The sequence below is a fragment of the Paenibacillus caseinilyticus genome (genome assembly GCF_027533645.1).
Taxonomy (GTDB): domain Bacteria; phylum Bacillota; class Bacilli; order Paenibacillales; family NBRC-103111; genus Paenibacillus_G; species Paenibacillus_G caseinilyticus.
Genome location: NZ_JAQAGY010000004.1, coordinates 173,015 through 230,685, shown reverse-complemented (window position 1 = coordinate 230,685; position 57,671 = coordinate 173,015). Strand labels below are relative to the sequence as shown.

Annotated in this window: 37 protein-coding genes and 3 pseudogenes (2 of these 40 running past the window's edge); 32 read left to right on the top strand and 8 right to left on the bottom strand. The window is 56.7% G+C overall.

What is annotated here, in order from left to right; translation table 11 throughout:
- The 13 genes from O9H32_RS08465 to O9H32_RS08405 all read left to right on the top strand — a co-directional run.
- On the top strand, positions 1 to 1,029 hold the final stretch of the coding sequence (locus O9H32_RS08465; protein WP_269865548.1) for an ABC transporter permease. The gene continues 1,899 nt to the left of window position 1, outside the view; the window shows 1,029 of its 2,928 coding nt (coding positions 1,900-2,928); its start codon lies off the left edge, out of view; it ends in the stop codon at positions 1,027 to 1,029.
- 1 nt (position 1,030) lies between these two features.
- Positions 1,031 to 1,915 carry an ABC transporter ATP-binding protein gene (locus O9H32_RS08460; RefSeq protein ID WP_269865546.1) on the top strand — a complete coding sequence of 295 codons (885 nt, stop codon included), beginning with the start codon at positions 1,031 to 1,033 and terminating at the stop codon, positions 1,913 to 1,915.
- 162 nt (positions 1,916 to 2,077) lie between these two features.
- Positions 2,078 to 5,485: an S-layer homology domain-containing protein gene (locus tag O9H32_RS08455; RefSeq protein ID WP_269865544.1), complete on the top strand. Its 3,408-nt coding sequence runs from the start codon at positions 2,078 to 2,080 to the stop codon at positions 5,483 to 5,485.
- A 155-nt stretch (positions 5,486 to 5,640) separates the two neighbouring features.
- Positions 5,641 to 6,951 carry a Gfo/Idh/MocA family protein gene (locus O9H32_RS08450; protein WP_269865542.1) on the top strand — a complete coding sequence of 437 codons (1,311 nt, stop codon included), beginning with the start codon at positions 5,641 to 5,643 and terminating at the stop codon, positions 6,949 to 6,951.
- 3 nt (positions 6,952 to 6,954) lie between these two features.
- The gene (locus tag O9H32_RS08445) at positions 6,955 to 8,955 is read left to right on the top strand and encodes an alpha/beta hydrolase family protein (protein ID WP_269865540.1); all 2,001 of its coding nucleotides are present in this window, start codon (positions 6,955 to 6,957) and stop codon (positions 8,953 to 8,955) included.
- Positions 8,956 to 8,968: 13 nt separating this feature from the next.
- Entirely contained in the window at positions 8,969 to 9,667 is a 699-nt protein-coding gene (locus O9H32_RS08440; RefSeq protein ID WP_269865538.1) for an aspartate/glutamate racemase family protein, read from the top strand.
- A gap of 228 nt (positions 9,668 to 9,895) precedes the next feature.
- Positions 9,896 to 11,185 (top strand): Gfo/Idh/MocA family oxidoreductase, encoded by a 1,290-nt coding sequence (locus O9H32_RS08435; protein ID WP_269865536.1) that lies wholly within the window; start codon positions 9,896 to 9,898, stop codon positions 11,183 to 11,185.
- 53 nt (positions 11,186 to 11,238) lie between these two features.
- Positions 11,239 to 12,162 carry a dihydrodipicolinate synthase family protein gene (locus O9H32_RS08430; RefSeq protein WP_269865534.1) on the top strand — a complete coding sequence of 308 codons (924 nt, stop codon included), beginning with the start codon at positions 11,239 to 11,241 and terminating at the stop codon, positions 12,160 to 12,162.
- A complete protein-coding gene (locus tag O9H32_RS08425) occupies positions 12,159 to 13,952 on the top strand; it encodes an L-fucose isomerase (protein ID WP_269865532.1) in 1,794 nt (597 codons plus the stop codon). Before O9H32_RS08430 ends, O9H32_RS08425 begins: the two co-directional genes overlap by 4 nt.
- 353 nt (positions 13,953 to 14,305) lie before the next feature.
- Positions 14,306 to 15,214 carry a hypothetical protein gene (locus tag O9H32_RS08420; protein WP_269865530.1) on the top strand — a complete coding sequence of 303 codons (909 nt, stop codon included), beginning with the start codon at positions 14,306 to 14,308 and terminating at the stop codon, positions 15,212 to 15,214.
- Positions 15,215 to 15,550: 336 nt separating this feature from the next.
- The gene (locus O9H32_RS08415; RefSeq protein WP_269865528.1) at positions 15,551 to 16,807 is read left to right on the top strand and encodes an MFS transporter; all 1,257 of its coding nucleotides are present in this window, start codon (positions 15,551 to 15,553) and stop codon (positions 16,805 to 16,807) included.
- 205 nt (positions 16,808 to 17,012) lie between these two features.
- Positions 17,013 to 18,725 carry a methyl-accepting chemotaxis protein gene (locus O9H32_RS08410; protein WP_269865526.1) on the top strand — a complete coding sequence of 571 codons (1,713 nt, stop codon included), beginning with the start codon at positions 17,013 to 17,015 and terminating at the stop codon, positions 18,723 to 18,725.
- Between the two features lie 385 nt (positions 18,726 to 19,110).
- A complete protein-coding gene (locus O9H32_RS08405) occupies positions 19,111 to 20,631 on the top strand; it encodes a malate:quinone oxidoreductase (RefSeq protein WP_269865524.1) in 1,521 nt (506 codons plus the stop codon).
- 93 nt (positions 20,632 to 20,724) lie between these two features.
- Here O9H32_RS08405 and O9H32_RS08400 read toward each other — a convergent pair whose 3' ends face one another.
- Positions 20,725 to 21,573 carry a helix-turn-helix transcriptional regulator gene (locus tag O9H32_RS08400; RefSeq protein ID WP_269865522.1) on the bottom strand — a complete coding sequence of 283 codons (849 nt, stop codon included), beginning with the start codon at positions 21,571 to 21,573 and terminating at the stop codon, positions 20,725 to 20,727.
- A gap of 178 nt (positions 21,574 to 21,751) precedes the next feature.
- Here O9H32_RS08400 and O9H32_RS08395 point away from each other — a divergent pair, with 178 nt between their 5' ends.
- Complete coding sequence (locus tag O9H32_RS08395) at positions 21,752 to 23,833, top strand: beta-galactosidase (RefSeq protein ID WP_269865520.1); 2,082 nt, start codon at positions 21,752 to 21,754, stop codon at positions 23,831 to 23,833.
- 78 nt (positions 23,834 to 23,911) lie between these two features.
- Here the strand turns inward: O9H32_RS08395 and O9H32_RS08390 are convergent, their stop codons facing one another.
- Positions 23,912 to 25,141, bottom strand: coding sequence for a low temperature requirement protein A (locus O9H32_RS08390; RefSeq protein ID WP_269865518.1), 1,230 nt, complete (start codon positions 25,139 to 25,141; stop codon positions 23,912 to 23,914).
- Positions 25,142 to 25,205: 64 nt separating this feature from the next.
- Entirely contained in the window at positions 25,206 to 25,847 is a 642-nt protein-coding gene (locus O9H32_RS08385; RefSeq protein ID WP_269865516.1) for a hydrolase, read from the bottom strand.
- 200 nt (positions 25,848 to 26,047) lie between these two features.
- On the opposite strand from O9H32_RS08385, the gene O9H32_RS32865 reads away from it, so the two are divergent.
- The 3 genes from O9H32_RS32865 (at position 26,048) to O9H32_RS08370 (ending at position 28,451) form a co-directional block, all read left to right on the top strand.
- The gene (locus O9H32_RS32865) at positions 26,048 to 26,335 is read left to right on the top strand and encodes a XapX domain-containing protein (RefSeq protein WP_406627279.1); all 288 of its coding nucleotides are present in this window, start codon (positions 26,048 to 26,050) and stop codon (positions 26,333 to 26,335) included.
- 110 nt (positions 26,336 to 26,445) lie between these two features.
- Complete coding sequence (locus O9H32_RS08375) at positions 26,446 to 28,218, top strand: amidohydrolase (RefSeq protein WP_406627283.1); 1,773 nt, start codon at positions 26,446 to 26,448, stop codon at positions 28,216 to 28,218.
- Between the two features lie 38 nt (positions 28,219 to 28,256).
- A complete protein-coding gene (locus tag O9H32_RS08370; RefSeq protein WP_269865512.1) occupies positions 28,257 to 28,451 on the top strand; it encodes a CDGSH iron-sulfur domain-containing protein in 195 nt (64 codons plus the stop codon).
- Between the two features lie 128 nt (positions 28,452 to 28,579).
- Here O9H32_RS08370 and O9H32_RS08365 read toward each other — a convergent pair.
- From O9H32_RS08365 to O9H32_RS08345, 5 genes and pseudogenes are all read right to left on the bottom strand, one after another.
- Positions 28,580 to 29,416 (bottom strand): annotated as a pseudogene (locus O9H32_RS08365) (ABC transporter permease); the annotation flags it as partial.
- A 19-nt stretch (positions 29,417 to 29,435) separates the two neighbouring features.
- A protein-coding gene (locus O9H32_RS08360) for an IS5 family transposase (protein WP_406627282.1) occupies positions 29,436 to 30,148 on the bottom strand; the annotation gives its coding sequence in 2 pieces (ribosomal slippage) (positions 29,436 to 29,863 and positions 29,863 to 30,148; 714 coding nt in all).
- Positions 30,149 to 30,248: 100 nt separating this feature from the next.
- Positions 30,249 to 31,742: pseudogene (locus O9H32_RS08355) on the bottom strand (ABC transporter permease); the annotation flags it as partial.
- A gap of 26 nt (positions 31,743 to 31,768) precedes the next feature.
- Positions 31,769 to 32,473: an ABC transporter ATP-binding protein gene (locus O9H32_RS08350; RefSeq protein WP_269865509.1), complete on the bottom strand. Its 705-nt coding sequence runs from the start codon at positions 32,471 to 32,473 to the stop codon at positions 31,769 to 31,771.
- Positions 32,474 to 32,699: 226 nt separating this feature from the next.
- Entirely contained in the window at positions 32,700 to 33,920 is a 1,221-nt protein-coding gene (locus O9H32_RS08345; RefSeq protein WP_269865507.1) for an MFS transporter, read from the bottom strand.
- Between the two features lie 198 nt (positions 33,921 to 34,118).
- Between O9H32_RS08345 and O9H32_RS08340 the strand changes: the two genes are divergently transcribed.
- The 15 genes and pseudogenes from O9H32_RS08340 to O9H32_RS08270 all read left to right on the top strand — a co-directional run.
- Complete coding sequence (locus tag O9H32_RS08340; RefSeq protein ID WP_269865505.1) at positions 34,119 to 34,556, top strand: Dps family protein; 438 nt, start codon at positions 34,119 to 34,121, stop codon at positions 34,554 to 34,556.
- Positions 34,557 to 34,825: 269 nt separating this feature from the next.
- Positions 34,826 to 35,776: a ring-cleaving dioxygenase gene (locus O9H32_RS08335; protein ID WP_269865503.1), complete on the top strand. Its 951-nt coding sequence runs from the start codon at positions 34,826 to 34,828 to the stop codon at positions 35,774 to 35,776.
- Positions 35,773 to 36,393: an alpha/beta hydrolase gene (locus tag O9H32_RS08330; protein ID WP_269865502.1), complete on the top strand. Its 621-nt coding sequence runs from the start codon at positions 35,773 to 35,775 to the stop codon at positions 36,391 to 36,393. The genes O9H32_RS08335 and O9H32_RS08330 overlap by 4 nt, the downstream gene beginning before the upstream one ends.
- Before the next feature lie 42 nt (positions 36,394 to 36,435).
- Positions 36,436 to 37,434 (top strand): type I glyceraldehyde-3-phosphate dehydrogenase, encoded by a 999-nt coding sequence (locus O9H32_RS08325; RefSeq protein WP_269865500.1) that lies wholly within the window; start codon positions 36,436 to 36,438, stop codon positions 37,432 to 37,434.
- Positions 37,435 to 37,600: 166 nt separating this feature from the next.
- Positions 37,601 to 37,834, top strand: a complete 234-nt coding sequence (locus tag O9H32_RS08320; RefSeq protein ID WP_269865498.1) for a DUF896 domain-containing protein — start codon at positions 37,601 to 37,603, stop codon at positions 37,832 to 37,834.
- A gap of 159 nt (positions 37,835 to 37,993) precedes the next feature.
- Positions 37,994 to 38,204, top strand: a pseudogene (locus O9H32_RS08315) (IS1595 family transposase); the annotation flags it as partial.
- A 236-nt stretch (positions 38,205 to 38,440) separates the two neighbouring features.
- Positions 38,441 to 38,662: a hypothetical protein gene (locus O9H32_RS08310; RefSeq protein WP_269865496.1), complete on the top strand. Its 222-nt coding sequence runs from the start codon at positions 38,441 to 38,443 to the stop codon at positions 38,660 to 38,662.
- 197 nt (positions 38,663 to 38,859) lie between these two features.
- The gene (locus tag O9H32_RS08305) at positions 38,860 to 39,342 is read left to right on the top strand and encodes a DUF2975 domain-containing protein (RefSeq protein ID WP_269865493.1); all 483 of its coding nucleotides are present in this window, start codon (positions 38,860 to 38,862) and stop codon (positions 39,340 to 39,342) included.
- Between the two features lie 67 nt (positions 39,343 to 39,409).
- Positions 39,410 to 39,901, top strand: coding sequence for an NUDIX domain-containing protein (locus tag O9H32_RS08300; RefSeq protein ID WP_269865491.1), 492 nt, complete (start codon positions 39,410 to 39,412; stop codon positions 39,899 to 39,901).
- 359 nt (positions 39,902 to 40,260) lie between these two features.
- The gene (locus O9H32_RS08295) at positions 40,261 to 40,632 is read left to right on the top strand and encodes a PadR family transcriptional regulator (protein WP_269865490.1); all 372 of its coding nucleotides are present in this window, start codon (positions 40,261 to 40,263) and stop codon (positions 40,630 to 40,632) included.
- A complete protein-coding gene (locus O9H32_RS08290; RefSeq protein ID WP_269865489.1) occupies positions 40,625 to 40,819 on the top strand; it encodes an HAAS signaling domain-containing protein in 195 nt (64 codons plus the stop codon). Before O9H32_RS08295 ends, O9H32_RS08290 begins: the two co-directional genes overlap by 8 nt.
- 110 nt (positions 40,820 to 40,929) lie before the next feature.
- The gene (locus tag O9H32_RS08285) at positions 40,930 to 42,096 is read left to right on the top strand and encodes an IS4 family transposase (protein WP_269865487.1); all 1,167 of its coding nucleotides are present in this window, start codon (positions 40,930 to 40,932) and stop codon (positions 42,094 to 42,096) included.
- Between the two features lie 711 nt (positions 42,097 to 42,807).
- The gene (cysE, locus tag O9H32_RS08280) at positions 42,808 to 43,476 is read left to right on the top strand and encodes a serine O-acetyltransferase (protein ID WP_269865486.1); all 669 of its coding nucleotides are present in this window, start codon (positions 42,808 to 42,810) and stop codon (positions 43,474 to 43,476) included.
- A gap of 47 nt (positions 43,477 to 43,523) precedes the next feature.
- Entirely contained in the window at positions 43,524 to 55,439 is an 11,916-nt protein-coding gene (locus tag O9H32_RS08275) for a non-ribosomal peptide synthetase (protein WP_269865485.1), read from the top strand.
- Positions 55,440 to 55,473: 34 nt separating this feature from the next.
- Positions 55,474 to 57,671 carry the 5' end (the start) of a non-ribosomal peptide synthetase gene (locus O9H32_RS08270; RefSeq protein WP_269865484.1) on the top strand. 9,796 nt of this gene lie beyond the right edge of the window, so the window shows 2,198 of its 11,994 coding nt (coding positions 1-2,198); its start codon is at positions 55,474 to 55,476; its stop codon lies beyond the right edge, outside the window.

The following is a 57,671-nucleotide window of genomic DNA, read 5'->3' as shown; positions in this document are numbered from 1 at the left end:
CTCCCGGGGGTGGAGAGCGCAGCGAAGGTGTTCGTCCGACCCGGCGCTGATCTCATCAAGGGCAAAACATCCGGCAGCGTCCAGCTTATGGGCATCGATACCAAAGCTTTCGGCGAGACCGCCTGGATGCGCAATGGCCTGCTGGACCACCATATCCGCGACTATCTCAATCTGATCGCCTCCCGGCCTTCCGCGGTGCTCATCTCGCGGTCGGTTGCCGAGGAATACGGGGTGAAGGAGGGGGAGACGGTCTCGATCGGCTGGAAGGGAGTGGAGCCCGTGCCCTTCACCGTCTACGGGATTATCGACTACTGGCCTTCATGGAATCCGAACCCGGGCTCAGGCAGCGGGAGCGGTGCGACGGAGGAGAAAACGGGCGGACCGGACGGTGCCAAGGTGTCCAGGCCGAAGCTGATCGTCGGACACTTGTCCTACATCCAGAACAATCTGGCGCTGGAGCCGTATGAGGTATGGCTGAAGCTGAAAGAAGGCGCGTCCAGCCAGGGCGTCTATGCCGCCGTGAAGGAGCAGGGCTTCCAGCTCGAGGAGCTCCGGGATGCGAAGCAGGAGCAGATCAAGGCGGTCAAGGAGCCGTTCCAGCTGGCGATCAACGGCGTGATGACGCTCGGTTTTCTGATCTCGGTGTGCATCTGCTTCTTCGGCTTTCTGCTCTATTGGGTACTCTCCCTGCATGCCCGTACGCTGCAGTACGGCATCTTCCGGGCGATGGGCATCTCGCTGCCCCAGCTTATTGGCATGCTGGCGGCCGAGCAGGTGCTGATATCGGGCGCAGCCATTGCCATCGGCATGGGGACCGGCAGCCTGGCCAGCCGGCTCTTCGTGCCCCTCTTCGAGATGTCCTTCGATCCGAAGACGCAGGTGCCTCCGTTCCAGGTGCTCTTCGACCCGCGGGACGAGGCGCGGCTGTATGTCATCGTCGGATTCATGATGCTCATCGGCCTGTCGATCCTGGCCTATATCGTCTCGCGTATCCGTATCCATCAAGCCGTCAAGCTCGGGGAGGACTAAGATGATTCAATGCGACAACCTGGTCAAAATCTACAAGATCGCCGATCTCGAAGTCGTGGCCCTGCAAGGCTTGGATCTGCAGGTGGCCGCCGGCGAGCTCATGGCGATCATCGGCAGCAGCGGCAGCGGCAAATCGACGCTGCTCAACATGCTGGGCGGGCTCGACCGTCCCTCGGCGGGCCGCCTGGTGGTAGACGGACGGGACTTACTCACGATGTCGGAGAAGGATCTCATCCGTTACAAGCGCGAGACCGTCGGCTTTGTGTGGCAGAATAACGCCCGCAACCTCATCCCCTACCTGACGGCTCTGCAGAATGTCGAGCTGCCGATGCTGCTGCAGGGGAGGCGCCGGCGGGAGCGCGCCAGGGAGCTGCTGGAGGCGGTGGGCCTCAGCCACCGGGTGAACAACCGGCTGAACCAGCTCTCGGGCGGGGAGCAGCAGCGGGTGGCTATCGCGATCGCTCTCGCGAATTCGCCGAAGCTGCTGCTCGCCGACGAACCGACCGGCTCCGTCGATACGGCGATGGCGAATACGATCCTGGACCTGTTCCGCCATCTGTCCCGCTCCCTCGGTCTGACGGTCGTTATCGTCACGCACGATCCGCAGCTCGCGAAGAAGGTCGACCGCGTGGTGGCGATCCGCGACGGCAAGACGTCTTCGGAGATGCTGCGCCGCCGTATGCCGGAAGACGGCTCGGATGGAGAGCTGCCGGTGGAGGAGGGGGCTGCCGGGGAAGAGGAATCGCACGTGGAGTATGCGATTCTGGACCAGGCAGGCCGCGTCCAGATTCCGGCCGGCTTCCTGGAGACGACCGGGGTGAAGCAGTCGGGCAAGGTGCAGATCGTAATGGAGAACGGACGGATCGTACTGCTGCCGCCCGAATAAGCGGGCAAGGATTGTTCTGCTGCATCGTACGGAGGAGGGCAAACGGTACGATAGCGGGAATCCCCTATAAAGTGGACGGAACCCCCCCGTGATCCTGCGGGCTCCATAGACTAGAGTGGAGTAAGCGCATACATACCACAACATAATCAGGAGGTGCAGGGTTTGATCAAAGAGGTCTCATCATTGGTTTCCTTCACGCTGCTCTTTTCTTGTCTGCTGACCCCGCTGGCTGCGGCGGAGACCGGCACACAGCCTGTCCAGGGCATGCAGGCGGAGGCTGCTCAGCAGCAGGAACAAGCGCAGAAGGGCGGGGAGAGCGGACAGCAGGCGCGAGAGAATTCCCCGCAGGAAGGGGACAAGGCGGCAGAGGAGAAGGCAGACAAGCCGGAGGCTGAGCAAGCGGACGGAGCGGACAAAGCAGATGCTCCGGAAGTCAAGACGATGTCACCTTTCAAGGACCTGGAAGGACTGCCGGACGAGGAGAAGAAGCGCATCGAAGCCCTTGTCAAGCACGGAATCTTCGATGGCATCTCCGAAGAAGCGTTCGGTCCGGGCGAGAAGCTGAACCGAGCCCAGTTCGCCAAGATCGCAGCGCTGGTCTTCAAGCTGAAAGTGGACTCCACGCTGCGCCAGTCCAGCTTCCTCGATGTGCTTGCGGAAGATCCGGTTCACTCGTATGCGCTGCCTTATATCGAAGCATTGAAGGAGGCGGGGCTCACTACGGGCGCCGATGCGGAGGGCAAGCGGTACAATCCGTCCGGCGAAGTCACAAGGCAGGAGCTGGCTGCCTTCCTCATCCGGGGACTTAAGCTGGAGAAGGAAGCCGAGCAAGCGACAGCCCTTGAGGATGACACGGTCAGCGATTGGGCCGCAGGCTATGCTGCCCTCGCGGTGGAGAAGAAGCTGATTCCGCTGCTTGCGGATGGAACCTTCGGAGGCACGGAGGCGGCTACACGGAAGACGCTGGCGCTTGCCGCTTATGAGATCGTGCAGCCTGCGGAAGGCAAAGACGGCGGGAAAGCCGAAGAGGAAGCGGAGCAGCCCGATAAGGTCTCGATTGTCGAAGTGAAGGCGATCAAGTCGAACATGGTCTCTGTGAAGCTGGACCGCAGTGTCGATACGACCGCCGAGCTCAAGATCACGAGAAAGGGTCTCAAGGAAGACGATGACGACGATGACGATTCGGAGGATACAGAGGAGGTCAAGCCTCTTCCCGCCTTCGTCCAGTGGACCGACGAGAAATTGACGGAAGCGACGATGGAACTCGACGTCAAACTCGAGAAAGGCGCTTATATCGTCGAACTGATGGGACTGCCTGACGATCAGATGAACGTCAAGGTGTTCGAGTTCGAGGCGGAGGAGGAGCGGATCGAGAAGATCGAGATCACGGCGCCTTCAGATACACTGCCTCAATCCAAAGTGATAGTACCCTATAAGGCCATCAACCAATACAAGGAAGAGACGGGCTTAAAGGCGAGCAACGTGAACATCCTGATCGGCGCCAAAAATAATATTCCGATCATGGTGCCGGGAAGCCGGTATCTGATCGTGGATCTGAGCGAGGAGCAGCCCGGCAGCCAGGTGTTCGTCTCCCTGCTGGATCACAAGAATGCCCAGTCTGCACAGAAGACGTTCACGGTTGGCGACAAGCCCCGTATAACCAAGCTTGAGGCAGGTGAATTGAAATTCAACGATGGCCAGTCCGTATTCAAAACCGGATTCCGTGCCTTCCTGGATTTCAAAGCTTGGGACCAATACGACAACCGTGTCGTCGATCCTGACGTCCTCAACAGTGGAACAGGGATTGTTGTTTTTGTGAATCCGGGCGATGTGATCAACTACGACAAGAGCGTGAACAACTTCCAGGATATCAACAATGACGGGTATCCCGAGCTTCAGCTGGTAGCCTTTCCGAAGCTGAAGACCGACAAGGAAGTGACCGTGCATCTCTACGGCCCGGGAGGCGGCCAAGAGGTCACGAAGACCCTGAAGGTGGCTGCACCGAAGACGCCTGCCTCGGTCGAGTTCTATGCTTGGGATAAGACGCTGGCCGACGGCGATGTGGACAAATACGTCGAGCTCCGCGTCAAGGACGCTTCGGGCTATACGTTAACCGTCAACGAGATCGTGTATGCGGAGCTCGAAGGGCAGCTGCGAATCTCGTCCACCGGGCCGCTGGTCCTCGAAGCGGATGTTCCGGAACGCACCGACAGCTCGGGACAGACGATCGGGAATCTCAAGATTGACAGCAGAGCCGGCGAGGAAGGCAAGATCCGCATCAAAGAAATCAAGGGCAGGGGGCCCGCCTCGGTCATCGTGCATCTGGTGGAGCTGAACAAATTCGAGACGCTGAAGCTCGATGTGCGCGAGAAGAGAGTTCCCAATGCGATTGTGACCGGCACCGAACCCAAAGATGATGATACGGACGAGAAAGTGTCGAAGCCCCTGCATTATTCTATTTTCCTGAATACGGAAGCCGGACCGATGTTCAACGTAGTCGACCAGTATGGAGAAAACTTCAGTCCGGAGAATACGAACTACAAAGTGGACCTTCGCCTGGAGCGTACAAGCGGCGAGCCTGGTGCGGTAAGGGATCTCAAGCTCAACAATAAGTCGGTGATGAGCGATGTGTATTCCAGCTACAGGTCCGAGTTGAAGAATTTTCACGGGCGGGAAATCAAGTTCGTCGCTTCACTGACCAAAGAGGGAAGCTATCAGCTCACGGCCTCCCTGGTCGAGGTGGATAAAGACGGACAGAACGTCATCCGTACGATGAGCTCGATCGTTTCGACCGCCGAAGTAGTGAATCCTAAGACGGCCTATGTTAATTATGTGCTGGATTTGGAGGACTCCCTTTTTGCGGCCGGCAGGTCGCTCTATGACCGGAATATGATCAGCAGCGTGACCGATGCGACCTATCTATTGACTTACTATAAGGCTTTCGGCCGGGTCGCCGAGGTTCGAGCCAAGAATGCGCTGGGTACGGAATACAAAAATAAGCTGATTCCTATTCTGGGCATTACATCCAACGCAACCAAAGTGATCGGTCATAACAACAAAGACAAGATCGTGGGACTCGACAGCGGCAAAGCCAAAGTCACCGTATTCTTCGAAGCTTTCGACGGCGAAATCCAGTCGGTTTCCAAGGATGTCGTTGTGAATGCGGATGATCTGTATGTCAAGGAATCGAAGATGAATGACAGCGATGTCGTGAAGAAAAACGGATCGACTGTGGATCTCAACGGACGTACGATCTGGGATTCGGAACTCGTAGGGAATAAACGCGAGAACTTCCAGATCCGCGACCAATACGGTCATACCATCGACTATGAGATTCCGATGTACAACACTTTGTTGGACGTGCGGGCTTTCATCGGGAATGTGCAGTACATCGAACCGTACACCGATCCATCGAATGCCAAGCGCGACAAAATCTCGTTGGACGCCGACTTCAAAATCACCTATGTCCGCAACGGAGACGATAAAACGAAGAACAACATCAAAGAGTTTACCCTCTATGTGGCTTCCGCTCACGGCATCAAGAAAAAACGCTTCATTCTCTACCCCTAATCCGGTTCATTCCCGGATGGCCCTGCCGGCATACGGCGGGGCTTTTTTTAAAAAAAAAGCCTAACGGCACAATCCCCCTATATTCCCGGTTGGATGCGCCCCTGATTGCCGCACGGTCCGTTTGTATACTGTCTATGAGACAGGAGGGGTATAAGGTGGCCAAAAAACGCTATGTGATCTGCGGCGTCAGTGCGAGGGCAAACGGGATGTTTATCCGTGCGATGCTCGACACGTACCAGGCGCACTGCGAGATCGTGGGGCTGCTCGATGCGGACCCGGCTCGCTTTACAAACTGCTTCAACAAGTTTCCGGCACTCGCCGGACTGCCGGTCTATACGCCGGAGCGCTTAGACGATATGATCCGTGACACGAAGCCGGACGTGCTCATCGTCGCCGGGGCTGACCACACCCATGCCGATTACATCGTCAAAGGACTGGAACTGCACCTGGATGTCATCTCGGAGAAGCCGATGGTGACAACGGGTGAGGACTGCCGGCGGGTGCTGGACGCCCAGAAGAACAGCAGGGGAAGGCTTTACGTGGCTTTCAACTACCGGTATGCTCCGATACATACGCGAATTAAAGAGCTCATCCTTGAAGGGCGGGTCGGCCGGGTGACCTCGGTCGATCTCAACTGGTATCTCGATACGTATCACGGGGCCAGCTATTTCAAACGTTGGAACCGGAATAGGAGCCGCTCCGGCGGACTCTCCATCCATAAGAGCACCCATCATTTTGACCTCGTGAACTGGTGGGTCGGACAGCAGCCCGTGGAAGCGTTCTCATACGGAGCGCTGCATTATTACGGTTCCCAAGGGGAACTCAATCCCTCGCTGAAGGACGGGCGGTTCTGCGGGACCTGCCAAGAGAAGACGCACTGTACCTACTATATGCGGTGGTCTTCGCGGAGCAAGGAGACACAGCCGCCGGATGATCACCTGGCGGGCATGGAGCTGAAGCCGAGCAGTTACACGGGGTACCGGGGCGATGCCTGTATCTTCGACAGCGACATCGATATCGAGGATACGTATACGGCCGTGGTCAAGTACGACAAGGGGGCGCTGCTCAGTTATTCGGTCAACTTCTCCCTGCCGTATGAAGGCTACCGGCTCGCCATCAACGGGACGAAGGGAAGAATCGAAACCAAGGAGATCGTCTCCGGGCGTGCGGCTTTTGCAGTTCCTTCGCAGACCATCGACTATTATCCGCTCTTCGGCGGAAAGGAAACGATTCATGTCGTTCCCCGTCCGGGAGGGCATGGAGGCGGAGACCCGCTGCTGCTCGAGGACCTGTTCCTGGGGCCGGACCCGCTGCGCGACTATGACATTCTGGCCGGCGCGGAGGCCGGCGCGGCATCCGTATTGACCGGCGAGGCGGTCTGGACTTCCGCGAAGTCCGGCAGGCCCGTACGGTTGAATGAACTGCTCGGCACGGCTGCAGAGCCGGCCGAAACCAAGGGGGGATGAGGCTTGTACGACAAGCTGGAGAAGGGGCAGATCGCCCATTTTGACGTCAAAAGCCAGCTGCCGAGGTGGATCTACGAGTCCGCCATGGGGGCGGCAAGGAGAGGGGAGCAGGCCCGGGAGGCCATCACGGATCGCGCCGGGGTCGAGCGCCGGCAGCAGGAGATCCGGGAGGGAATCGAGCGCTGCCTGGGCGGCATGCCCGATTCGGATACGCCCCTGAATCCGGTAGTGACAGGCACCACGGCGGGCGTCGGGTTCCGGGTCGAGAAGGTCATCTTCGAGCCCCGGCCCCAGGTGTATGCGACCGCGAATCTGTACCTGCCGGACGACGCCTCCGCTGCAGCGCTCCGGGGCGCCGTGCTGCTGCTCTGTGGGCACCGGGAGCAGGCGAAGCACTGTGACGAATACCAGTCCGTATGCCACTACCTGGTGCATACCGGGCTGATCGTCCTCTCGCTGGACCCGGTAGGCCAGGGCGAACGTTTCGGCTTCTATGATCCGCAGGCGGGAGAAGCGCCGATGACGAGCGTGACCGAGCATGAGAATGTCGGCCGGCAGTGCCTGCCGCTCGGGGACAGCTTCGCCCGCTACATGCTGCACGATGCCGTGAGAGCGGTGGATTATCTGGCGTCACGCCCCGAAGTGGACCCGGCCCGGATCGGGGTCACCGGACACTCGGGCGGAGGCACCCAGACCGCTCTCCTCATGATGTACGACCAGCGGATCGCCGCTGCGGCACCGGGCGGATTCATCATGAACCGGCCGTATTTCCTGCTGACAGGCAAAGCGCAGGATGCGGAGCAGAAGTGGCCCGGCTTCTCCGCGCTCGGGATGGATCATGAAGACATCGTGCTCGCTATGGCCCCTCGGCCGGTGCTGGTACTCGCCACCACGTATGACTCGGTGCCGATCGAAGGCCCGCGCCATACGGTGGCCGTCAACCGCCGGTTCTATGAGATGTACGGCGCCTCCGGGAAGCTGGACCTCTTCGAGGACGTGAACGTACACAAGTTCACGGTGCCGCTCGCACGCGCAGCCGCGCGTTTCTTCTCCGGGCACCTGCTCGGCCGCACGGTGGAGCCCCCGGAGACTGTAGAGCTCCTGCCGGTCGAATCGCTGCTCTGCACGCGCAGCGGGCAGGTCATCGGCGAGCTCCCCGGCGCGAGGAACGTACATGCCGAGAATGCGGAGCGGCTGGCCGGGATGGAAGCGCAGCGGGGGGCTTTGCCGGATGCCGAGCGCAAGCGGCAGGCGCTTGGCTGGCTGCGGGACCGCGTCCATGCGGGACGCAGGCCCTGCGATCTCAACCCGCGCCTCTCGGGAGCCGGCGAGATCGGATCGATGTGGGCGCTCCGTACGGTATGGTGGAGCCAGCCCGGCTTGCTCGGGCATGCCCTTCAGTTCTTCGAAGCGTCGGCGGCGGACCGCAGGCTGCCCGTGTCCATCGCCGTCTGGGACGGCGGCACGGCGCGTCTGGAGGAGCACGCGAAGTGGATCGAAGAGACGAGCGCCTCCGGGCGGATCGCCATGGTGCTGAATCCTACGGGAATCGGCGCGCTGCTGCCGCACTTGAATCATCCGGAGGAGAAGCCCTTCAAGCGCTTCGGACTCATGGATAAGTTCACCGATGAGCTCATGTGGCTCGGCGACAGCATGGCCGCGCTGCGCATCCATGACGTGCTTCGCGCGGTCGAGCTCGCAGCCGGCTTGTCGAACGTGGACGCCTCGGATATCCGTCTCTACGGCAGCGGCCGCTATGGGATCTATGCCCTGTTGGCGGCGCTGCTCGAGCCGCAGGTTCGGAGCGTGCAGACCGTGAACCGGATGGACAGCCTCGCGGGCTGGATCCGGGAGCCGTTCTATGACGAGACGGACTCGCTCAGCTTCATCATACCCGGCATGCTCCGGCACTTCGACTTGCCGGATGCCGAAGGGTGGCTTCGGGAAGAAGGCAGGCTGGGGGAAGCTTATGAGCTCATCATCGACCATCCCAATGCGGGATAAAGGGGGAAAAGACATGGAAGCCGTAGTCGCGGCCATCTATACCGGACAGGGCCTGGCGGAACGCCTGCAGCCCCTGTTCAAGGAAGAGCTCGGGGACTGCCGGATCGTCAGCATCCTCGACGACAGCCTGATCGGGGAAGTGATCCGCTCGGGCGGGGTCACGCCCGGAGTAACCCGCAGGCTCGTCCAGTATTACCGGCATGCAGAAGACATGGGCGCCGATCTCATCTTCAACACCTGCTCGTCGGTCGGCGAGACGGCAGACTGGGCCCGTCCAATGTTCCGGACGCCGATTGTGAAGATCGACGACGCCATGGCCCGGGAAGCCGCCGGACAGTACGGCCGTATCGGGGTGGTGGCTACGCTGCCGACGACACTCGCTCCAACCCGGCAGCTTCTGCTCCGCGAGGCGGAGCGGCAGCAGCGGATGGGTGTAGAGGTGGTGGACGCGCTGGCACAGGGGGCTTACCAGGCGCTGACCGCCGGCAGGCCGGAGGAGCACGACCGCCTGATCCTGGAGGCGGCGAAGTCGGCGGCAGGCCAGGTGGATGCGCTCGTGCTGGCCCAGGGATCGATGGTGAGAATGGAAGAGAGGCTGAAGGCGGAGACGGGCCTGCCCGTGCTGTCGAGCCCCCGGTCTGGGGTGCGTGCGCTGCGGGAGGAGCTGGAGAAGCTCCGGGCAGCCGGGAGCCGCCGGGCTGCGGAAGCCTAGGGAACGTGGGGAGGGGCAGGAACCGCTGCAGAACCTCTGCCCCGGTTCCTGCCGGACCCCGGGGTAGTATGCTTGATGCAAGGGCCGAACAATGAAACACTATGGAGATGCTCCTGATTCGCCTCCATATGGATTCAACGACTCATCGGACTATGCTGGTCCTCAGTCTGCCGGCAGGCGGCGCATACAGCGTACAGTAAGGCTATGTCGAGAAACAGGAGGAACCGCATGAAACGCAAGAAAACCTATGCCATCGTCGGGGCCGGCGGGAGAGCGCGATTCTTCTACTCGGCGATCGCGGCGGAATACAGGGACACCTCGGAGCTGCTCGCGCTGTGCGATGTCAATCAGACCCGGATGGATTATGCCAACCGGCAGCTCACGGAGAAATACGGCTGCCCTGCGGCGGCCACCTACAAGGCGGAGGCATTCGACGACATGCTGCGCCGGGAGAAGCCGGATACGGTGATCGTCACTTCCGTAGACCGGACGCATCACACCTATATCATCCGCGCGCTGGAGATGGGCTGCGATGTCATTACCGAGAAGCCGATGACCGTAGATGAGACCAAGTGCGCCGAGATCTTGGAGGCCGTCCGCAGAACCGGCGGCAGGGTGCGCGTCGCGTTCAATTACAGGTATGCGCCGCACCACACGAAGGTCCGGGAGCTGATCGGGCAAGGCACGATCGGTGACGTGTTCTCCGTCCATTTCGAATGGCTGCTGGGCACGAAGCACGGGGCCGACTATTTCCGCCGGTGGCACCGGGACAAGCGGAACAGCGGAGGGCTGCTCGTCCACAAGTCGACCCATCACTTCGATCTCGTCAGCTATTGGATCGGCTCGGCCCCCCATACCGTATTCGCCTTCGGGGATCTGCTCTTCTATGGACGGGAGAATGCGGAGCGGCGGGGCGTGACCCGATTCTATGACCGGGCAACGGGCAATCCGCTGGCCGCTGACGATCCGTTCGCCCTTCACCTGGACCGCAATGGACGCCTCAAAGCCATGTATCTGGATGCGGAGCATGAGGACGGCTACCACCGGGACCTCAGCGTCTTCAGCGACGGAATCTCCATCGAGGATACGATGGGGGTGATGGTCCGATACAAGAGCAGGGCCATCCTCACCTATGCCCTGAACGCCTACAGTCCCTGGGAAGGATACCGCATAGCGATCAACGGCAGCAAGGGACGGCTGGAGATGGAGATTATCGAGCAGTCCTATGTGAATTCGGGCGGGGACAAAGCGCTGGAGGGAGCGCTCAAAAACAAGTCGCTCCGGATCTGGCCCATGTTCGGTGCCCCGTACGAAGTGGAAGTGGAGCAGGGCCAAGGCGGTCATGGAGGAGGCGACACGGCGCTGCTCCGGGATCTGTTCGGCGAACCGGCGGAAGATCCATACCGCCGGGCAGCGGACCATGTGGACGGCGCGCGGTCGATCCTCGTCGGTATTGCGGCCAATCAAGCGATCCGTACGGGCCAGCCGGTCCGCGTGGACGATCTCGTCAGACTGTAACGTAGAGAATCGCAACTCAGTATTAGGATCAACTTCAAAGGTGGGAGATGTCTATGAGGAAGAAGCTGCAGGGCGGGGTATGGCCAACCATGCTGACGCCGTTTACACAAGATGACCAAGTGGACTATGAAGCGCTCGGCCGGCTGGTCGACTGGTATATCGGCAGAGGCGTCCACGGGTTGTTCGCGGTCTGCCAGTCCAGCGAAATGTTCCGGCTGTCGCTCGGAGAACGTGCGGGGATTGCCGAATTCGTCGTGAAGCGCGCGGCGGGGCGTGTACCCGTGGTCGCATCGGGGCACATCTCCGATTCGCCGCATGACCAGGCCGCCGAGCTGACCGTGATGGCTGGTACGGGCATCGATGCGCTGGTGCTGATCACGAACCGGCTGGCCGCCCCGGAGGATTCGGACGAGGTGTTCGCAGAGCAGCTGCAGCGGCTGATTGAACAGCTGCCCCAGAATCTGCCGCTTGGCTTGTACGAATGTCCGTATCCCTACAAACGTCTGGTCTCGCCGGAGCTGCTGAAGTGGTGCGCCGACTCCGGCCGGTTCCAGTTCCTGAAGGACACTTGCTGCGACCTCGATACACTGAAGCTGAGGATGGAAGCGGTACGCGGCAGCGGCCTGCAGATCTATAACGCTAACGCGGCGACGCTTCTGGAATCGCTTCCGCTCGGCATCGCCGGATACAGCGGGGTGATGGCGAATTTCCATCCGGAGCTGTATGTCTGGCTGCTCCGCTACCATGCGGAGCGTCCGGAGGAAGCGGCGCAGCTGATGGATTTTCTCTCGGTCGCCGCCTGGGTGGAGAAGCAGCTGTATCCGGTCAGCGCCAAATATTATCTCATGCTCGAGGGCGTACTGGAGCAGTGGTCCGCACGAACAGCGGACGCACGTGAGCTGAGCGCCACATACCGGCTGGAGCTCGGGCAGCTGCGCCGGCTAAGCGACACTTATCGGGGGAGGATTGCCCAATGACCTCAGTACATATCGTAAACCGCCTGCAGGGGAGCATGCCGAAGATCGGCATACGTCCGGCCGTCGACGGCCGGCGGGGAGGCATACGCGAGTCGCTGGAGGAAGTGACGATGGAGCTGGCCCGTGCGGTGGCCGCCCTGCTCACCGGCAGGCTCCGCCATGCGAACGGGCTCCCGGTCGAGTGCGTTATCGCCGACACCTGCATCGGAGGCGTAGCGGAAGCGGCGGCAGCCGAGGAGAAATTCGCCCGTGAAGGCGCCGGGGTCTCCATCACCGTGACACCCTCGTGGTGTTATCCGACAGAGACCATGGACACGGACCCATTCCGGCCGAAGGCGATCTGGGGCTTCAACGGAACGGAGCGCCCCGGCGCCGTGTACCTGGCTGCCGCTCTCGCAGCCCATAACCAGATGGGGCTGCCGGCCTTCGGGATCTACGGGCGCGACGTGCAGGACCTCGGGGACACCTCCATCCCGGATGATGTCCAGGAGAAGCTGCTGCGCTTCGCCAAGGCGGGACTCGCGGCGGCGACGATGCGGGGCAAATCGTACCTGTCCATGGGCTCGGTATCGATGGGGATCTCCGGCTGTATCGCCGATGAAACGTTCTTCCGTACCTATCTCGGCATGCGCAATGAGTATGTCGATATGAGCGAATTCATCCGCCGGATGGAGCGGGGGATCTATGATGGGGAGGAGTATGGCAGAGCCCTGGAGTGGACCCTGGCCAACTGCCGCGAGGGTGCCGACGTGAACCCTGCAGCCCTGCAGCGCAGCCGCCAGCAGAAGGATACCGATTGGGAGACGGTCGTGAAGATGACGCTCATTGCCCGCGACCTCATGGTCGGCAACCCGGCGCTCGAGGCGCTCGGATACGGCGAAGAAGCGCTCGGCCGCAATGCGATCGCGGCCGGCTTCCAAGGACAGCGGGCCTGGACGGACCATTATCCGAACGGGGACTTCATGGAGGCGGTGCTGACGAGCTCCTTCGATTGGAACGGCATTCGTGAGCCGTTCATGCTCGCAACCGAGAATGACACGCTGAACGGTGTCACGATGCTCTTCGGACATCTCCTGACGGATGCCGCCCAGATCTTCGCCGATGTGCGGACCTATTGGAGCCCGGATGCCGTGAAGCGTGTGACGGGCCATGAACTGCAGGGCAGCGCCGCGCACGGTCTCATCCATCTCATCAATTCGGGACCGGCGGCGCTGGATGGGACCGGCACTATGCGCAAGAACGGGCAGCCGGCCATGAAGCCGTTCTGGGAGATTACGGAGAAGGAAGCGCAGGCTTGCCTGGACGCCGTACGCTGGTGTCCTGCCGTAGACTTCTTCCGAGGCGGCGGGTTCTCCACGGATTATACGACGGCAGCCGGCATGCCGGTAACCATGGCGCGGATCAACTTGGTCCACGGTCTCGGTCCTGTGCTGCAGCTCGCCGAAGGAGTGACGGTCGAGCTGCCGGACGAGGTGCACCGGAAGCTCGACGAACGGAGCAACCCGACATGGCCGACCACTTGGTTCGCTCCGGCTCTCACAGGCACCGGCGCCTTCCGCGACGTGTACACGGTCATGAACCACTGGGGCTCCAACCATGCGGCGGTGAGCTGCGGCCATATTGGTGCGGATCTAATCACGCTGGCCTCCATGCTCCGCATTCCGGTAGCCATGCATAACGTACCGCCCGAGAGGCTGCTGCGCCCAAGTGCCTGGGGAGCCTTCGGAACCGAGGAGGGGACGGGTGCCGATTTTCGTGCCTGCGCGGCTTTTGGTCCCCTGTACGGCTAGGTCCACAGGGGAAATCATCCGAAATGCGCACAGTCATCGAACGATTAGCCATATCCAAGGAGCTCTGCCGCTAACAGATGTTGGGCACCACAGGACTTTAACAGCGGCTGGAACCCCATACCCATCCCTCCCCACGTACAAACGTTTGGACAAGCACGCGTAAGGACCGTCCGGGCATCCGGACGGTTTTTCTGATATGTCCGCCGTTGTTTCTGCCGCACGGTAAGCAGCCACCGGTCCAGCACGAGCCTGCACTTAGGTCCAGGAACCATTCTGGACTTCAGCAAGTTACCGCATCGCCTTCTCCGATGTACGATAAGGAAAGCGAAATACCAAATAAAGGAGATGGTGATATGGCTGTGGAGGCAATACACTTGCCGGGGCGTACGGTAGAAAAGGTCCGGCCGCGCGCCAAACTGTTCGAAGGGGAATTCTGGCTGGTGGTCACGGCGCTGCTGGGCTTTCTGCTGGCGGGGGTGTGCGCGGTGTGGATCATGCTGTACGGAGAGAAGGTGGCCCCTGGCGGCAGCATTTCCAGAGCCTTTTCCTTTAATGCGGCGCTGGGCATGTTTATGCTGTCCACGGCGGCGATCATGCCTTATGCCGCGATGGGGGAGCGAGGCAGAGCCTTCTTCCGGTGGTCGTATACCGTACTCGCCCTCTATTCCTACTTTGCAGAGAATGTTCAGAATTTTCGCGGCGTCAATCCCAGATACGTCAAGAACGGCGCGCCCTTCGATGAGATGGTGGGATCCATCTTTGCCACGGTGGCGCTGCTGCTCATCCTGTATTATCTGTATCTCGCCGTCTATTTTTTTCGCCGCAAAGCCTATGTACTCCGTCCGGAGCTGGTCGTGGGCATCCGTTATGCGATCATCGCGGTTCTGATCTCCTTCGCTGCCGGAGTGTGGATCTCAGTTAACGCAGGGAGAATGGTCGGGTCCCACGGCAACCTGATTGTCCTGCATGGCCTTGGCTTCCACGCGCTGCAGGCGGTGCCGGTTGTCGCCTGGCTGACAGAGCGTACCTCCCTTACGGCACAGCGCCGCTTCCAGTTCATCCACATCACAGGCCTGTCCTACTTGCTCGGCCTGGTGGCGGTAGGATGGCAGACTTATCTGGGACACGATGTCTTCGAAGCTTCCGGCCTTCCGGTGGTGATCTTCTGCTGCTTCCTGATCTCCATCGTGGCCGGAGGGATGGTGCTATCCAAAACACCATGGGGGAGCAGAATGCATCACAAGATGCTCGGCGACAAGTAGAGAGGGGGGCGGCCGGCTTCGCATCACAAGACACGGCCGCGGACACGGAACTCTCGGATTTCTCTTGACAGAGATGCAGAAGACGCTCGCACAACTGAATGACAAGATTGAAAGATATGATATGAGAATTCAACCATAGACAGGGGCTGTCCTCCGAAGCCATTGCAGATGATTGAGGGGCGGCCTCTTGCCTGTTCAATTTTATGGAAGTGATGCAACTTTTTGTGCATTCGTGCGTCTATGCCTATGGCCCTCGTACAACCAAAGAGCAAGTTAGAAGAAACCGGGCGGCTTGCATTTATGATATAGTAAAGAGCGTAAAAGGAGGTTAGATCATTGGACAACGTTCATGACAAGGCTAAAGCACCCAGTCTTCTCAAAAATCAGTTTGTACAGACGATTCTGCTATCCAACGTGCTGCTGCAGATCGGCATCTGGGTACGTAATTTTGCCATTCTGCTGTATGTTGCGGAGAAAACGAACAATGATCCTTATGCGATTTCGCTGATTAGTGTTGCTGAGTTCGCGCCGATTTTCGTATTTTCGTTCATTGGAGGGACGTTCGCCGACCGGTGGAGACCGAAGCGTACGATGATATGGTGTGACCTGCTGTCCGCTGTGTCCGTGTTCGTCGTGCTGCTGACGATTCATTTTGGTTCCTGGCAATCCGTGTACCTGGTTGCCTTCATCTCGGCGATCCTCTCCCAGTTCTCGCAGCCTTCCGGGATGCGGCTCTTCAAGCAGCATGTGCCGGAGGAGCAGCTTCAGCAGGGGATGGCGCTGTTCCAGTCGCTGATGGCCATCTTCATGGTGCTCGGGCCGATGCTCGGGACCTTCACGTACAGCACCTTCGGTCTCGAAACCTCCATTGCCGTGATGGGGACGGTATTCCTGCTGTCCGCGCTCGTTCTGTTCCGCCTGCCCGCGGATCAGGTGGAGCCGCGATCAGAGCCCGCCCAGGGTCAGTTCCGCAAGGAATTCATCGAGGGCTTCCGGTATGTCTGGCAGAGCCAAGTGCTCCGGATGCTTGGGCTCGCTTTCCTTCTTGCGGGACTAGCCGTGGGGGTTGCCCAAGCCCTCAACCTGTTTATTGTGACGGAGCGGCTGGGTAGGGAAGAGGACTTCCTGCAGTACCTGCTGATGGTCAACGGAGCCGCCATGCTGATTGGCGGAGGGATTGTTGCCATGTACGCCAAGCGGGTCCCCCCGCAGATGCTTCTTGCCATAGGCATGATCGTCGGAGCCGTGTGCACGGTCATCGTAGGCTATTCCACAAGCGTGCCTCTTACCTTGGTAATTCAGTTTGTGAATGGGCTCGTCTTCCCTTGTATCCACATCGGAATCAGCACCATGATACTGAAATGGTCCCATTCTTCCATTGTCGGAAGGGTGAATGGGGTGCTGAATCCGCTGTTCGTCGGCATGATGGTAGTTTCCATGTCATGCGCGGGGGCGCTGAAGGATGCATTCTCCCTGGTTTCTATCTATACCGGTGCAGGTCTCTTGTTCCTCGTCGGCGCCTTAGCCATGCTGCCGATTATGAACCACAAAGCGCCCGAACACATGGAACCCACTGCGCAAGCACAGTCATGAAAATCGAAAGGCCTCCTGGAAGGAGCTCTGCCGCCAAACAGATGTTTGGCACAGGGCTCCTTTTTGTATGCCGAAATTCCGGTTCGTCTGGTTTCTAGACCCTTTGACCAACAGCGGCTGTCTATCCTTAATAAGCCACTCATTACATGGGGAGATGCAGCCGATAAATGTGAAGTACAAGTCATGCAGAAGGGGATAGAAACGAATGAAACTGCTTAGAAATCTCGGCATTATGAAAAAATTGATGATCCTTATAAGTATCAGCGTGCTGGCACTTGGGAGCGTCGGTTTCTTAGGGGAATATTATATTCGGAAAATGGCAATGAATTCAGAGATCATGTATAAGGACAACCTGATCCCTCTCGGGAAGATCATGCAGATCCGAGTCAATGCGAGGGCGAGTGACGCTTACACGTTAGAGCTTCTGACATCGAAGGATCCGGAGCGGATCAAGGAACTAAAAGATGAGATCGCATCGGCATGGGAAGAAATAGATGGCATGATTGAAGAAATTCAGCATGGCGTATTGACAGATGAGCAGCAGCAATTTTTGAATCAATATAAGATCCATGCCAAAACGCTGAGCGAGAACAGAAGTAAAGTCATCAGCCTTATTGGGGAAAACAAAATCGACGAGGCTTATTCCCTCTACTTGGAAGTGGTTGAGACCAACCGCAAATCCGTGAATGATACCTTAAAAGGACTTCAGCATGCCAACTTAGACAATGCGGGTATCATTAATGTGAATAACCAAGAGAATGTGCACAGCACGAGTCTCTATATCATCTCGATTACGTGTATTGCCCTGGTCGTTCTGATGGGTCTCGGTCTTCTTATCGCCCGGATGATTGTAAAGCCTGTGCGGGAAGTAAAGCAGTTATTGCTTGAGGCAGAGAATGGTGACTTTACGGTGAAGGGAAGCTACGATTCCAAAGATGAGATTGGAGAGTTGACCACTTCCTTTAACCATATGACGGCCAGTCTGCAATCGGTATTCAGTACCGTCCAGGCTTCATCCCATCTGGTTGCTTCCTCTTCTGAGGAATTAAGCGCGAGTGCAGCACAGAACAGCAAGGCCAGCGAGCATATCACTTTAACGGTGCAGGAGCTTGCCGCGGGTACAGAAACACAGGTGGAGAAGGTTGAGCATAGTTCGGAAGCCATCTCGGAGATGACAGGGTATACGAAAACCATCGCCGACAACACGGAGAAGATGAGGAAAGATGTTCTTCACGCTTCCCTAGTATCCACCGAAGGGAATAAAGCAATACTCGAAGTCAGCGAACAAATGAATTCGATCAATGCCAATGTGAACGGTTTATTTGAAGCTGTCAAAAACCTCAACGAGCGCTCCAACGAAATAGAGCAGATCACGAATGTGATCTCGGGCATTTCGGCCCAGACGAATTTGTTGGCACTGAATGCGGCGATTGAAGCGGCCCGGGCAGGAGAGCATGGCCAGGGGTTTGCCGTGGTGGCCAATGAAGTAAGGAAACTTGCCGAACAGTCGAACAAGTCTACAGAGCAGATCTCGCAGCTGATTCAATTGATCCAAAAGGATACGGATCATACGCTTCAAACCATGCAAAAAGCATCGGAAGAAGTTCAGGCAGGGTTAACTGTCGTGAACTCAGCAGGTGATTCCTTCCATAAAATTAATCATGCCGTGAGTGGAGTGGTATCACAAATTGAGGATATTTCCGTGGCGCTTCAAAGGCTGGCAAGTGAGACGGAGCATGTGAATTCTTCGATCATTGAGGTTAGCAGCATTGCTAAGGAGTCCGCTTCAAATTCTCAAAATATCTCCGCAGCCACGCAAGAACAGCTCGCATCTATGGAAGAAATCTCGGCTTCTTCTCAAGCACTTGCTAATTTGGCTGATGAACTCCAAGCCATTATGAGCAGATTCAAAATATAGTACTTTCGTGGCCGCCGGCGAACATGCAGGGCGGCCATGCTGGTAATTAGCCATTGCATTGACATAACACGAATTAACAACAACTTGGATCTTATGGCCGGCGAGCTAATAACCGATACAAAGATTATGGTACAAGGGACCCCGAGAATTAGCGGGATCGAAAGCTGATTAGTAAGCTATAGGGATGATCCGGTAAGGCTTCTTCGCCGCACTTCTTGTCGAATCGCTTATAACTATCATATAATAGAAAATGAATGTATTTCTGTAGGGCATGTATGATATCCAGAACAGGTGTGTGACTTGGTCGTTCCCTGGCTTGCTGTAGCGCCTAAGCTGGAGCGCCTAACATCCTTTCTGCAAATCTGAGGGCATAAGGACGGTAATTATGAGCAGCAGACAAACGAAAACAGACGTGATCTTGATTGGTGCCGGAATCATGAGTGCGACGCTGGGCACATTGCTGAAAGAACTAGTTCCGGACTGGAAAATCACAGTGATCGAAAAGCTCCCAAGCGCGGGAGAGGAGAGCTCTAACGAATGGAACAATGCGGGAACAGGGCATGCTGCATTGTGCGAGCTTAACTACACTGTCGAAAAACCGGACGGATCCATAGATATTAGCAAAGCTATAAAAGTGAATGAAGAGTTCCAGGTATCGATGCAGTTCTGGTCTTATCTTGTCAAAAGCAATCTGATTCGCAATCCGCAGGACTTTATTATGCCATTGCCCCATATGAGTTATGTATTCGGGAAACAAGATGTTACGTATCTTAGAAAACGGTTTGATGCGATGTCTGCCAATCCTCTGTTCCAAGGGATGGAATATTCCGAAGACCCGGCCAAACTGGCGGAATGGCTGCCCTTGATGATGAAAGACCGGACCTCGAATGAACCCGTTGCCGCAACTAAAGTAGACTCTGGAACAGATGTCAACTTTGGTGCTTTAACGCGCATGCTGTTTGATCACCTGAAGAAGAAGAATGTCGAAATTAAATATAAGCATCAGGTGGATGATCTCAAACGTACGGGCGACGGCTCGTGGGAATTGAAGGTACAAAACCTCAATGGGGGAGCTACCGAGCGCCATACAGCCCAATTCGTCTTCATCGGCGGCGGGGGTGGCAGCCTGCATCTGCTGCAGAAATCCGGGATTCCCGAAGGAAGAAGTATCGGTGGTTTCCCGGTAAGCGGCCTATTCATGGCGTGCAAGAATCCGGAAGTGGTAGCGCAGCATCACGCCAAAGTATACGGCAAGGCGAAGGTTGGCGCTCCACCGATGTCCGTACCGCATCTGGACACCCGGTTCATCGACAACCAAAAGACACTGCTCTTCGGACCGTTTGCGGGCTTCTCGCCCAAGTTTCTCAAAACCGGTTCCATGCTCGACTTGATCACTTCCGTAAAACCGCATAATCTTACAACGATGCTCGCGGCGGGCGCAAAAAACATGTCATTGACCAAATACCTGATTCAGCAGGTGATGTTATCCAAAGAACAGCGCATGGAAGAACTGCGGGAGTTTGTTCCGAATGCCAAAAGCGAGGATTGGGAGTTGGTCGTAGCGGGCCAACGCGTGCAGGTGATCAAAGATACGGCTGCCGGCGGCAAAGGGACGCTTCAATTCGGTACGGAAGTGATCAATGCAGCAGACGGCTCCATAGCGGCACTGCTCGGCGCTTCGCCGGGTGCCTCTACCGCTGTTTCCGTCATGCTTGAGATCATCACCAAATGCTTCCCGCAGCATGTCAAAGCGTGGGAGCCAAAAATCAAAGAAATGATTCCTTCCTATGGTGTGCAGCTATTGAAAAACCCGGATCTTATTCGTGATATTCATACTTCTACAGCACGTACGCTTGGTCTAAGCGAGAATGGGCGGGTACAGACGGCACGCCGTACAGTATCCTAATAGAACCAATCCTAATAGAACCAAGCTTGAATTGGGGAACGACTTTTTATCGTTTAAGGGCTCGCAGACATGCGAGCCCTTTTTTTGTTCGAGTCACAGGAGCTGATGAATGCTTCGAAACTGCACGGGCGTCATTCCCTCGTGGCTCCTGAAGCATTTGCTGAAGTAGCTCGTTTGGGAGAATCCCGTTTCCAGTGCGATTTGCTTGATGGATAAGCCCGTCGAAGTCAAAAGGCGTTTGGCCTGCAGCAGCCGGGATTCCAGCAGAAAGTCAGGAAAGGATTTGCCGAACGTCTTGCTGAACTGGCGGCTGAAGTAATGCGGACTGTAACCGGCAATGGCAGCCGCTTGTTCCAGGGTAAACGGCTCTTGGCAATGGGCACGCACGTAGTTGGCAGCGGCACGGATTTTGTCTGCTGCTTGATTCACCGGGACATTGAGCTGTTCAGCCATGGACTGCAGCCTGGTCAGGAGCTCATATAACGTGGAGGCTGCCGCGTATTCATCATTCACCTCATAAGTTCTTCCCAGGTCAAGCAACCGCTGCAGTAAAGCCTCGATCGGTAGATGGTCCGATAGCCCAAAAAGCCAAGGCCCGTCCAGTCCTTTCCCATTGAGCAGTTCCTCCAGACGCTCCCCGAAGAAATGGACCCACCGGATATTCCAAGGATGCCGGGAATCCGAGTGATACGACTGCCTCAAGCCGGGACCGTACAGAAATCCTTGTCCGCGGGTCAACTCGTAGGACTTGCTTTCCGTGTGTAAAAAGCCTCGTCCGTCAAGGACGATGTGTAAATTATAATAGCGGTCCAAATTGTTCTCCGTGGTGGCATATCCGCGATTGACGGAGTGCTCGGGATAGTCGCTGTATCCTCCGATAAAATCGGGGAAGCAGACATGTCTTGGGAAAATCGGCTTGGGAAGGAATATGTGTTCTCTCATAGGCACCTCATGATTTTCGCAATATTTTTATACAGCGTATTCCAGAAGATAAGAATACATATGAATATTTGTACGTACCATGACAATATATTAATATACTTCGCATGATTTTGTCATTTCAATCGGACTCTGCGTCCACTAGAATGGATCTACAAGATCCGCTAGGAGGCAGGTATGGATGGCACAATCGATACATATGGACGAATTAACGCTGGGTGTTTGTTATTATCCGGAACATTGGCCGGAGGAACTGTGGGAGGATGACTTCCGGCGTATGCGGGAGATGAACATATCCGTCATCCGGATGGCGGAATTCGCATGGGCTCTGCTCGAACCGAAGGAAGGCCGATTCGATTTCAGCTTGTTTCACCGGGTGATGGACTTGGCGCACCGCCATGGACTGAAGGTAATCTTGGGAACACCCACGGCGACGCCGCCCGCTTGGTTAACACACCGATATCCTGAAGTGTTAAATGCGAGCAAGGAAGGCGTGCTATACAGGCACGGCATGCGGCGTCATTACAATTACTCCAGTCCGAAATACAGGGAGCTCTGCGGGCGGATCGTACGGAACATGGCGGAGGCTTACAAAGATCATCCCGCCGTCATCGGCTGGCAGATTGACAACGAGCTGAACTGCGAGATCAATCTGTTCTATTCGGACGCCGATCATACCGCGTTCCGGGAATGGCTGCAGGAGCGCTACGGCACGCTGGAACAATTGAACGAGGCTTGGGGAACGGTGTTCTGGAGCCAGACGTATACCGATTGGGAGCAGGTTCATCTTACCCGGCCCATGGTGAATGATTCGCCGAATCCGCATCTGGCGCTGGATGAGAAGCGGTTCATCTCCGCCAATACGATTGCTTTTGCCAAGCTTCAAGCAGATATCATCCGGGAATGCGCACCGCATCACTGGATCACGACGAACGGGATGTTCGGCCACCTCGACAACCATGAGTTGACCGATGAGCACTTGGATTTCTATTCATACGATTCGTATCCGCAGTTCTCGACGGTCTTCCCCGGAAGTGACGAGCACCCGCTGAAAGACCGGGCATGGAGCATGAACCTGTCGGCTGTCCGCTCGGTGTCGCCGAATTTCTGCGTGATGGAGCAGCAGGCCGGCCCCGGCGGCTGGGTGGACCGGATCGGGATGGGCTCTCCGAGGCCGGGACAGATCCGGTTGTGGTCCTATCAATCGGTTCTGCATGGAACGGATCTGCTGGTATACTTCCGCTGGCGTACGGCGACGATGGGCACCGAGATTTACTGGCACGGGATCAATGACTACCATAATCAGCCGAATCGGAGGGTTCGGGAAGTCGCGCAGGTGGGCGGGGAATTCTCGAGGATCGGGACCGCGATTGCAGGTACGGCGTACCAGGCGGAAGTCGCCATCATGCAGGACTATGATAACAACTGGGATGGAGAGCTGGACCAGTGGCATGGCCCGCTGCAATGGCAGAGCCTGCGCTCCTGGTTCAAGCAGCTGCAGTACCGGCATATCCCTGCGGACTTCATCACCTTACGGGCGAAGACGACCCTGGAGGACTTATCCAAGTACCGGGTCCTCGTGTACCCGCACCCGGCGATCATGACGGATGAAACAGCCGAACTCCTCACGAGATACGTGGAACAAGGGGGCAAGCTGTTCTTCGGGGCCCGTACCGGCTATAAGAATCCGAACGGCCAATGCTATATGCGGCCATTCCCGGGACCGGTGGCCGATCTGTGCGGGATCACCGTCGAGGATTACACGTTAATCAAGGGCTCCGTCATGCCGGCAGACCTTCGTTGGGAGGGCAGCCGTCTGCCGGCCGGCACCAAGGCCGCAGCCTTCAACGAGATTCTGAGCGTGGAGCATACGGGCGTGGATGTCGTAGCCCAGTATGCGAGCGAATACTACAAAGGCATGCCTGCCTTGACGCGGCGCGCAGTAGGCCAAGGTCAAGTGTGGTATTATGGCGCCGCATACAGCGAAGAGGTCGTGGATGCGCTGCTGGACGATCTCGGACTGGTCTCCCCGGCTGCTGAGTGGTTCGACGTGCCGGCCGAAGTCGAATTGGGCATCCGGTCTTCAGCCGATGCGCGCTTCGTCTTCTTGTTGAATTACTCGGATCAACCGGTTCGGATCGGCGTGAAGAAGAGTGCTCCAGAGCTGCTCTCCGGAACCACCATGGAGCATGAGGCCGAAATGCCGCCTTATGGCGTCCTCATTTTCGGGCTGCCAGCACCGGTTCCTTCGGAGCTGACATAAGCTGATATACAAAGGAACGCCCTCCTGCAAGCCACGCGGCTTCGCAGTTGAGGGCGTTATTCGTATTACATATATTGATTACATATCGCTATCGAATACGGAAGTTTCCTCGTGCGTCATCCCGGTGGAGGACCGCTTGCGCAGCCTCTCCGAGAATCCGTGTCCCCACACGGAGACCCCGATGAGCACCACGGCAACAAGTACCGACAAAACCAGCGGAGATACGGAACCCGCGATGAGAGACAGCAGCAGGAGAACCATCAGGCCGGTGAAGTAGGGAAGGGCGGCCACGCCAGCCACAATGTATATGAATAGCGCATTTCCGAGCAGGAAGAGTCCCGGCCCGCCCAGCATCACCGCAGCAGTCATCGCCCCGGTATGGCCCGTAGGATGGGCGAGGAGCAGTTCGCCTGCCACGGCGGTTACGATAATGCCGGCAACGAGCAGCAGATGGGTATAGGTGTAAGCCGACCGCGCCAATCTCCCCGGATCGGAGGAGTGCGCGATGTAATCGTGACCGGTCTTGGCGGTCGCATCAAAGTAGATCCACCACAAGGCGACCGTTACCACAAAGGCCGAACCAAAGGCAGCCAGCGTGGAGAAATTCCAGACAGACTCGGCAAACGTGGCCCCCATGAGCAGGATGGACTCTCCCAGAGCGATGATTATGAATAAGCCGCAGCGCTCCGCCATGTGGGATCCTTCCACGTTCCACACCGAAGTCGGTGTTCTGCCAAGACCCGGCACCCAGAAGCCGAGGGAGGGGGCGGCATACTCGAGGAGGATCGCAGCGGTCCATATCGCCAGCCTGGACGAATCCTCCATAGCGCCTCCCGCGATCCATAACACCCCCGACGCGGACAACCAGAGCAAGATCCGGATGAAGTTGATCCGGAGCTCCTTGGCATCTCTGCGCAGCATCCAGACGGTGAATGCGGTCCGTCCTACTTGAAAGACCGTATACGCGCCGGCAAAGTAAAGTCCTGTGGAGGCGAAGGCTTCGGGTATGGAGGCGGACATGATTAGACCGAGCAGCATCAGCACGATGAGCATCAGACGGATCTGCCGCGTCTCGGCATTGAACGAATTGATGACCCAGGCCGTAAAGATCCAGACCCACCATACCGCCATTGTGAGCAGCACCAGCTCTACCGTTCCTTGCATCGTCAAGTTGTCCAGAAACGAATGGGAGAGCTGGGTGACCGCAAAAACAAAAATTAAATCAAAGAACAATTCGATAAAGGAGACCTTGCCCGAATCGATGTTCCCCCTGCCGCGTAGCAAGCCTGCATCCGAAGGCGGCTTCATAATCTATTTCCCCCTCACGTAAAAAAGGACAGCCTGGACTTCAGGACTGTCCTTTTAGTATACCTTATGATCCTTCGTGCCCGCCGAACATCTTGTGGGCGTAGAACACGCCTGCGCCGTAAGCCCCGCTGTGCTGCATCGCAATCTCCATTACGGCATCATAGGTATCCTGTCTTGACCAGTCGCGCTGATATTCAAGAAGCACGGATTGCCAGGTGACCGGAACGGCGCCGGCTTGAATCATCCGCTGAATGGACGTTTGGTGGGCCTCGGTGGTGGTACCGCCGGAGGCATCGGTTACGATATACACCTCATAGCCTTCCTTCAGAGCGGCAATGGTAGGGAAAGCGAGACATACTTCCGTCCACAGGGCGGCAATGATCAGCTTCTTGCGGCCTGTGTTCTTGACGGCAGCTACGAAGTTCTCGTCTTCCCAGGAATTCATGCTTGTACGGTCGATCGGCTTATATTCAGGAAACACCTCCTGGATATGGGGGTGAATCGGACCCGAGAAGCTCTCGGCCGCAACCGTAGTCAAAATAATGGGAGCGTTGAATACCTTGGCTGTTTTGGCCAGACCGACCGTGTTATTGATAATGGTTTGCCGATCGGCGCTCTGCACCCCGAATAACATTTGCGGCTGGTGATCAATCAGTATAATCGCAGAGTTATCCGGCGTGAGCAAATCCTGCTTGTCATTAAACATGTAATTACCCCTACTTTCACGATTAGGTTTACAACAGATCTGAATCATTGCAGCCAGGATCCGCTGTTGTATGTACCCATAATATGGTAACCGTGAACGGCGAACAATGCGCATTTTTCTATACGATCTATAGGTGAAGCTTATATGTACCAGAGCGATCCGGCGGACCAGACCACCGGGAGAACCCATTAGCATTTCCTATGTATGGTATAGTCAGCGCATTATTGATGGATAAGGGGCTTCATTATAAAATGCAGATAACTCTTGAAGGAGTTCACAAGAAAAGAAAATGCTATAGAGGGAAGGGAACGACGATGTGGGGTTCCATGCTGCTTGCTTTAGGGACCGGCCTTATTATTGGAGTTATTTTTCAGTCCCTGCGAATCCCGTCTCCCGCCCCGCCGTTCTTAGGCCTGCTTGGCCTTCTGGGCATGTTCTTGGGACAAAATGCCGTACCGTGGATCAAAGCGTGGTTAAGTCATCAGTAGCCGCAGGTACAGGAACAGAAAATGACCACTAAAGGAGAGGCGAAAGCGTGAACAATGAACCGAGCGTAATCGAGGCCGATCTGTTGATCTACAATGCCCGGATCGTGACGATGGATGAGGCCAAACCGGCAGCTACCGCGGCAGCTATCAAAGGAGACCGCTTCCTCGCCGTTGGCAGCGATGCCGACATCATGCGTTACCAGGGACCGGCTACCCGGATGGTGGACGGGAATCAGCGGCTGCTCATTCCGGGGCTGAATGACTCCCACATCCATCTCATCCGGGGAGGATTGAATTATAATCTGGAGCTTCGCTGGGATGGCGTGCCTTCCGTGGCCGATGCCCTGCGGATGCTGAAACAGCAGGTGGACCGGACGCCTGCGCCTCATTGGGTGCGCGTCGTAGGGGGATGGACGGAGTTCCAGTTCAAGGAACGCCGGATGCCGACACTGGAGGAGATCAACCGGATTGCTCCGCATACGCCCGTCTTCATCCTGAATCTATATCGTCAGGCCTTCCTGAACCAAGCGGCTCTGCGGGTGGTGGGCTATACGAAGGACAGCCCGAACCCGCCGGGCGGGGAGATTCAGCGCGACAGCAAAGGCAATCCGACCGGAATGCTGATTGCCCGTCCCAATGCGACGATCCTGTACGCCACGCTTGCCAAGGGTCCAAGGCTGTCTTACGAGGACCAACTGAACTCCACGCGGCTGTTCATGCGGGAGTTGAACCGGTTCGGGTTGACCAGCGTCATCGACGCCGGAGGCGGGTTTCAGAACTATCCGGATGACTATCAGGTCTTCGAGGAGCTCGACAGGCGCGGGGAGATTACCGTCCGGACGGCCTATCATCTGTTCACGCAGCATCCGAACCAGGAGCTGGAGGATTTTCAGTCGTGGACAGCCACGTCGGAGCCTTACACCGGAAGTCCTTACTACCGGCATAATGGGGCCGGCGAGATGCTCGTATACAGCGCTGCCGATTTTGAAGACTTCGTCGAGCCCCGGCCGGAACTGCCGGCCGTATTGGAAGATGAGCTGTACGGAGTGACGCGCCACTTGGTTAGTAAGCGCTGGCCGTTTCGTCTCCATGCCACGTACGGCGAGTCGATCTCCCGGTTCCTGGATGTATTCGAACGTGTCAATAAGGATGTTCCGTTCAAGGACACGCGCTGGATTCTGGATCACGCCGAAACAATTCAGGAGAAGGACCTGGAGCGTGTCGTCGCGCTGGGCGGCGCTATTGCCGTACAGAACCGTATGGCCTTCCAAGGGGAATATTTTGTGGACCGGTACGGCGCAGAAGCGGCGGAACATACGCCGCCGATCACGAAGATGCTGACGGCCGGCCTGCATGTGGGCGTGGGGACCGATGCTACGAGGGTAGCCAGTTATAATCCATGGGTCTCGTTATATTGGCTCGTGACCGGCAAAACGCTGGGCGGCCTCCGGCTGTATCCCGAATCGAACCGCGTAGACCGTCATCAGGCGCTTCGCATGTATACGGCGGGCAATGCCTGGTTCTCGAGGGAAGAGGAGGTCAAAGGTCAGATTAAAGCGGGGCATTATGCGGACTTATCCATTCTGACCGAGGATTTCTTCCAGGTTCCCGAAGAAGAGATCAAGCGGATCGAGGCCGTGCTGACCGTCGTGGGCGGCAGAATTGTGTATGGATCGCGGGAATACCAGAAGCTGTCGCCGCCGGCCCCCAAGGCAAGTCCGGATTGGGCGCCGCACAATTTCTTCGGGGGATATTACAGCGGGCCGGAGTATGGCGGGGGCCGTTCGGGGCAGCAGGCGCACGAGCCCCACAAGCTGCACCACCGCGGCTGCAGCCACCACCATGACAGCGGGTTCTGCGACCTGGATTGTTTTGTATTCTAAGGTGAGTGGATCGCTATGAACCGGAAGGGAGGGCTACCATGTCCGATGTGACGATCAAAGTCATTGATAACGGACCGCTTTGCATTACGGGTCAGGTTGAAGTAACGGATGCCGAAGGCAACCGCTTTGAGACCAAAGAAACCTTCATCCTGTGCCGCTGCGGTCTGTCCAGCAAGAAGCCGTTCTGCGATATGACGCACAGAGGCAAGTTCGAAAGCTCGCCCCGGGCGTAGCCGCTTAGTTGATGCGAATGTGACCGTGCAGCAGCTTTACTTAGACTAAACCTCTTTCCTATGGGGTCATCGTCCTTTCTAGTGGGATGATCCCCTATGGAAGAGGTTTTTTATTAGGGTTATTACTCTTAATCAATACTTTTTAGTGATTCCATCATAGGGATTCCATTTACTTTTCTCTTTAGCAGCAAGTTAGCCAGCAGGGTTAGTATGAAGGCAAGAATAATAGAGACCAGGAAGATCGAAGGATGTAATGTATCCGGGATTTGTTGATGGGTACTGGACAGTGCTTTTACAATCATGGCATATACGTAGCCGCTGATCGGCAAAGCCACAATGACCGCGAATGTGGTTAGCAGGCTATTTTCCAAAAATAGAAGCCGGTTTATTTTACTTTTTTGATAGCCTAATACCATAAGGGTTGCAAGCTCCCGATTCCTTTCGTATATATTGATGGACGAGATCGTATAGATGGCGCCAAAGGAGAGGATGACGGCACAAATGATAAACATGATAAAGACAAAACGGTTTTGATTCAACATATATTGAGCTGATTTCTTCAGATCATTCTTATCTGCAATGGTGTCTACATGGCGATCTTTTTCAAAGAAGGTACGAAGACCGATCAGGTCGGCAGGGCTGTTTGCTTTAACGAAAAGCGAGGTTGGATTGTAGTCTATGTCAAAGCTCTTTACATAGGCCGGTGTGCTGTAAAACGACGGATTCGAATACTGTGAGGTGATCTTTAAAACCTTCATATCTACCGTTTTATTGTTATACTCTGGTGCGGTGAACTTGATCTGGATGAGATCTCCCTCCGCAATTTGGTATTTGTCCGCGTAAGATTGAGGGACCAGTACACCGCTATTTTCCAAATAAACCCGGTTATCATGTTCGTCGAAGAAATGAATCAGATTGTTTTCTTTTTCAGTAACAACGAACGTGGCATTTTCTTTGTGATCGCCTAGGGCGTGTCTTCAATCCTCAAACCAGCCAAATCATAGTGGAAGCCAGCTTTAAAAAAGCGATAAAGGTACAGGATAATTTATCGTATCGAGTGGCCAATCGGCGATTATGCTTGAGCTTGTTGAACAAGCATTCGACCAAGTGGCGCTCCTTGAATAACCACCAATCGGTATCGCGCTGAACGGTACGATTTTTACGGCTGGGAATCACCACATGAGCCTGCTTTTCTTCCAGAAGCGCAATGATTTTATTCGTGTCATAACCACGGTCCGCCATAACGTTTTTGCCTTCGACATCAAGGCTTTGCAGGATTTCGTATCCAGCCACGCAGTCGTTGATATTGCCAGCGGTCACTTCGTATTTCAAGGGGTTGCCCAAAGCATCAACCACCGCATGAATCTTGGAGGTCAAGCCTCCCCGCGACCGTCCGATGGCCTGGAATTGCTGCCCCCTTTTGCCCCCGATCCGTGCTGGTGAACACGGACGATGGAGGCATCGATCATGACGCTTTCTGAATCGGGCTCGGCGGCCAGCACATTCAACATCTGATCAAAAAGGCCCGCCTTTTCCCATCGGCGGAACCGCGTGTACACGGATTGCCATGGTCCATAATAATCGGGCAGATCACGCCATGGCGCCCCCGAACGAACAACCCAGAGCATCGCATTCAGCATCTGCCGATTGTCCTTTGCCGGACGTCCTCCTTGCGGCTTCCGTTCTAGAGGCAGAATCGTTTTGACTTGTTCCCACTGATCGTCTCGTTATTCGTATCGTCTTCTCATAAGAATATTTTACCAGAGTACTAGCTTATATTGATAGTTTGAAAACACACCCTAGGATGAGTTCAATAGGAACGGTGGACAAAAAATAGCTGCTGGACATACCGGAGGGGGGCAGATTCATCGAATCAGGGGAGGTTCCCATCGTATAATCCAATCTGTAATCATAGGCATAAACCTCTTCAATCTGATTAGCAACCTTAAGCAAGGCCGTTTGCGTGCCAAAAGCAGTAACCAATAACACCGTGCTTGCCACAATGCCGATGGAGCTCGCCAAAGCTTTTTGTTTATTCAAAGAGATATTTCTCAAAATGAGTTTGTAACGGTAGGGAATGCGACTCCAAATACCCGGAAATCGTTCGATAAACAGCTTTTTCATCTTCTTCGGGGGTTTCGGGCGCATCGCCTGAGCCGCGCGTTCTTTGAGCAGGGTCCTGCCGCTCAAGTAACAGGACAGGATCCCAAAAGCACTGGAGAAGATGAGGGGAGGAAGGATCGAATAATAAGAAAGCGAGAATTGAATCCCGGGCAGAGCGTAGGCCCTTGCATTCGACGCAGTGACTAATGGAATAAATACCATAGCGGCAATGGCACATCCCAGGATGGAGCCTATGATGCCTACCAGTACAGGATATCCCATATAATGAAACATGATGCAGCGGTTAGGAACACCCAGGGCCTTCATCATGCCAACTTGATTTCGCTGAGAATCCATGATCCTCGACATGGCCAGGAACAGGATGATCGCTTCAATCACAAAGAGTACGAGAGGGATCACCTTACTCATTAAGTTATTATTGTATATCGTTTTATGGATTTGAGAATAATTGAAAGTCTGTTCCTTCCTCACTTGGTCTATATAGGCAAGCTGTTTGGATTGCGCTTCAATGGATGCACCTAATTGATCCAGATTGTACCCTTCTTTAGCATCGATCATGATTTCATTATAGGAAAAGCCGTCTGTGACAGCAGGCAGGGCCACTTCGGCAATATAAGCGATGCCGTAGGTTTTATGATCTTGTGTTTCGTTCTTTTTGGCATGTTCCACATTCTCGCACAGCCCGGTAATAGTAAACGCAAGCTTTCTTTCATTCGCACTGATGCGGATTTGATCACCAACATGATATTGATGTTCTCTAGCATAATGGGAATCTAAGATGATCTCATCCTTTTTGGAAGGAATCCTGCCTTCGATCATAGTAGGCGTATTGATTTCATTGTTCACCGGGATCGAATGAATTTTAAGATGAGACTTGCCATCTTCAGAGGCTTGCGTGGCATCAAAGGTATAGCGCGCTTCTATTTTATGGACACCTTCAAGTTTGCTTAAACCGGCCGCATCCTTTTTGGATATTCCACTGTAATATACATAGAGGTCACTTAGATTGTGTTCCTTGAAGTACACCTTCGTATAGGCACTAAGATGATCGCTATAAGTGATCAGCCCCGTGTAGAAAAAAGCTCCTACGGCGATCACCATGACAAAGGCCATACATTGCCCTATCGATTGTTTGATGTCCCTTGCTAATTTCACCCCTAATTTCATCCCTAATTTCACCTCTGATTTCCTCATCACCACTCAATCCCATCTATACTTTGTTTTTCCTCTTGTATTGTAACGCTTTCAATCTTCCCGCTTTTAACCTTGATAATCTTATCGGCCATAGGAGCAATCGCAGAATTATGTGTGACCAAGACGACGCAGGTTTTCGTTTCCCTGTTCAAATCCTGAAGAAGCTGTAAGACGGACTTTCCTGTCACACCATCCAAAGCCCCGGTTGGCTCATCACAGAGCAGCAGCAGGGGGTTTTTGGCAACGGCTCTGGCTATAGCCACTCTTTGTTGTTCCCCTCCAGAGAGCTGGGAAGGGAAGTGATGGAGCCTATTGTTTAATCCGACTTTATCTAATACAGCTTTAGCATCCAGATGGTTTTTAGTTACTTCCGTGGCAAACTCAACGTTCTCGAGCGCGTTCAAATTCGGAATTAAATTATAAAATTGAAATACAAAGCCAACGTTTTCTCCCCGATATTGCGTTAGCTTTTTTTCGCCTAATTTCGTTATGTCTTGATTACCAACTAACACTTGACCGGAGGCAGCCGTATCCATACCGCCGAGTTTATTCAATATCGTACTTTTACCGGCCCCCCTTGCACCCAATATAACGACGAATTCTCCCTCTGCTATGGAAAAATCAACTCCATCGAGCGCCCTGACCGGTATTTCTCCCATACTGTATTCTTTTGTTACCTTTTTGAATTCGATGAACTTGCTCACGTAGCACATTCCTCCCGCGATTCCGTATTATCCCATATATGGAATTACACTTCGTGTCAAATTGATTATACGAAGGCCAGGGAAGGGGAACAACCAACTTCAGTCCCCCCCTGTAACTGGACTAAAGTCGAGGTCAACCGCAAAAAGCACTCCGCTTCCACTGCAGGAAGGGAGTGCCTCTGGTCCGGTTGTACGAAGCCGGTCTCGTTCATGTGATCCTATAACTTCAGTGATGAGGAATCTGGGCTTCCGGGCTGACGCCCTGCCGCTCTTCGAGGCGGATGAACAAGGGAACGAGCATGCTGACCCCGAGCAAAGAAGTTAACGCGAGAAAGGTAGGCAAATAACCTGCCGTATCCACCAGGTAAATGGAGAGGATCGGGCCAAGGGAAGCGCCTATGAACAGCATAAACATGTGGAAGGATACCGCAATCGCCCGTATGTCTCCGGCCAGATGGCCAATCAAGGAGATTAATGCGGGAAGGGTGACCGCAATCCCCGTAATGAATACAACGCTCGTCACCGTCAGGAACGTGATATTCGGCCAGAGCCCCAGTACGCCTAATCCTATGCAGGCTATGAGCAGTCCCAGCCATACGACGTTCTTGACGCCGATTCTTGCAACCAATCTGCCATCGAACGGCGACGCCAGCATGCCGATGATCCCAACCGCACGCACCCACAAGATCTCTTGGTGGCTGAGCCCGAAGGCCGGACTGTTCAAGTAACTCCCGAGGGTAGTAAAGAAACCGACGAGCGAAATAAAGAGCGTGGCGGAGATGATATAGCACAGGGGCAGGCTTTGGCGCTTGAAGATAGCCGTGATGCGCAGAAACGGGGACAGCAGGCTGCCTTCCGTTCGCTGGGGCGCATCCTTCGGAACAAACACAGCCACGAGGACCATCGAGATCAAATACCCTGCGAACAACAGGTAGAATACGTAGGGCCAGCTGAACAGAAGGACAATGGAGCTGCTGTAGAGCTGCCCGGCAATACTCGCCATCAGAAAAGCGGTGCTGATAAAACCGATAATACTGACTCTTTTGGCTGGAGGGAACATCTCCATCGCATACGCGAGTACCGAGGGCGGGAACATGGATGCAGCGAGCCCCTGGAGCGCCCGGAGGACAATCAGATAGGACAAGTCATCAACCGTACCGATCAGCGGTGTGATGACCGTGAGCAGGATCAGTCCCGAGAGCATCATTCTCTTCCGTCCGAATCGGTCGGACAAGACGCCGAAGAACAGTCCGCCACCCGCAAAGGCGAACGAAAAGGCGCTTCCCGCCCAGGCCGCCTCCGAAGGGGAAGCCTGGAACGCCTCGGCGAACAGCTGTACCAAAGGGATCGTTACATAAACGGATGAGACGACAAGCAGGGAGCACCAGAATAAAATTCCCGTCAGGAAAGGGAAATTGGGGGTTCTGGACAAGGTTTCGTTAGCCAAGGTATGCCTCCTATACATCAGAAATGGATTGATCAAATCATGAGTATCCCCATCTTATTCGTTCACATGGCGATGCATCAATAGGAGCCTCTCTATACTTCATATAGAGATTCTCTATAACGTAGTTACCTATATATACAAAAATAAACCCCTATGCTATTGTATGTTTTGCCAAATGACCGAAGGGAGTTTTTATTCATGTCAACACAGCTGCTCGGAGTTTTGAACACGCAAATCGCGAACTGGACGCTCTTATTCACCAAGCTTCACAATTATCACTGGTATGTGAAAGGCCCGCAATTTTTTACGCTTCACCTGAAGTTCGAGGAGCTGTATACGGAAGCGGGTCTGCATGTGGATAATTTGGCCGAGCGCCTGCTGGCGCTGGGCGGCAGCCCGGTAGCCACCCTCCAGGGGGTCCTTGAGATCGCAACGGTGAAGGACGCACGCGGACACGAGAATGCGGAGGAGATGGTCCGCTCCGTTGCCGATGACTTCGGCCTCGTGATCGGCGAACTGAAGGAAGGCATGAGCCTGGCAGCTTCCGAGGGAGATGAGACGACGGGGGACATGCTTCTGGCCATCCACAGTTCTCTCGAGAAGCATGTATGGATGCTTCGCTCGTTCCTCGGCTAGACCGGGATCGTTCGAATGCTGCGGCCCGAATTTTTGATTCCAGATAAGCCTGGGGACACACGTTCCCGGGCTTTTTCTAATTGCCCGGAAGATATAGAATATCCCTATTCCTCCTATAGAAAGAATGGGATGGTTCACGGTCCCCCGCTTGGAATAAAATGAGAGCAGCATACCGTTCCACAATCGAATCTGAAGGAGACTCTATCGTACTGGCGAACGCTTGGCTAAAGCAATAACCCATAACAGAATGAGCAGGGGAGTGGTCCGTCATGTCTTTACGAACGGCTGGAATTCATCATATCACCGCATTTGCAAGAAACCCGCAGGAGAACGTCGATTTCTATGTGGGAGTCCTGGGTCTGCGGCTTGTCAAAAAAACAATCAACTTCGATGCGCCGGAAGTCTACCATCTCTACTTCGGCGACCAGGCTGGGAACCCGGGGACGATCATCACCTTCTTCCCTTGGCCGAATTCCCGCAAAGGCCGCGTCGGCGGTGGCCAGGTCGGCATGACGACGTATGTCGTTCCTGTCGGTTCACTCCCTTTCTGGGAGGCACGCCTGGCGGGATTCGGAATCTCGGTCATGAAGGCCCAAAGGTTCAATGAAACGTACCTTCAGTTCCAGGATAATGAGGGGCTGCGGCTCGAACTGGTGGAACGCGAAGGCGGCCCGAACAGCCCGTGGGCCTTCGGCGGGATCTCGTCCGAGCAAGCGATCAAGGGCTTCGGCGGAGCGGTGCTCTACAGTACGAATGCGCAGAGTACTGCTTCGGTGCTTGAATATGTGCTCGGCATGGAGAAGGTCGGGGAAGATGTCGGGTACAGCCGCTTCCAGGCGGCAGGCGACATCGGCAATCTCATCGATGTGCCCCTCTCCGATATCGAACTGGGCGCCGAAGGGGCGGGCACGGTCCACCATATCGCCTGGAGAGCCAAGGATTTCGAAGAGCATGAGCAGTGGCAGCAGGAAGTGTTCAACTCCGGGTTTATCCCGACGGAGATCCTGGACCGCCAGTATTTTCATGCGATCTACTTCCGGGAGAAGGGCGGGATTCTCTTCGAGATCGCCACAGACCCGCCCGGGTTCGCCAATGATGAGGAGGCGGATGCGCTGGGAGAGAGATTGATGCTGCCGTCATGGTATGAGGGGAAACGAGAGCAGATCGAAGCCAACCTGCAGCCGGTCCAGGTCCGGCCGCTCGAGGCGAAGCCCCAATGAATCATTATTTCGAGCGGGGCACGGATCCCAAAGCGCCTGTTCTCGTGCTCTTCCACGGGACAGGGGGGAGCGAGCTCGATATGGTGCCGCTGGCAAAGGAGAGCTCTCCGGAATCGACCCTACTGAGCCTGAGAGGGAATGTGCGGGAGAACGGCATGCCCCGGTTCTTCCGGCGCCTGGCCGAAGGCGTATTCGATGAAGCGGATCTCATCTTCCGTACGCAGGAAGTGTATGCATTCCTGGATCGTGCAGCCGAAGAACATGGGCTGGCCAGAGACCGGTTCGTAGCGGTCGGCTACTCCAACGGAGCGAATATCGCGGGAAGCCTGCTGTTTCATTACAGGGATGCGTTCCAAGGGGCAATCCTTCATCACCCCATGGTGCCGCTGAGGGGAATGGAGCTGCCTGCGTTATCGGGGATCCCGGTGTTCATCGGTGCGGGGACGAACGATCCGATCAGCCCGGTTCGGGAGACGGAGGAGCTGCGGGACCTGCTGGCAGGCGCAGGAGCGGACGTGGCGCTTCACTGGGAACGGTACGGGCACCAGCTGACGAATACCGAAGTCGCTGCGGCGAAGGGATGGTTCCATGGGCAGTTCGCCGCGGCGGAGAAATAATAAAGAGAATCAAGCGAGAGACAAGAGAGGCGGAGAAGAAGCATGGGCAATATCGCTATTTTTGGCTTTGGGCGTATCGGAAGACAGCTGCTGCGGGTGGCGCTGCAGAAGGATCTGTTCGTCCCGTTATCCGTATCCGACATCAAGGACGAAGGGACGCTGGCGGCATTATTCGAAGTGGATACGAACTACAGCCGCTGGCACGAACCCGTATCCGGGCAGGAAGGCTCCTTCCGGATCGGGGACCGCAGTATCCTCTTCATCAATTCCTCCAAGGAAGTCCCGGATTGGAAGTCGCTGGGGGTGAATCTCGTGATCGACTGCACGGGCAGAGCCGTGACCCGCGCAATCGCACAGGTTCATCTGGACCGCGGAGCGGAGCGGGTGCTTGTCAGCGGGCCAAGCAAGACCCTCGATGACTGCGATGCCGTGCTGCTCAAAGGGATCAACCTGGACTCCTTTGATACGGAGAAGCACAGGATCATCAGCATGGCAAGCTGCACGACGAACGCGCTGGCGCCCGTAGTCAAATTAATCAAAGAGAATTACGGAATCCGGTACGGCTTGTTCTCGACCGTCCATTCCTACACGAATACGCAGTCTTTGACAGACCAGCCGATGAAGGACCGCCGGGATTCCTGGGCTGCAGCGGAGAATATCATTCCTTCTTCTTCGGGAGCAGCCAAGGCGCTGAAGTTCATCTGGAATGATCTGCAAATCACAGGGAAGGCATACAGGATTCCCACCCGTACGGGAAGCATCGCTGAGCTCAATCTTGTTACGGACAAGCCGTGTACAGCCGAGCAGGTGAACGATCTGTTCCGCCGTGCCGCAGCAGAAGGCGAGCTGAAGGGCGTGCTCGACGTCCTGGAAGGCGAATGGGCCTCCTCCCGCATCGTAGGCGACTCGCATTCCTCGATCATCGACCTGCCCTTGACGCAGAAGCAGGGAGAGATCTTGTCCGTTGCCGCCTGGTATGACAACGAGTGGGGTTATGCCTCGCGCCTCGCCGAGGTGGCCGCCTATTTGGCCGACCGCTAGAGGAAGAGAGGATTATCGCTTCAGACCATGGCTCGCTTCTGGCGATAGTCCTTCCTCTTGCTTGGCGAGGGGATTGACATTTATCTTCAAATCATATATCTTTAAATCAAGATTTATGATGATCAATACAATAATCGATTCAAAATTAACCGATGAGGTGAGGACAATGACCACGATTCCGTTCCTGGAACGAATCAACGAGCTGAGCAGAAAAGAGCACGGCGAAGGCTTAACAGCAGCCGAGAAAGCCGAGCAGATGGTGCTCCGGCAGGATTATCTGCAGTTGATCCGCGGGCAGGTATTAACCACCATATTAGGCGTATCCATCGTGGATTCGGAGGGAAATGATGTCACCCCGTCGAAGCTGACCGATGAGAAATCACGGCTGAACCACGATTAAAGACAAACGCGAATATGCCAGCCGGGATGCCTGGTTGGCGGGATCGCTTTTACCTCAAGGTGAGGGTATTGAGCAGTATAATTTTGAAATGTCTTCAAAAGAATGCACGCAAAAATCGTCCTTCCTAAAATGATAGTGTGGGAACTTTCATTTTACAAAGAAGAGACGATTTTTTTGTGCTTATTTAATTTGTACTCGGCAAAGGATAGGCGGAATATTACCGAACGCAAGCCACGTAAGCGCGGCGAAAAAGCGAAGCACCGTGGCATTAGCTATGTACCAACACTGCGTACTGACCGCCCGAGACCGTCAGAAAAAGACCTTCTCAGGAGTTCTTGGGCGTGGCGCATCCATACTGCAAAAAATGGACGGGCCTTTTCAACGGAGCAGCAACCACATCTTTGGAGCATAACCTGGCGTGGATCACCTATCACGATAGTAAGGAATTAAGAGAACACAGCGTCGAATAAGAAAAACATGGTGGTGTAGACTTCAACGGGATGACTTACTGTTGACGGGGAGTTTAACGTAACGATCCAGTAGGATGTGTGGTAAAGTAAGGAGGAAAATAGTATCGGTACAACCGCAGATAGGAGAGGGGATAACATGCCGAAGCCAAATGGAACTTTACAATCTGCCTGGCTTATTCCTAATGTCTTTATGTATATTTTGTTATGTCCTCTCACTGTGTTTGTTTTAATTAATGCAGAAGATTTGAGTAAGGTCAATCGGTTGGGAATATGGGTTACCATCCTCATTTCATTACTGATTGTGGCATTGATCGGATCATATCGAATTTGGTCTTGGATTAAACAAGGTAAAATTTAATCTTAGTATCTGGGAGCAGACTTGCCGTTGCATCTGCTATCTGGTCGCGTTGAATTAATGGATAGGGTGCTTTTAAAGTAAGAGCATTTCTCTGTAATGGGAAATGCTCTTACTTTATAAAAACGATAATTATTTATTGTAAGACGATAATTTTGTGGTAGAGTAATAACGGACATTAAATAAGTGAGGTGCTCTTTATGAAACAAGGAACAACACTCTTTTTGAAGATGGCTGTTATTCTTATTGGAATCCCCCTTCTCGCTTTGTGCATTTTTGTAGTGCCTAAGATTGGAGATTTTGCTAGAGAATTGTATCCAGAAATGGCTTATATGAAATCACTCGTTGTAATTGATTTGTACGCAGCCGCGATTCCTTTTTACTTTGCTCTTTATCAAGCTTTTAAACTTGTAAGCTATATCGATAAGAACCAAGCGTTCATTGAATTATCGGTAAGGGCTTTAAAGAATATAAAATACTGTGCCATCACAATCAGTACCTTGTACCTGCTAGGCATGCCGCTCTACTATCTTATGGGGAAGAGAATTGACCCTCCAAGCTTCATACCCATGGGATTGGTCATTATTTTCGCCTCTATGGTGATCGCCGTTTTTGCTGCTGTTCTCCAAAGACTCTTACAAGAAGCGATGAATATAAAATCTGAAAATGATTTAACGGTCTGAGGGCAGCATTCGGGATGTCTTAGAGGAGAGCATATAAAAATTTTCTGGGTCAAAGGATGTGAACTGGTTGGAAAAAATACGACTTCGTGCTTGTGCTTTAATTATTCAGGATGGAGCCATTTTGCTGATTGAATTTAAAAACGATGATGACGACGGTGTGCATTACAATCTTCCCGCAGGTGGTCTTGAGCCAGGCGAAACCTTCATTGAAGCTGTTAAGAGGGAAGCAAAAGAAGAAGCGTGCGTTGATGTGGAAGTCGGTTCTGTTGCATTTGTTTATGAATATCAACCAACTAAAAACAACTTCATTTATGGTAATACACACTCCGTTGGCATTACATTTGAATGCGAACTGAAAGCAGGATCAACTTCGCAACTGCCTCAAAAGCCAGATCCTAATCAAACGGCCGTAAAGTGGATACCGATTTCAGAATTACAGTCGATTCAACTCTACCCAGAAATTCAAAAAGACATTATGGATTACTACAACGGAAATAAGTATCGTACTTATGTCGAAGAACACGAAATTCAACAAAGTAAGTTTTTACCTGGCGGGTGACGCTCGTTTCATTCAAACAGATGATAACCTCTCATTGGAGAAACCCTAGATTGAATGGGCATAATGGGAGGTTTTTTCATGATTTTAACCGAATTATGGGGGCATTGCTCAGGAACTCGGTCAAAACCGACTGTCTGGAAAGCCCCGTCTTGTTGATGGGGCAGAAGTTTGAATAGGTATTGTGTAGAGAAAGGTACCTTGCTCTACACAATAGTGTATGATATGATGTAAAAAGTATTATTTTACCATTTATTCCATGGTGAACGCTGCATTTCACATGGCCTCCAAGCTTAGGTTGGGTCTGTTTGAACCATCGGTTCCCCAGATGCAAACGATTGCCAATAAGCAGCAGGTTTACAATGCTGAAAAGAGGTGAACACGGAGTGACGGAGTGGACTTCTCAGATAAGGAGAGGAATTCTCGAGCTATGTATTCTTCACTTAATTGAACAAAAAACAAGATATGGATACGACATCCTGCATATTTTTCAACAATGGGAATCTCTCACCATTACAGACGGAACGGTATATCCACTCTTACGAAGGTTGCAAAAAGAAAATTATATTGAGTCTTATTGGCAGCAGTCTAGTTCAGGTCCGCCTAGAAAGTACTATAGGATTACCCCGGATGGAGTAAAGTTTATGAAAGAAATGACAAATGAGTGGGAGTCGATCGTCTCATCGGTCCATGATATTAAAAGCGGTAATTATAAGGAGGATTACAATGGATAAAAACCTTACTTCTGCAGCGGAAAAATATGTAAGAGAGCTAAATGATTATCTGCATAAACTGCCAAAAGATGAACGAGAGGACTCGGTTAACGAAATTCGAAGCCATATCTCGGACGGTTTGCGTAAAGGATACGAAGAACAGGTTATTTTAAAAAATTTGGGGAAACCCTCCGATCTGGCCCACTAGCGTTGCATAAATAAATTCAGAATATTGAGATTTAAGAGACAACAAAAAAATCCTTTATAATGGAATGGTCAGGTAGTTACTGTCCAAAATCCACTAAAAAGGATCCTCTCATGGACAAGCATACCGTATTCTCGACTTTTGGTAAATGGGTTTCACCAATTTGTACACAACTTTTTCAAGAACGTATTGCCGAGACCCAACAAGACAAGTATGTGAAGAAGCTGACGACCATAGCGTATCTAAAGCTGTTCCTTCATGCCCAGATCCACCAGCGTGACGGGCTTAGGGAAATGGCAGACGATCTACTGTCCAAAGACCTCCAGAAAGAGCTCGGTCTTAACAGCATTTCTGCCGCACAACTCAGCCGTAAACATAACCGGGTTGATCCCCGGTTGCTCGAACAGGTTTTTAGTGAACTGTGCAGCCGGATTCAAAGTCATTTATCGCCCTCAAAAGTCCGCCACGATTTCAAAATCGTCGACTCGACGACCATCAGTCTCTGTCTGCAAAAGTATCGTTGGGCTGAGTTTCGTAAAACGAAAGCCGGTATTAAGGTGCATTTGCGTCTCGTCTTTGTCGATCAGGACGACGTCATTCCAGAGAAAGCGGTTATCACCACAGCACGAAAGAATGACCGAAGTCAAATGGATGAACTTATATACGAACGGGGCGTCACCTATGTTTTCGACCGCGGCTATCTCGATTACCAAACGTTTGACTGCTACTGCGATGAAGGGATCTTCTTCGTATCACGCTTGAAGAAAAATGCGGTCACCCGTCACATCCATTCGTTCCAACTCCCGGAGGATAGCCATGTTCTCAAGGATGAAATGGTGTACATGGGCACGCCGCAGAATCGCATGGAAAATGTGGTCCGTCTGCTACGGACGGTCGATTCACTAGGCAAAGAGCTAACGATTGTGACGAACCGGTTCGATTTAAGTGCGGACGAAGTTGGTGAAATCTACCGGAAAAGATGGGCGATCGAGACCTTCTTCAAATGGATGAAGCAGCATGTTCGAATACGAACTTTTTACGGCACAAGTGAGCAGGCGGTGATGAACCAGATCTGGATTGCACTCATTTCCTACTGCCTGTTGGTCCTGATGAAACAGGAAGTTCAATCATCTCATCCCCTTTTGCAGTTGAGCCGATGGTTAAAAATGCTGCTGTGGAAGCCGTATAAACGATGGGTCGGACGTGTAAAGCTGAGACCAACACGAAGTTCAGCAGGCAGGCAGAGCAAAAAGGCGGCAAGTTGTGCTAACAATCAATAATTCCCAATAATTTACCAATTGGACAGAGCTACCCTTGAGGAGATCTAGTCCTTTTGGCAGTAAGAGCCGAAAACTTAATTCTGAATATTCCGTCTTTTTAATGGGGTTAAGTTTATGCAACGCTAGTGGATCTGGCCGAATCTTTTATTTTGGGGGGCTACCTGAGGCGGAACTCAGCAAACCCGTTAGCTATATTGAAGAAGATCGGATTTTATTTTTCTGCAAGCTTCGTAAGTATGTTTGTCATCCCTATTTTCACTACGTTAAGCATTGGCTTTGCAGTTGGTTCCCTGCTGGCAGTGTTCGGAGGTTTAGCTCGTACCTTTGGCGCAAATTGGGGGAGTATGTCTTGGTTTGGCATGGAAGTTCCTGCATTGCTTAGTTTCCCCGTTTCCTTGCTAGTGGGAATGCCGCTCATGTTGTTAGCTTGGGGAAGCTGGTTTTTTTTGATCAATTACATGAGATATTTGACAACGAAGCATCGGAGAATAAGGTTCAGTTAAAGGAATTTATTCCCCTATAGGTTGAAACACAGAGGCCCATGGACAGCCGCGGATATCGCGGCTTTTTTGCGTTCCTTCATGCATGCAATCACCTCGGCATATCGATCGGACTCTGCCCTTATCCCATTTGGGATATAGCCCGATGCAGCCGCGAAGATTATCCTAATTCTATATATAGTAAGGACAATAAAAGAACGGGAGACGAGTTATGTTTCGAATGGTTCGACGGGACTTACAGGCCGTACTCCACAGGGATCCGGCCGCAAGGCATGCCCTCGAGGTAATCCTTTGCTACCCGGGGTTTCATGCTGTGCTTATGTATAGGGTGGCCCATCTGCTGCACAAGCGGGGGTTTAAGCTGCTTGCCCGGCTGCTGGCTTCCTTCAACCGGTTCTTGACGCAAGTGGAGATTCATCCGGCTGCAACCATCGGAGAAGGCCTCTTCATTGATCACGGATGCGGCATCGTGATCGGAGAAACCGCGGAAGTCGGGGACGGCGTAACCATACTGCAAGGAGCGACGCTGGGCGGTACGGGCAAGGATACGGGCAAGCGTCATCCGACGATAGGCAGCCATGTATTGATCAGCGCGGGGGCCAAGGTCCTCGGACCGTTCCGCGTCGGCGATTATGCGAAGATCGGCGCAGGGTCTGTCGTGCTGAAGGAGGTCCCTCCCTACAGTACCGTGGTGGGCATCCCCGGGAAGATCGTGAAGAAGAAGCTGGCGACAGCCCCTTCCTCCGAGATGGACCAGATCCGGATGCCGGACCCGGTCCAGGAACAGATCGGGCAGCTCCTGCTGCAGATCAGGCAGCTCGAAGCCAAAGTCGCCGAGCTGGAAGAGCGCGGGCAGCGCGAAATGCAGCATACGGGATAGAGCAAGACCCTCATCATACTATTAGGACCGGGAGTGGGACAGATCGCATGGCGAACCAACTGGAGATCCAAAATATATACGGGCTGACCCCCCTGCAGGAAGGCATGCTGTTCCATACGCAGTGGGGATCCGGGGCAGGGGACTATATTCAGCAGATGGTGCTGACCTTCCGCGGAGAGCTGGACCGGGAGGCATGGCTGGCGAGCTATCAGCGGGTCATCGACAAGCACGACGTCCTGCGGACGGTGTTCAAAACTACAGGGGTCGAGAAGCCTCTGCAGATTGTGCTCAAGCAGCGAAAGGCATCCATCCGCTGGGAAACGCTTTATGGTCTGGAAGGAGAAGAGCAGCAGGCGGTTCTCCGCCGGTTCCGTGAGCAGGAGAGGACGGAGGGCTTCCAGCCAACCAAGGAAACGCCTTTCCGGATCACGGTATTTGCTATGGAACCGGCTTGCAGTACGATATGCATCACCTTCCACCATGTGCTGCTGGACGGCTGGTCCCTCGCCATTCTGCTTCAGGACATGTTCCAAGGATACACCTCGCTCCTTCGAGGAGCGGATCTCCGCCCGCTCCCGCACATCGCCCCATCTTACGGCCATCATCTTCAGCGGCTGGCTTCGCTTGACCTCACCCCATCGGCAGCCTATTGGTCCACCGTTCTCCAAGGGTATGAGCCCCACGCTTGCCTGCCGGGAACCGGAAGTCTCTCCCGGATCTCCGGAGGGATAGAAGCAGCAGACGTGCAGGGCCGCCAGTCCTGTCTATTCGATGCGGCCCTGACCAGCGGGCTTCAGGCGCTGGCCCGCAGCGAAGGCGTCTCGCTGAGCTCTGTCTTCCATACGCTGTGGGGCGTTCTGCTGCTCCGCTGCGGAGGTACGGACGATGCGGTCTTCGGATCGGTGGTATCGGGGCGGAGCAGCGGTCTGTCCGGCATCGAAGAAGCGGTCGGGTTGTTCATCAATACGGTGCCCGTACGAATCCGGGGAGCCGGCCGCCCGTTCACCGAGCTCCTGAGAGAGCTTCATGGCGCATCTCTGGAAGCAGCGCCCCATGAATCGTACCCCTTGGCGGAACTGAAGACCGCGCAAGGCGGAACGCCGGTCGACCACGTCATCGCCTTCGAGAACTATCCGCTGGACCGTGAAGCGCTGGCAGGCGGCGAGGAAGCGGGATACCGCATCGAGGATGCAGACTGGTTCGAACAGACGCATTATGACTTCCATGTGAACATTCATCCCGGAGAACGGCTGCAGGTCCAGTGCTTCTACCGGAAGAGCCGGTTTGATGATACGGTCGTGGAGCGATTGTTGAAGCATCTCACCCGGCTCGCGCACTCTGCGGTCGAACGGCCGGAAGCCCCGGCTGCCGAGCTGGAGTGGATGGACGAAGAGGAGAAGACCGCACTTCTTAAGGCGGCCCTGACGGAAGCGGCACACTATCCGCAGGAAGCGACGCTGCATGCGCTCTTCGAAGCGCAGTCGGCCCGGGTTCCAGAGCGGATAGCTGTCGTCTGCGATACGGAGCGGATCACCTACGGCGAGCTGAATGCGCGGGCCAACCGGCTGGCTCGCATCCTGCGGGAACACGGCGCCGCAGCTGACCAACCCGTCAGTCTGCTGCTGGGCCGTACGGCGGACACGGTGACGGTTATCCTGGCTGTACTGAAAGCAGGCGCGGCCTATGTGCCGGTCGATCCCGCGTACCCTGTGGAGCGGATCCGGTTCATGCTGCAGGACTGCGGAGCCCGGCTGCTCCTTACGTCCGGCGAGGCATGGGCCGAGGCCTTCGGCGGACAGCCGGAAGATGGGCTGCCCGATACGGTGGAGTCAGTGATCTGCCTGCAGGAGGGCGGGGGGCACGCACAGCCCCTTACTCCAGTGGGCCGGGAGATCCACGATGGGGATGGACCCGTGTGGGTCACTACTTCGGGCCGCAGGCTCCAAGGAGTGCTGGTCGATCTCCGCTCGGCCGGGGAGTACGATCAGGCCAACCTTGTGCCGGCCAGCACGCCGGCCAGCCTGGCTTATATCATCTATACCTCCGGCACGACGGGGATCCCGAAGGGAGTGATGATCGAACACCGGCATGTGGTGAGGCTGCTGGTGAACGACCGCCAGCCGTTTGATTTCGGTGAAGAGGACATCTGGACCGCGTTCCACTCCTTCTGCTTCGACTTCTCCGTATGGGAGATGTACGGCGCGCTGCTCTATGGCGGCTCGCTCGTTATCGTACCCAAGGAGACCGCGCAGAACCCGGCCGGGTTCCTGTCCCTGCTGGAGCGGGAGCGGGTGACCGTGCTGAACCAGACGCCGGCGGCGTTCTATGCGCTGGCCCAAGAAGCCTGCGAGGGGGAGAAGCAGAATCTGTCCCTCCGGTATGTCATCTTCGGCGGCGAAGCCCTGCAGCCCATCCAGCTCAAGGGCTGGAAGGAGCGGTACAGTGGGGCGCGGCTCATCAACATGTACGGGATTACGGAGACGACCGTCCATGTTACGTATAAGGAAATCACCGAACGGGAGATGGAGCGGGCGCTGAGCGTGATCGGCCGACCGATTCCTACCATGAGCTGTTATGTACTGGACAACCGGCAGCAGCTCGTGCCTGCAGGCGCGGTCGGTGAATTGTATGTCGGCGGTGCCGGGATAGCCAGAGGGTATCTCGGCAGGGAGCGGCTGACCGCCGAGCGGTTCGTGGCGAACCCGTTCCGTCCCGGAGAGCGGCTCTACCGGTCAGGGGATCTCGTCCGCCGGCTGCCTGACGGAGAGCTCGAATACATCGGCCGCAGCGACGGCCAGGTCAAAATCCGCGGCCACCGCATCGAGTTCGGCGAGCTGGAGCACCATCTGCTCCTGCACCCGCAGGTGAAGGAAGCGGCGGCGGCTGTACGGCCGCGTCCCGGCGGATCCGAACTGCTCGCGTATGTGGTCCTCGGCGAAGGAGGAGATGCCGCCGCGCTGCGCTCCTCCTTAGCGGGATCGCTGCCGGCTTATATGCTTCCGTCTCGGATCATTCCTGTTGAGCGGATCCCCCGGACCGCCAACGGCAAGACCGACCGATCGGCGCTGCCCGTGCCTGCGCTCTCCGCAGGTGATGACAGCCTGCATCGAGCCGCGCCCCGCTCGGCGGCGGAAGAAGCGCTCTGCGGGCTGTGGGCCGAAGTGCTCGAGGTGGAGCAGGTCGGCATCCATGACAGCTTCTTCGAGCTCGGAGGGCATTCCCTCAAAGCGGCGAGACTGCTGTCGAGAGTACAGAAGAAGTTCGGAATCAAGCTGTCCTTGCAGCAGCTGTACACCGCGCCGACGGTAGCCGGCATGGCCTCGCTTGGGGAAGAGGGCGAGCGCAGGGAGCTGCCTCCAATCCCGAAGGCCGGGGAGGAAGGGGATTATCCCGTCTCCTCCGCCCAGACCCGGATGCTGCTCGTTGACCGGATGGAAGGCTCCGGCACGTCCTATAACATCCCGGTGGCCATCCGGTTGAAGGGTTCCGTTGATCTTCAGCGGGTACGCCATGCGTTCGGCAGGCTGATCGAGCGGCATGAGATCCTTCGTACCACCTTCCATACGGTGAACGAGAAGATGGTGCAGCGGATTCATCCGCCTTATGCCCTAGAGATCGGGGTCGTAGAAGGCTCGGAGCTGGAGCTGGATAAGATGATTCACGAACGGATACGCCCCTTCGACCTGGCAAGCCTTCCTCTGCTGCGCGCCGAGCTGATCCGGCTGGATGAGCTGCACCACGTGCTCTTTCTGGATATACACCATATTGTCATCGATGGAACATCGCTCGGCATCCTGATCCGCGAATTCTCCGAGCTGTACGCGGACCGCGGGCTGCCGGTCATGCCGATTCAGTACAAAGACTTCGCCGTATGGCAGAACGGCATGCTGGCGGGAGGGGAGCTTCAGCGCCAGGAAGCCTATTGGAAGGAAGCGCTCGGCGGAGAACTGCCGGTTCTCGAGCTGCCGGCCGACCTGCCGAGACCGGGGGTGCAGCGATTCGATGGGGAGCATCTGCGCTTCGAACTGGATGCCGAAGTCACGATGAGGCTGAGGCGGCTGGCGAGGGAAGCGGGAACCACGGTGTACACGGTTCTGCTGTCGCTGTATGCTGTCCTGCTGGGGCGGATTACCGGGCAGGAGGACATGATGATCGGTACCGGGTCGGCATCCCGGCCGCACCCGGATACGCACGCCCTGCTCGGCATGTTCGTCAACATGCTGGCTCTGCGTGCACGGCCGGAAGCGTCCAAGACGTTCCGGCAGCTGGTCGGGGAGCTGAAGGACACTTCCCTTCCGGCATTCCAGCATGGGGATTATCCCTTTGACACTCTCGTGGACCGGCTCGGGATCTCCAGGGATGCAAGCCGGCATCCTTTGTTCGATACGGCCTTTGTTCTGCAGAATATGGACATGCCCGATCTGTCTCTCCCGGGAATTGAGGCGGAGCCTTATCCCTTCGGATATACGACCTCCAAGTTCGATCTTACGCTGTATGCCTGGGAGACGGGACCGGAGCAGGGCCTGCACCTGCTGGCCGAGTACAGCACGGCGCTGTTCCGGCGCGAAAGTATCGAGAGGCTGAACCAGCGGTTCGCGCTGCTGGCCCAGATCTTGTCGGAGGCACCGGACACCGTGCTGGAGGCAGTGGATATAGCCCTGCCCGGGGAGAGGGAGCGGCTGAGCTCGTATAACGACACGACCCATGCGTACCCGAGCGATTCGGGGATTCCGGAGCTGTTCGAAGAAACAGCCCGTACGTACCCGGACCGGCTCGCAGTCGACTATGGAGACCGCAGCCTGACTTACAGGGAATTGGACAGAGAGGCGAACCGGATCGCACAGTTTCTTGTCCATAGCTTCGGCATCCTCCCGGAGGAGACGGTGGGCATGATGGTGGAGAATCCGGGGGACCGCATGCCCGCCATCCTCGGCATTCTGAAGGCCGGCGGCGCTTATGTGCCAATGGATGCCGGCTGGCCTCAGGAGCGCATCAAGAAGCTGGTGAACGATGCGGGTATCCGGATCATCCTGACAAGCCGGGCCCACGTCAAACTCATGAACAATCTGCAGTGGGAATGTCCGCAGCTGCGTGCCTTCGCAGGCCTCGACACCGATGCGGTCCGGGAGGAACCGGAGCGGGAGCGCAATGAGCTCATGGATGCGTCGCTGTGGGAGTACGTCGGCGCGAAGGCCGCGGACGACATCGAAGGCGGCGGCTGGGTCGACAGCTATACGGGCGAACATCTCAGCAGGGAGGAGATGGATGAGTACGGCGACAACGTGCTGCTCAAGCTGAAGCCTTATGTGAGCGGAGCCACCCGGATCCTCGAGATTGGCTGCGCTTCGGGCATTACGATGTTCCGCCTCGCACCGCTGGCCGGATTTTATTACGGGACGGATCTCTCCCGCGTCATCGTGGAGAAGGACCGGGAGATCGCCAAGGCACAGGGGCTGGAGCATATCCGCCTTCAAGCGCTGCCGGCCCACGAGATCGGCGGCATCGAAGAGAGCGACTTTGATATCGTCATCATCAACTCGGTCATACAGGCTTTCCACGGGCACAACTATCTCCGCCAGGTGATCCGGGAAGCCGTGAACCACATGCCCCGGGGCGGGATGCTGTTCCTCGGCGACCTGATGGACCAGGATCTGAAGGAAGAGCTTCACCGGTCGCTTGCCGAGTACAAACAAGCTCACCCTGAGGCCGGTACGAAGCTCGAGTTCTCGGAAGAGCTGTTCGTCTCGAGAAGCTTCCTGGAGGATGAAGCCGCCGCCTCCCCGCGGATCGCCGAAGTGCAGTTCAGCTCCAAGATTCATACCGTAGAGAATGAACTGACACGCTACCGCTACGATGCCATGCTGACGGTGCTTCCTGCCGGAAGGTCCCGTGAAGGGGAAGAAGCATCCGCCGGGCGGACCCGCCACAAGCTGCAGTTCAGCCGGACCGAGATCGGGCGCTGCCCCGCAGAGCCAGTGAACCGGCAGGTGCGTCCGGACAGCCTCGCGTATGTCATGTACACCTCCGGCACGACCGGCCAGCCCAAAGGCGTGATGATCGAGCACCGGAACGTCGTCCGGCTGGCGAGGGCCGAGGGCTATGTATCCCTTCAGCCCGGCGTGCGGATGGCCCAGACGGGTGCGATCTCGTTCGATGCGAGCACATTCGAAATCTTCGGTGCGCTGCTGAACGGCGGGACCTTGTGCCCGGTGGAGAAAGAGACGCTGCTGGATGCCGCGCTCTTCCGCCGGTGGATCCGCACCAAGGGCATTACGGTCATGTGGCTGACCTCGCCGTTATTCAACCGGCTGGCCCAGGAGGATCCGGGCCTGTTCGAAGGCATCCGCGAGCTGATCATCGGCGGCGACGTCCTCTCCCCGAAACATGTGGGAGCGGTGATCGAGGCTTGCCCGCAGCTTGTGCTGTGGAACGGCTACGGACCGACGGAGAATACGACCTTCTCCACCTGCCATAAGATTGAGGACACTAGGGGAGAAGCGATCCCGATCGGCCGGCCGATCGGCAATTCCACGGCGTATATCGTATCGCCAGTAGGGCGGGAGCTTCCGGTCGGGGTGCCGGGCGAGCTCTTCGTCGGCGGAGACGGTGTCGGCCGGGGTTATCTGGGTGCGCCCGGACTGACGGCCGAGAAGTTCCTGGCCGATCCTGTCCGTCCAGGCGGACGGGTCTACCGGACCGGGGACCGGGCGAGACGGCTTCCGGACGGCTCCATCGCCTATATGGGACGGATGGACCGGCAGGTCAAGGTGCGCGGGCACCGGATCGAGCCGGGCGAGGTGGAAGCCGCGCTCCTGCAGCTCGGGCCGATCCGGGAAGCGGCCGTGCTGGCTGGCACCGACACGGAAGGGGAAACCGAGCTGTGGGGTTACGTAACTTCGGAGCAGACGCTCGACATCCGTGTGCTGCATGAGCAGCTCGAGCGTCAACTCCCTGGGTTCATGGTTCCCTCCCGGCTGATCCAGCTGGAGCGCATGCCGCTGACCGCCAGCGGCAAGATCGACCGCCGGGCGCTGCCTAGTGAGGCTGCGTCCGAGGACGCGGACTGCGGCGGCGATCAGCCGGTGACCGCGACAGAAGGGGCTCTGCTGCAGATCTGGCGCGATCTTCTGGGCACCCGCCGGCTGGGTATCCGGGACAGCTTCTTCGAGCGGGGCGGCCATTCTTTGAAGGCCACCGTGCTGCTCTCCCGGATGGAACAACAGTTCGGCGTGCGTGTCCCGCTGCGCGTGATCTTCGAGTCGCCGACCATTGCGGACATCGCCCGTTATCTGGACGGCGCCGAACGGAATGGGCAGAGGCCGATTCCTCCGGCTCCGCTGCAGGACGAGTATGAGCTGTCCCCCGCGCAGGCACGGATGTTTCTCCTTCACCAGTGGCAAAGCGGGATTACCGCTTACAATATGCCCGCGGTATGGCAGCTCCAAGGTGAGCCCGACCACACCCGGCTGCAGCAGGCGCTGGATGCCGTGGTGCGCCGGCACGAGTCGCTGAGAACTTCATTTAAGCTGAATGACGGAGTGCCTATGCAGTACATCCATCCGGAAGCGCAATGCCGGATCGAAGCCTGGGAGGTGCAGGACGGCGAATCGCTGGAGGAAGCTCTCACGCGGTTCATCCGGCCGTTCGATCTGGCCGCCGGTCCGCTGTTGCGGGTGGCGCTGCTTACTGTGACCCCGCCTCCGGGAGAAGGCGGGACGGTTGCCGAGTCGGATGCGGTGTCCGCTGCCGCACCAAGAGAGGGCTTCGAGAGATTCCTGCTGGTGGATATGCACCATATCATCTCGGACGGGATCTCGATGAGCATCCTGATACGGGATGTCGCTTCGGCTTACAGGGGAGATGCGCTGTCTCCGCTGCCCCTCCAGTACAAGGATTACGCCGTATGGCTTAAGGGGAATTCGGACGCCCGGCGCATGGCGGAGCTCGAACGGTTCTGGACCAGCGAGCTGGTGGGGCCTGTACCCGAACTGCAGCTGCCGGCGGACTATCCGCGTCCGGCCCTGCAGGACTTCGAGGGCAGCCGGATCCGCTTCGGCATCTCTTCCGAATTGACCGAGAAGATCAGCGCCCTGGCAGCCCGGACGGGAACCACCGTCTATCTGGTACTGCTCGCAGCTTACAGCTTGCTGCTCTCCCGCTATGGCGGCGGGGAAGAAGTCTGGGTCGGCACGCCGCTTGCCGGAAGAACCCATACGGACCTGCAGGAGACCGTCGGGATGTTCGTCCATACGGTCGTGATCCGCTGTCTTCCCGAACCGGGCCGGACCTTCGCCGATTTCTTGGCGGGGCTCAAGGAGAGAGTACTGCGGGCCCAGGAGCATCAGGATTATCCGTTCGAATCACTGGTGGAGCTTCTCGCCGCCCGGCGGAACCCGGGCAGACACCCGCTGTTCGACACGGTATTCTCGCTTCAGAACATGTTCCGCACCACGCTCGAGCTGGGGGAAGTCACCGGCACTCCCGCCTCCTTCGATTTTCCGGTGTCGAAGTTCGACTTGTCCCTGGAAGCGGTGGAGACCGAGGAGAAGATCGAGTTCTCGCTTGAATACCGGACCCGGCTGTTTCGGAGGGAAACGGTGCAGCGCTTCGCCTCTGCGTATCTACGGATTCTGGAGCAGGCTGCGGATGGTAACGAAGGGAAAGCCCTTGGCGAGCTGTCCACGGTCACGGCTGAGGACCGCCGGCTGCTGCTTCAGGTGTATGCCGGAACTGCGCTGCCTTATCCCCGGGAGAAGACGATCGGCGCGCTGTTCGCCGAGCAGGCAAGCCTTACGCCGGACGCCTTGGCCGTGGAGGACGGGTCCGTCCGCTGGACGTACCGCGAACTGAACGGCCGGGCGAATCGGCTAGCGAACCGGCTGCAGGCCCTTGGCCTCGCGTACGAGGAGCGTGTCGGCGTGCTCTGCGGGCGATCCGCAGCGCTCGCTGCCGCCGTGCTCGGCGTCCTCAAGGCGGGCGGCGCCTATGTTCCGCTCGATCCGGATTACCCGGAGGAGCGGCTGCGGTTCATGCTGGATGACAGCGGAGCCCGGATCGTCCTGATCGGCCCCGAAGAGGCGGAGCGCCTCAAGAGCTTCTCCATGGACACGGCGGTGCTCTTATTGGATGAGCACGCATGGCCTGAAGGCGAAGAGGGCGATGCCGGGGAACCACAGTCGCCGGCCGGGCCGGAGAGTATGGCGTACCTCATGTACACCTCCGGCACGACGGGCCGCCCCAAGGGCGTCATGGTGACGCACCGCAATGTCATCCGGCTGGTCCGGGGCACGGATTATGTGCCCTTCGGTCCGGGCCGCAGGTTCGGCCAGACCGGTGCGGTCAGCTTCGACGCCAGCACGTTCGAGCTGTTCGGCGCCCTGCTCTGCGGCGGGTCGCTTCACCCCGTGGCGAAGGAAACGCTGCTGTCCGCCCGCCGGCTGGAAGCGTTCCTGCTCTCCTGCGGGATCGAGATGCTGTGGCTGACCGCTCCGCTGTTCCACCGCCACGCCGAAGAGAGGCCAGAGCTGTTCCGAAGCATCCGGCATTTGGTCGTCGGGGGGGACGTGCTGGCGGCGGGGCTGGTCCGGCGGGTGCAGGACGCCTGCCCGAAGCTTACGCTCTACAACGGGTACGGGCCGACGGAGAATACGACCTTCTCCACCGTGCACCGGATTGAACGGATAGGAGTGGAGGGCAGCTGCAGCCGAGACACGCATTCAGACGAACCGGGGCAAGTCTTGTCCTCCATCCCGATCGGCCGGCCAATCGCCAACTCGGCAGCTTATGTGCTGGGCCCTGACGGCCAGCTGCTTCCGCCCGGTGTGCCAGGCGAGCTGTGGGTTGGCGGAGACGGCGTGGCCAGAGGATACTGGCGCCTTCCAGAGGAGACGGCGGCCCGCTTCACGGCGGATCCGTTCCTCCCGGGCGGCAGGATGTACCGGACGGGAGACCGTGTCCGCTGGAGTGCGGATGGGACCCTCCGCTATCTCGGGCGGATGGACCGGCAGGTGAAGATCCGCGGGCATCGGATCGAGCCCGGGGAAGTGGAGGCGGTCATGCGCAGCTCTGCCGGTGTACGGCAGGCGGCCGTGATAGTGCACCGGGATGAAACCGGCAGCCAGGAGCTGCGGGGGTACTTCTCCGCAGAGCCGGAACTTACGCCGGCCGGCCTACGGGAGGGTCTGGCAGCCCGGTTGCCTGCGTACATGGTACCTGCGCGCCTGATCCGGGTCGGCACGATGCCGCTGACCCCGAACGGCAAGATCGATTATGCGGCTCTGGCAGCCCTTCTTCCGGAAGAGGAGAACCTAGAGAGCTATGCGGCGCCGCAGACGGACAGCCAGCGCGAGCTCGCAGCGATGTGGGAAGTGCTGCTCGGCGTCAGGCGGATCGGCATCCGCGATTCGTTCTTCGAACGCGGGGGTCATTCGCTCCGGGCCGCCGAGCTGCTGGCGGCTATCCACAAGAAGTATGGCGTGGAGCTCACGCTCAGCGACATCTTCCGGGGGCCGACGATCGAGAGGCTGGCAGCTGTCTTGGATGACAAACGACGTGGCGCTAGCCAAGCGCTGCGGAGGGTGGACCGGAAGGCAGAGCGGAGAGAAACCTACCCGCTGTCCCCGGCACAGCAGCGCATTTACCTGCAGCACCATGCGACGGGGGCGGACCTCAGCTACAACATGCCCGGCGTACTGGAGCTGCACGGTCCGCTGGACATTCCGCGGCTGGAAGCCGCTCTCCAAGCAGTCATCGCGCGGCATGAAGCGCTGCGGACCGTCTTCGAGATCCGGAGCGGGGAGCCGGTTCAACGGGCGCTGCCCCAAGCGGACTTCACGTTGGAATGGATCGAGACGCCGGAAGATGAGGCGGCCCTTGCCATCGAAGCCTTCATCCGGCCCTTCGAGCTGACGCAGGCCCCGCTGCTGCGGACGAAGCTGCTCCGGCTGGGACCGGGGCGGCATCTGCTCCTGTCCGACATCCACCATATCGTATCGGACGGGGCATCGATGGATATTTTGATCGGTGAGCTCATCGCCTTCTATGAAGGGAGAGAGCTCCCGGCTCTGTCCCTGCAGTATGGGGATTACGCGCTCTGGCAGAGGGAGATGGCATCGGGCCAGCGTTATCTGGCCGGGGAGGCCTACTGGAACGCCCGGCTGTCGCGGCCTTGGAAGCCCTTGGAGCTGCCTACGGACCGGCCGCGTCCATCCGTCAGAAGCTACCTGGGAAGCAGCATCGAAGTCGAGGCGTCCGCTGCTGCCGTCGAGGGGATCAAGAAGCTCGCGTCGGAGACCGGGCTCACCTTATATATGGTCCTCCTCAGTGCTTATACCCTCTTCCTGAGCTCCCTGTGCCGGCAGGAAGAGATCCTGATCGGTACGCCGCTCGCCGGCCGGACTTCCAGCGACTGGACGCCCCTCATCGGGATGTTCGTCGGCACGCTGGTGCTGCGGACCGGGGTACCGGGAGACTTGACCGTAGAGGAATTCCTTCAATCGGTGAAGGAGGAAGCTCTCCGGGCCTTCGAGCATGGGGACTATCCGTTCGAGAAACTGGCCGAGACCTTCGCGGACCGTACAGAGGAAGGGCGGCACCCGATCTTCGACACGATGTTCGCGCTGCGGCAGCAAGGCAATCCGCCTTCGGCATGCGGTGAGCTGACTCTAAGGCCGTTCCCGTTCGAACAGCCTGCAGCCAAATTCGATCTCATGCTGGAAGCTGCCGAGATCGGACCGGCAGAAGGCGGAAGCGCCCTGCGGCTGCGGTGGGAGTATGCGCGGTCGCTGTTCGAACAGGAGACTGTGCGTCAGTGGGCGGAGTCCTACGTGTTGCTGCTGGAGCTGCTGCCGGCGCACCGCGATACCCTGCTCCGGGATCTTCCCTTCGGCATACGTACCGGTACGGACATGGGCGCGGGGACAGAGCCGCAGGCCTTCGCCGGAACCATCGAATTTCAGCTGTAACGATCGTGGCAGTGAACCAGACAGGAGGATGCATGTGAACCGCGAGCAAACCCAAGAGACCATGATGACCCTAGGCGAACAGCGGGAGGTGACGAACTATTGGAGCCGGACGCTTCAGCCGCCGCTTCCGAGGAGCGTGCTGCCCCCGGATGCCGGCCCGCTGTCCGGCACGCCGCAAGACCGCGCGAGCTGGACACTCTCCCTGCCGGAAGACCTGAGCGGGAGACTGGAGAGAGCCGGCGGCGGCAGTCCGGCGGCCCTGTATCTCCTGCTGCTCAGCGGCGTCCAGGCCCTTCTGGAACGGTATAACGGCAGCGGCGAGACCCTCCTCGCCATGCCGCTTGCTGCCGGGGAGGAAGCGGGAGGTTACGGGAGGCTGCTCCCGCTGCGGATCCGGCAGGAGGCCGGGCTTAGCTTCCGAAAGCTGCTGGAGGAGCTCCGGCGCACCGTATCCGAAGCCGAGCGCCATGCCCGGATTCCGGAGGCCGAGCTACACCGTCTGCTGCACGGCGCAGATGGCGGGACGGTAGAGCGCCCGGCAGGGGGAACCGTCGTACTGCTGGAGGGTTTTCACGGGAGGGGGAAGGCGCAGGAGCTTGCGGCCGACCTGATCTTTGCCTTCCGCAAGGAACAGACAGGCATCCAACTCACGATCCACTATCCTGCAGGCTGTTACCTGGAGGGTTCCATAGCCCAAGCGGGCGATGTTCTGCTTCAGCTGTACCGCAAGGGACTGGCCGAGCCGGATGCACCGCTGGAGAGCCTCGACCTGCTCACCGAGGAAACGGAGCACCTCCTGCTTCATACCTATAACGATACGGCAGTTCCTTATCCAGCGGACCGGTCGATCGGGGACCTGTTCACGGAGCAGGTCCTCAGGACCCCGGATCACACCGCTGTGGACGACGGGGAGGTCCGGTGGACCTACCGCGAGCTGAATCTCCGGGCGAATCGGCTCGCGAACCAGCTGCTGGCGCTCGGCCTGACGCCGGAAGAACCGGTAGGCGTGCTCTCCGGCCGCAGCTCCATGATGGCTGCGGCTATCATGGGCGTGCTGAAGGCAGGCGGCGCCTATGTGCCGCTCGATCCCGAGCTGCCGGCGGAGCGCATGCGATTCCTGCTGGAAGACAGCGGCGTCCGGATCCTGCTGGCAGCACCCGGGGAGGAACTGCCGCAAGGGTACGCCGGCTGCAGGCTGGAGCTCGGCAGCGGCACATGGCCGGAGCATGCCGATGCGTCGGAACCTGTGGTCAGCGCGGGCCCCGGCAGCCTAGCCTACGTGATGTATACGTCCGGTACGACAGGCCGCCCCAAGGGGGTCATGGTAACGCACCGGAATGTGATCCGGCTGGTGCGGGGGGCGGACTATCTTCCTTTCGGACCCCAGGAGCGGTTCGCTCAGACGGGCGCCGTAGGATTCGACGCGGGCACCCTCGAGATCTTCGGGGCGCTCCTCCATGGAGCGACGCTCGTTCCTGTCGAACGGGACACGCTGCTGAACGCCGGCCGTCTGAAGGCGTATCTAGCGCAGCAGCAGATCACGATGATGTGGTTGACCGCACCGCTGTTTCACCTGCTTGCTGCCGAAGATCCCGGACTCTTCGCCGGCGTCCGCCATCTGATCTCCGGAGGCGACGTCCTGTCGCCCCAGGCTGCCGGGCAGGTGCTGGCTGCCTGTCCAGGGCTTACCCTGTACAACGGGTACGGCCCTACGGAGAACACCACCTTCTCTGCCGTTCACCGGGTGGACCGGGAGAGCGTCGAGGCACATGACCGCCCCGCCCCCCTTCCGGTCGGCCGGCCGGTCTCCAACTCCACTGCCTACATCCTCGGGCCTGACGGCCGGTTGCTGCCGCCCGGGGTGCCGGGAGAGCTGTATGTCGGGGGCGGCGGCGTAGCGCGCGGCTACCGGAATATGCCGGACGAGACGGCGGCCCGATTCGTGGACGATCCGTTCCGCGAGGGCGGGCGGATGTACCGTACGGGCGACCGGGCCCGCTGGCGGCCGGACGGGACGCTGGCCTACCTCGGCCGGCTGGACCGGCAGGTCAAGATCCGGGGCCACCGCGTGGAGCCGGGCGAGGTGGAAGCCATCCTGCGCCTAGTACCCGGTGTCCTGGAAGCCGCCGTACGGGTGAAGCCGTATCTTCAAGGCGACCACGAGCTGTGGGGCTTCTACACCGCCGGGGAGGACGTGGAGGATACGGCGCTTCGCAGGCGGCTGGCCGAACA

Coding starts and splice junctions, on each gene's coding strand:
- O9H32_RS08385 (WP_269865516.1), bottom strand. CDS start 25,847: ATGTTTAATGACAAGCAGGATTTGCTCACGCCGGATAACTCTGCGATT.
- cysE (WP_269865486.1), top strand. CDS start 42,808: ATGTTTCGAATGGTTCGACGGGACTTACAGGCCGTACTCCACAGGGAT.
- O9H32_RS08460 (WP_269865546.1), top strand. CDS start 1,031: ATGATTCAATGCGACAACCTGGTCAAAATCTACAAGATCGCCGATCTC.
- O9H32_RS08325 (WP_269865500.1), top strand. CDS start 36,436: ATGGGCAATATCGCTATTTTTGGCTTTGGGCGTATCGGAAGACAGCTG.
- O9H32_RS08410 (WP_269865526.1), top strand. CDS start 17,013: ATGAAACTGCTTAGAAATCTCGGCATTATGAAAAAATTGATGATCCTT.
- O9H32_RS08400 (WP_269865522.1), bottom strand. CDS start 21,573: ATGAGAGAACACATATTCCTTCCCAAGCCGATTTTCCCAAGACATGTC.
- O9H32_RS08305 (WP_269865493.1), top strand. CDS start 38,860: ATGAAACAAGGAACAACACTCTTTTTGAAGATGGCTGTTATTCTTATT.
- O9H32_RS08390 (WP_269865518.1), bottom strand. CDS start 25,141: ATGAAGCCGCCTTCGGATGCAGGCTTGCTACGCGGCAGGGGGAACATC.
- O9H32_RS08405 (WP_269865524.1), top strand. CDS start 19,111: ATGAGCAGCAGACAAACGAAAACAGACGTGATCTTGATTGGTGCCGGA.
- O9H32_RS08335 (WP_269865503.1), top strand. CDS start 34,826: ATGTCTTTACGAACGGCTGGAATTCATCATATCACCGCATTTGCAAGA.
- O9H32_RS08430 (WP_269865534.1), top strand. CDS start 11,239: ATGAGGAAGAAGCTGCAGGGCGGGGTATGGCCAACCATGCTGACGCCG.
- O9H32_RS08330 (WP_269865502.1), top strand. CDS start 35,773: ATGAATCATTATTTCGAGCGGGGCACGGATCCCAAAGCGCCTGTTCTC.
- O9H32_RS08425 (WP_269865532.1), top strand. CDS start 12,159: ATGACCTCAGTACATATCGTAAACCGCCTGCAGGGGAGCATGCCGAAG.
- O9H32_RS08310 (WP_269865496.1), top strand. CDS start 38,441: ATGCCGAAGCCAAATGGAACTTTACAATCTGCCTGGCTTATTCCTAAT.
- O9H32_RS08285 (WP_269865487.1), top strand. CDS start 40,930: ATGGACAAGCATACCGTATTCTCGACTTTTGGTAAATGGGTTTCACCA.
- O9H32_RS08320 (WP_269865498.1), top strand. CDS start 37,601: ATGACCACGATTCCGTTCCTGGAACGAATCAACGAGCTGAGCAGAAAA.
- O9H32_RS08395 (WP_269865520.1), top strand. CDS start 21,752: ATGGCACAATCGATACATATGGACGAATTAACGCTGGGTGTTTGTTAT.
- O9H32_RS32865 (WP_406627279.1), top strand. CDS start 26,048: ATGTATGGTATAGTCAGCGCATTATTGATGGATAAGGGGCTTCATTAT.
- O9H32_RS08275 (WP_269865485.1), top strand. CDS start 43,524: ATGGCGAACCAACTGGAGATCCAAAATATATACGGGCTGACCCCCCTG.
- O9H32_RS08375 (WP_406627283.1), top strand. CDS start 26,446: ATGGATGAGGCCAAACCGGCAGCTACCGCGGCAGCTATCAAAGGAGAC.
- O9H32_RS08290 (WP_269865489.1), top strand. CDS start 40,625: ATGGATAAAAACCTTACTTCTGCAGCGGAAAAATATGTAAGAGAGCTA.
- O9H32_RS08370 (WP_269865512.1), top strand. CDS start 28,257: ATGTCCGATGTGACGATCAAAGTCATTGATAACGGACCGCTTTGCATT.
- O9H32_RS08440 (WP_269865538.1), top strand. CDS start 8,969: ATGGAAGCCGTAGTCGCGGCCATCTATACCGGACAGGGCCTGGCGGAA.
- O9H32_RS08435 (WP_269865536.1), top strand. CDS start 9,896: ATGAAACGCAAGAAAACCTATGCCATCGTCGGGGCCGGCGGGAGAGCG.
- O9H32_RS08340 (WP_269865505.1), top strand. CDS start 34,119: ATGTCAACACAGCTGCTCGGAGTTTTGAACACGCAAATCGCGAACTGG.
- O9H32_RS08420 (WP_269865530.1), top strand. CDS start 14,306: ATGGCTGTGGAGGCAATACACTTGCCGGGGCGTACGGTAGAAAAGGTC.
- O9H32_RS08295 (WP_269865490.1), top strand. CDS start 40,261: ATGCTGAAAAGAGGTGAACACGGAGTGACGGAGTGGACTTCTCAGATA.